At 73.2% G+C, this 57,671-nt stretch carries 42 protein-coding genes; 9 read left to right on the forward strand and 33 right to left on the reverse strand.

Features of this window, described 5'->3' with window-relative positions; all coding sequences use genetic code 11:
• Positions 1-303 precede the first annotated feature (303 nt).
• From ACFVHV_RS14465 to eccD, 9 genes are all read right to left on the reverse strand, one after another.
• Positions 304-1,989 carry a ribonuclease J gene (locus tag ACFVHV_RS14465; protein WP_359911588.1) on the reverse strand — a complete coding sequence of 562 codons (1,686 nt, stop codon included), beginning with the start codon at positions 1,987-1,989 and terminating at the stop codon, positions 304-306.
• A gap of 170 nt (positions 1,990-2,159) precedes the next feature.
• Positions 2,160-3,059 carry a 4-hydroxy-tetrahydrodipicolinate synthase gene (gene dapA, locus ACFVHV_RS14470; protein ID WP_359911591.1) on the reverse strand — a complete coding sequence of 300 codons (900 nt, stop codon included), beginning with the start codon at positions 3,057-3,059 and terminating at the stop codon, positions 2,160-2,162.
• 215 nt (positions 3,060-3,274) lie between these two features.
• On the reverse strand, positions 3,275-4,006 hold the full coding sequence (thyX, locus tag ACFVHV_RS14475) for an FAD-dependent thymidylate synthase (RefSeq protein ID WP_359911594.1): 732 nt from the start codon (positions 4,004-4,006) through the stop codon (positions 3,275-3,277).
• Entirely contained in the window at positions 4,003-4,461 is a 459-nt protein-coding gene (locus ACFVHV_RS14480; RefSeq protein WP_359911597.1) for a tetratricopeptide repeat protein, read from the reverse strand. The genes thyX and ACFVHV_RS14480 overlap by 4 nt, the downstream gene beginning before the upstream one ends.
• 40 nt (positions 4,462-4,501) lie before the next feature.
• Positions 4,502-5,248, reverse strand: coding sequence for a 4-hydroxy-tetrahydrodipicolinate reductase (gene dapB, locus ACFVHV_RS14485; RefSeq protein WP_359911600.1), 747 nt, complete (start codon positions 5,246-5,248; stop codon positions 4,502-4,504).
• A 32-nt stretch (positions 5,249-5,280) separates the two neighbouring features.
• On the reverse strand, positions 5,281-6,612 hold the full coding sequence (locus ACFVHV_RS14490) for a M16 family metallopeptidase (RefSeq protein ID WP_380351422.1): 1,332 nt from the start codon (positions 6,610-6,612) through the stop codon (positions 5,281-5,283).
• A 140-nt stretch (positions 6,613-6,752) separates the two neighbouring features.
• Positions 6,753-8,960: a polyribonucleotide nucleotidyltransferase gene (locus tag ACFVHV_RS14495; protein WP_359911603.1), complete on the reverse strand. Its 2,208-nt coding sequence runs from the start codon at positions 8,958-8,960 to the stop codon at positions 6,753-6,755.
• 454 nt (positions 8,961-9,414) lie between these two features.
• A complete protein-coding gene (rpsO, locus tag ACFVHV_RS14500) occupies positions 9,415-9,705 on the reverse strand; it encodes a 30S ribosomal protein S15 (protein WP_031072625.1) in 291 nt (96 codons plus the stop codon).
• Between the two features lie 224 nt (positions 9,706-9,929).
• Positions 9,930-11,387 (reverse strand): type VII secretion integral membrane protein EccD, encoded by a 1,458-nt coding sequence (eccD, locus tag ACFVHV_RS14505; RefSeq protein WP_359911606.1) that lies wholly within the window; start codon positions 11,385-11,387, stop codon positions 9,930-9,932.
• A 359-nt stretch (positions 11,388-11,746) separates the two neighbouring features.
• Here eccD and eccCa point away from each other — a divergent pair, with 359 nt between their 5' ends.
• Both eccCa and ACFVHV_RS14515 read left to right on the forward strand, forming a co-directional pair.
• On the forward strand, positions 11,747-15,691 hold the full coding sequence (gene eccCa, locus ACFVHV_RS14510; RefSeq protein WP_359911609.1) for a type VII secretion protein EccCa: 3,945 nt from the start codon (positions 11,747-11,749) through the stop codon (positions 15,689-15,691).
• 465 nt (positions 15,692-16,156) lie between these two features.
• Entirely contained in the window at positions 16,157-17,560 is a 1,404-nt protein-coding gene (locus tag ACFVHV_RS14515) for an APC family permease (protein ID WP_359911612.1), read from the forward strand.
• Between the two features lie 81 nt (positions 17,561-17,641).
• Here ACFVHV_RS14515 and ACFVHV_RS14520 read toward each other — a convergent pair whose 3' ends face one another.
• The 6 genes from ACFVHV_RS14520 to ACFVHV_RS14545 all read right to left on the reverse strand — a co-directional run bounded on the left by ACFVHV_RS14520 (position 17,642) and on the right by ACFVHV_RS14545 (position 23,650).
• Entirely contained in the window at positions 17,642-18,910 is a 1,269-nt protein-coding gene (locus ACFVHV_RS14520) for a hypothetical protein (RefSeq protein WP_380351392.1), read from the reverse strand.
• 90 nt (positions 18,911-19,000) lie between these two features.
• Positions 19,001-19,540: a SigE family RNA polymerase sigma factor gene (locus ACFVHV_RS14525; RefSeq protein ID WP_359911618.1), complete on the reverse strand. Its 540-nt coding sequence runs from the start codon at positions 19,538-19,540 to the stop codon at positions 19,001-19,003.
• A 155-nt stretch (positions 19,541-19,695) separates the two neighbouring features.
• The gene (gene mycP / locus ACFVHV_RS14530) at positions 19,696-20,967 is read right to left on the reverse strand and encodes a type VII secretion-associated serine protease mycosin (RefSeq protein WP_359911621.1); all 1,272 of its coding nucleotides are present in this window, start codon (positions 20,965-20,967) and stop codon (positions 19,696-19,698) included.
• 98 nt (positions 20,968-21,065) lie between these two features.
• Positions 21,066-21,356, reverse strand: coding sequence for a WXG100 family type VII secretion target (locus ACFVHV_RS14535; RefSeq protein ID WP_359911624.1), 291 nt, complete (start codon positions 21,354-21,356; stop codon positions 21,066-21,068).
• A gap of 120 nt (positions 21,357-21,476) precedes the next feature.
• Positions 21,477-21,902: a WXG100 family type VII secretion target gene (locus ACFVHV_RS14540; RefSeq protein WP_380351394.1), complete on the reverse strand. Its 426-nt coding sequence runs from the start codon at positions 21,900-21,902 to the stop codon at positions 21,477-21,479.
• Between the two features lie 62 nt (positions 21,903-21,964).
• Positions 21,965-23,650: a type VII secretion protein EccB gene (locus tag ACFVHV_RS14545; protein ID WP_359911630.1), complete on the reverse strand. Its 1,686-nt coding sequence runs from the start codon at positions 23,648-23,650 to the stop codon at positions 21,965-21,967.
• A gap of 378 nt (positions 23,651-24,028) precedes the next feature.
• On the opposite strand from ACFVHV_RS14545, the gene eccE reads away from it, so the two are divergent.
• The 3 genes from eccE to ACFVHV_RS14560 all read left to right on the forward strand — a co-directional run bounded on the left by eccE (position 24,029) and on the right by ACFVHV_RS14560 (position 28,295).
• Complete coding sequence (gene eccE / locus ACFVHV_RS14550; RefSeq protein WP_359911633.1) at positions 24,029-25,249, forward strand: type VII secretion protein EccE; 1,221 nt, start codon at positions 24,029-24,031, stop codon at positions 25,247-25,249.
• Entirely contained in the window at positions 25,249-26,016 is a 768-nt protein-coding gene (locus ACFVHV_RS14555) for a hypothetical protein (RefSeq protein ID WP_359911636.1), read from the forward strand. The genes eccE and ACFVHV_RS14555 overlap by 1 nt, the downstream gene beginning before the upstream one ends.
• A gap of 131 nt (positions 26,017-26,147) precedes the next feature.
• On the forward strand, positions 26,148-28,295 hold the full coding sequence (locus ACFVHV_RS14560; protein ID WP_380351396.1) for a MinD/ParA family protein: 2,148 nt from the start codon (positions 26,148-26,150) through the stop codon (positions 28,293-28,295).
• A gap of 58 nt (positions 28,296-28,353) precedes the next feature.
• Here ACFVHV_RS14560 and ACFVHV_RS14565 read toward each other — a convergent pair whose 3' ends face one another.
• The 10 genes from ACFVHV_RS14565 to rimP form a co-directional block, all read right to left on the reverse strand.
• Positions 28,354-29,298, reverse strand: a complete 945-nt coding sequence (locus tag ACFVHV_RS14565) for a bifunctional riboflavin kinase/FAD synthetase (RefSeq protein WP_359911642.1) — start codon at positions 29,296-29,298, stop codon at positions 28,354-28,356.
• A gap of 65 nt (positions 29,299-29,363) precedes the next feature.
• Entirely contained in the window at positions 29,364-33,005 is a 3,642-nt protein-coding gene (locus ACFVHV_RS14570) for a serine protease (protein WP_380351398.1), read from the reverse strand.
• Positions 33,006-33,197: 192 nt separating this feature from the next.
• Complete coding sequence (truB, locus tag ACFVHV_RS14575; RefSeq protein ID WP_380351399.1) at positions 33,198-34,127, reverse strand: tRNA pseudouridine(55) synthase TruB; 930 nt, start codon at positions 34,125-34,127, stop codon at positions 33,198-33,200.
• A 35-nt stretch (positions 34,128-34,162) separates the two neighbouring features.
• A complete protein-coding gene (locus tag ACFVHV_RS14580) occupies positions 34,163-35,266 on the reverse strand; it encodes a DHH family phosphoesterase (protein ID WP_359909142.1) in 1,104 nt (367 codons plus the stop codon).
• A gap of 2 nt (positions 35,267-35,268) precedes the next feature.
• Positions 35,269-35,709 carry a 30S ribosome-binding factor RbfA gene (gene rbfA / locus ACFVHV_RS14585; protein WP_359909144.1) on the reverse strand — a complete coding sequence of 147 codons (441 nt, stop codon included), beginning with the start codon at positions 35,707-35,709 and terminating at the stop codon, positions 35,269-35,271.
• Between the two features lie 153 nt (positions 35,710-35,862).
• Complete coding sequence (locus ACFVHV_RS14590) at positions 35,863-36,159, reverse strand: DUF503 domain-containing protein (RefSeq protein ID WP_030311386.1); 297 nt, start codon at positions 36,157-36,159, stop codon at positions 35,863-35,865.
• Positions 36,160-36,311: 152 nt separating this feature from the next.
• The gene (gene infB, locus ACFVHV_RS14595; RefSeq protein WP_380351402.1) at positions 36,312-39,437 is read right to left on the reverse strand and encodes a translation initiation factor IF-2; all 3,126 of its coding nucleotides are present in this window, start codon (positions 39,435-39,437) and stop codon (positions 36,312-36,314) included.
• A 228-nt stretch (positions 39,438-39,665) separates the two neighbouring features.
• Positions 39,666-39,908, reverse strand: a complete 243-nt coding sequence (locus tag ACFVHV_RS14600; RefSeq protein WP_359909151.1) for a YlxR family protein — start codon at positions 39,906-39,908, stop codon at positions 39,666-39,668.
• A gap of 127 nt (positions 39,909-40,035) precedes the next feature.
• The gene (gene nusA / locus ACFVHV_RS14605; RefSeq protein ID WP_359909154.1) at positions 40,036-41,037 is read right to left on the reverse strand and encodes a transcription termination factor NusA; all 1,002 of its coding nucleotides are present in this window, start codon (positions 41,035-41,037) and stop codon (positions 40,036-40,038) included.
• A 55-nt stretch (positions 41,038-41,092) separates the two neighbouring features.
• Entirely contained in the window at positions 41,093-41,629 is a 537-nt protein-coding gene (gene rimP, locus ACFVHV_RS14610) for a ribosome maturation factor RimP (RefSeq protein WP_359909157.1), read from the reverse strand.
• A gap of 283 nt (positions 41,630-41,912) precedes the next feature.
• Between rimP and ACFVHV_RS14615 the strand changes: the two genes are divergently transcribed.
• Both ACFVHV_RS14615 and ACFVHV_RS14620 read left to right on the forward strand, forming a co-directional pair.
• Complete coding sequence (locus ACFVHV_RS14615; protein WP_380351404.1) at positions 41,913-42,836, forward strand: ferritin-like domain-containing protein; 924 nt, start codon at positions 41,913-41,915, stop codon at positions 42,834-42,836.
• 98 nt (positions 42,837-42,934) lie between these two features.
• Positions 42,935-43,852, forward strand: coding sequence for an aminoglycoside phosphotransferase family protein (locus ACFVHV_RS14620; RefSeq protein WP_380351405.1), 918 nt, complete (start codon positions 42,935-42,937; stop codon positions 43,850-43,852).
• Positions 43,853-43,887: 35 nt separating this feature from the next.
• Here the strand turns inward: ACFVHV_RS14620 and ACFVHV_RS14625 are convergent, their stop codons facing one another.
• The 5 genes from ACFVHV_RS14625 to dxr all read right to left on the reverse strand — a co-directional run bounded on the left by ACFVHV_RS14625 (position 43,888) and on the right by dxr (position 49,537).
• Positions 43,888-44,436 carry a GNAT family N-acetyltransferase gene (locus ACFVHV_RS14625; protein ID WP_380351406.1) on the reverse strand — a complete coding sequence of 183 codons (549 nt, stop codon included), beginning with the start codon at positions 44,434-44,436 and terminating at the stop codon, positions 43,888-43,890.
• A 91-nt stretch (positions 44,437-44,527) separates the two neighbouring features.
• Positions 44,528-45,403 carry a GNAT family N-acetyltransferase gene (locus tag ACFVHV_RS14630; RefSeq protein ID WP_380351424.1) on the reverse strand — a complete coding sequence of 292 codons (876 nt, stop codon included), beginning with the start codon at positions 45,401-45,403 and terminating at the stop codon, positions 44,528-44,530.
• Positions 45,404-45,617: 214 nt separating this feature from the next.
• A complete protein-coding gene (ispG, locus tag ACFVHV_RS14635; RefSeq protein WP_359909168.1) occupies positions 45,618-46,778 on the reverse strand; it encodes a flavodoxin-dependent (E)-4-hydroxy-3-methylbut-2-enyl-diphosphate synthase in 1,161 nt (386 codons plus the stop codon).
• Between the two features lie 143 nt (positions 46,779-46,921).
• Positions 46,922-48,226, reverse strand: coding sequence for a M50 family metallopeptidase (locus ACFVHV_RS14640; protein WP_359909171.1), 1,305 nt, complete (start codon positions 48,224-48,226; stop codon positions 46,922-46,924).
• A gap of 69 nt (positions 48,227-48,295) precedes the next feature.
• The gene (gene dxr, locus ACFVHV_RS14645) at positions 48,296-49,537 is read right to left on the reverse strand and encodes a 1-deoxy-D-xylulose-5-phosphate reductoisomerase (protein ID WP_380351408.1); all 1,242 of its coding nucleotides are present in this window, start codon (positions 49,535-49,537) and stop codon (positions 48,296-48,298) included.
• A 122-nt stretch (positions 49,538-49,659) separates the two neighbouring features.
• Between dxr and ACFVHV_RS14650 the strand changes: the two genes are divergently transcribed.
• Positions 49,660-50,328, forward strand: coding sequence for an NAD(P)-binding oxidoreductase (locus ACFVHV_RS14650; protein WP_359909177.1), 669 nt, complete (start codon positions 49,660-49,662; stop codon positions 50,326-50,328).
• A 119-nt stretch (positions 50,329-50,447) separates the two neighbouring features.
• Here ACFVHV_RS14650 and ACFVHV_RS14655 read toward each other — a convergent pair whose 3' ends face one another.
• The 3 genes from ACFVHV_RS14655 to ACFVHV_RS14665 all read right to left on the reverse strand — a co-directional run bounded on the left by ACFVHV_RS14655 (position 50,448) and on the right by ACFVHV_RS14665 (position 55,927).
• On the reverse strand, positions 50,448-51,890 hold the full coding sequence (locus ACFVHV_RS14655; RefSeq protein WP_380351410.1) for an aldehyde dehydrogenase family protein: 1,443 nt from the start codon (positions 51,888-51,890) through the stop codon (positions 50,448-50,450).
• 242 nt (positions 51,891-52,132) lie between these two features.
• Positions 52,133-53,701 carry a PucR family transcriptional regulator gene (locus ACFVHV_RS14660; protein ID WP_380351411.1) on the reverse strand — a complete coding sequence of 523 codons (1,569 nt, stop codon included), beginning with the start codon at positions 53,699-53,701 and terminating at the stop codon, positions 52,133-52,135.
• A 153-nt stretch (positions 53,702-53,854) separates the two neighbouring features.
• On the reverse strand, positions 53,855-55,927 hold the full coding sequence (locus ACFVHV_RS14665; RefSeq protein WP_380351413.1) for an ATP-binding protein: 2,073 nt from the start codon (positions 55,925-55,927) through the stop codon (positions 53,855-53,857).
• Between the two features lie 245 nt (positions 55,928-56,172).
• On the opposite strand from ACFVHV_RS14665, the gene gabT reads away from it, so the two are divergent.
• Complete coding sequence (gene gabT / locus ACFVHV_RS14670; protein ID WP_359909189.1) at positions 56,173-57,513, forward strand: 4-aminobutyrate--2-oxoglutarate transaminase; 1,341 nt, start codon at positions 56,173-56,175, stop codon at positions 57,511-57,513.
• Positions 57,514-57,671: the final 158 nt, after the last annotated feature.

The following is a 57,671-nucleotide window of genomic DNA, read 5'->3' on the forward strand; positions in this document are numbered from 1 at the left end:
AGTTCTCAAGGAACGGACGCTTCCTTCGGACCGCCTTCCAGCGGACCCTCCGGGCTTCGTTCTTTCGTGTTTCCAGCTTATCAGATGTTTTCCGCTCCGTTTTCCGGAGTTTCATTCATTCGATTCGCTTTCGCCTTTCGGCGCTCCCGAACTCTATCAGAGTTTCTCGGTCCGTTTTCCCCGGTCGTTCTCGAATTCAGATTCGAGCCCGTTTCCGAGGGGCCGTCCCGTGGGGCAACCCGGAGAACATTACGCACCGGGTTGCCCCACGTCAAACCGGCCTCAGCCGGTGTTGAGCGAGCGTCAGACCTCGACGACGACCGGCAGGATCATCGGCCGGCGGCGGTAGTTGTCCGCGACCCACTTGCCGATGGTGCGGCGGACCAGCTGCTGCACCTGACGGGGCTCCAGGACACCGTCGCTCGCCGAGCGGTCCAGCGCCTCCTGGAGCTTGGCGGCCACCGGGACGAACGCGTTGTCGTCGATGCCGGAGCCGCGGGCCTGGATGGTCGGGCCACCGACGATCTTGCCGTTGGTCGAGTCGACCGCGACGAAGACCGAGATGAAGCCCTCCTCGCCGAGGATCCTGCGGTCCTTGAGCGAGGCCTCGGTGATGTCGCCGACCGAGGAGCCGTCCACGTAGACGTAGCCGGCCTGCACCTTGCCGACGATGCGGGCGACGCCGCGCTCCAGGTCGACGCAGACACCGTCCTCGGCGATGACCACGCGGTTGCGCGGCACCCCGGTGGCGATGCCCAGCTCGGCGGCCGCGCGCAGGTGGCGCCACTCGCCGTGGACCGGCATCAGGTTGCGCGGCTTGCAGATGTTGAAGAAGTAGAGCAGCTCGCCGGCCGAGGCGTGGCCGGAGACGTGCACCTTGGCGTTGCCCTTGTGCACGACCTTGGCGCCCCAGCGGGTCAGGCCGTTGATCACCCGGTAGACGGCGTTCTCGTTGCCCGGGATGAGCGAGGAGGCCAGGACGACGGTGTCGCCCTCGACGATGCGGATCTGGTGGTCGCGGTTGGCCATCCGGGACAGCGCCGCCATCGGCTCGCCCTGCGAACCGGTGCAGATCAGCACGACCTCCTTGTCCGGCAGGTCGTCCAGCTGCTTGACGTCCACGACCATGTTGCCGGGGACCTTCAGGTAGCCGAGGTCGCGGGCGATGCCCATGTTGCGGACCATCGAGCGGCCGACGAAGGCGACCTTGCGCTTGTACTCGTGGGCCGCGTCCAGGACCTGCTGGATGCGGTGCACGTGGCTCGCGAAGGAGGCCACGATGATCCGCTTGTCGGCGTTCGCGAAGACGTTCCGCAGCGCCGCCGAGATGTCCCGCTCGTGCGGGATGAAGCCGGGGACCTCGGCGTTGGTGGAGTCCACCAGCAGGAGGTCCATGCCCTCCTCCGCCAGCTTGGCGAAGGTCGGCAGGTCGGTCAGGCGGCCGTCCAGCGGCAGCTGGTCCATCTTGAAGTCGCCGGTGGCCACGACCATGCCGGCCGGGGTGCGGACCGCGACCGCCAGGGCGTCCGGGATGGAGTGGTTGACGGCGATGAACTCGCAGTCGAAGGGGCCGATGCGCTCGCGCTCGCCCTCCTTGACCTCCAGCACGTACGGCCGGATGCGGTGCTCGGCGAGCTTGGCCTCGATCAGCGCCAGGGTCAGCTTGGAGCCGATCAGCGGGATGTCCGGGTTCTCCCGCAGGAGGAAGGGGACGGCGCCGATGTGGTCCTCGTGCCCGTGGGTGAGGACGATGCCGTCGACCTTGTCGAGACGGTCCCGGATGTAGCTGAAGTCCGGGAGGATCAGGTCCACGCCGGGCTGCTCGTCCTCGGGGAAGAGGACGCCGCAGTCGATGATCAGGATGCGGTCGCCGTACTCGAGGACCGTCATGTTGCGGCCGATCTCGCCGAGGCCGCCGAGCGGAGTGATGCGGAGGGCGCCCTCCTTCAGTGCCGGGGGCGCGCCGAGCTCGGGGTGCGGGTGGCTCAAAAGACTCTCCTCACGACGCACGCCATATGCCCGGGGTCCTCCCCCTGGAGACATATGGCGCGCGTACTCAGTGTCGTTTTCCTACTGGGTCTGTGCTCTCGCGCCTTCGGACCGGTTCAGCGGCGGACCCTGGGAGGTCCGGCGAGCCGGGGCGCGCACGTCCGTGTCTGTCAAAGGTGTACCCCGCCGGCGGCGAGATCCTGCTTCAATCGCTCGATCTCCTCGGGCGTCGCTCCGACCAGCGGCAGTCGCAGCGGGCCGGCGGGCAGTCCCTGGAGTTCCAGCGCGGCCTTGCCGAGGATCACTCCCTGGGTGCGGAACATACCGCTGAACACCGGGAGCAGGCGCTGGTGGATGCTCGTGGCCTTGACCACATCGCCCGCCAGGAAGGCCTCGATCATCGCCCGCAGGTCCCCGGCCACCACGTGCCCGACGACGCTGACCACGCCGACGGCTCCGACGGACAGCAGCGGCAGGTTGAGGATGTCGTCGCCGGAGTACCAGGCGAGGTCGGAGCGGGCGATCGCCCAGGCCGCGGCGCCGAGGTCGCCCTTGGCGTCCTTGTTGGCGACGATCCGCGGGTGCTCGCCGAGGCGGACCAGCGTCTCGTGGCTCAGCGCGACCCCGCTGCGGCCCGGGATGTCGTACAGCATGACCGGCAGCCCGGTCGCGTCGGCGACGGCGACGTTGTGCCGGTACAGGCCCTCCTGCGGGGGCTTGCTGTAGTACGGCGTGACGACCAGCAGGCCGTTCGCTCCGGCCGCCTCGGCCTGCCGGGCCAGCTCGACGCTGTGGTGGGTGTCGTTGGTCCCGACGCCGGCGACCACGTGGGCGCGGTCCCCGACCGCCTCGACCACGGCGCGGACCAGCTGGGCCTTCTCGGCGTCGCTGGTGGTCGGGGACTCACCGGTGGTGCCGTTGACGACGAGGCCGTCGTTGCCGGAGTCCACGAGGTGCGTGGCGAGGCGCTGGGCGCCGTCGAGGTCGAGCGCGCCGTCGGCGGTGAACGGGGTGACCATGGCGGTCAGGACCCGGCCGAACGGCGTCTGGGGGGTGGAGGTCGGAGCCATGCGTCCAAAGCTACTCGTAGGCGGTGGGGCGTTACCCATGCCGGTCCAGTGTTCGGACAGGTGTAGCGCGTCGGTGGCGCGGACGTGGGATTCCGGTGCTGCCCGCTCGGGGGTTCGGGCAGCACCGGAATCCGTGTTCACGAATGTAGGGAGCGGCTAGATAAGCCGCAATCCAGACATGCCAGACACTCTGCCCGTATGCCGGTCGTCCCAGGTCAGGGGGCGACCCGGCCGTGCTTCTCGAAGGCCGCATGGGTGAGCGGCATGAGCCGGGCCCACTGCTCCTCCATCTGCTCGGCGACCATCTCGATCTCGCGCTGCGGGAAGGACGGCACCGCCGAGTTCTCCCGCCGGGTGCGCAGCGACAGGAAGTGCATCAGCGAGCGCGAGTTGCAGGTCGCGTACATCGAGGAGAACAGGCCCACCGGCAGTACCGCGCGGGCCACCTCGCGGGCCACTCCGGCGGCCAGCATCTCCTGGTAGCGGGCGTAGGACTCGCGGTACGCGGCCTCCATCGCCCCGGTGGTGGTGCTGTGCTGCTCCGGCGTGCCCTCGTGGAACTCGTACTTGCCGGGGCGGCCCTGCTGGACCAGCTTGCGCTCCTCGCCCGGGACGTAGAAGACCGGCTGAAGCTCGCGGTAGCGGCCGGACTCCTCGTTGTACGACCAGCCGCTGCGGTGCCGGTGGAACTCCCGGAACACGAAGATCGGCGCGCTGATGAAGAAGGTCATCGAGTTGTGCTCGAACGGCGTGCCGTGCCGGTCGCGCATCAGGAAGTTGATCAGGCCCTTGGACTTCTCCGGGTCCTGCTGGAGGGCCTCCAGGGACTGCTCGCCCGCGGTCGAGACCCGGGCCGCCCAGATGACGTCCGAGTCGGCGGCGGCGCTGCGGACCAGCTCCACCGTCACGTCGCTGCGGAAGCTGGGGGCCGTCGGTTCGTCGCTCACGCGTTACTCCTTGCGGGTTCGGTGCTGTGCAGCTTGATGGCGTGCTGCATGGTCTTGCGGGCGCGCGGGGTGTCGCCGGCGTCGGCGTACGCCACGGCGAGGCGGAACCAGACCCGCCAGTCGCCCGGCGCGGCCTGTGCCTCGGCCTGGCGGCGGGCGAACACCGCGTCGGCCGAGGCCCGGTCGATCCGCCCGCCCTTGCTGCGCTTCAGCTCGTCCACCGGCAGGCCGCCCTCGGCCTCCAGTTCGTGGGCCAGCCGCTCGCTGTCCCGGCCGAAGCGGACGGTCTGGCGCAGGAACCAGACGCCGATCACCGGGATCACGAAGGCGCAGATCCCGATGCCGATGCCGAGCGGCTTGCCGGTCGCGATCAGCTGGACGCCCTCGCCCACGCAGACCAGGGCGACCAGCAGCAGCACGCCGGACAGGACGAAGAAACCGGTACGGGAGGTCATCGGGCCCCTCCGGGAGTCGGCTCGGTTCGGATCGACACTGTCACAGGTCCAGGAAGTGTTCGAGGCCGAAGGTCAGCCCCGGAGTCCCGACGACCTTGCGCACGCCCAGCAGGATGCCCGGCATGAAGCTGCTGTGGTGCAGCGAGTCGTGCCGGATGGTGAGCGTCTCACCGGTGTCGCCGAACATCACCTGCTGGTGGGCGAGCAGGCCGCGCAGCCGCACCGCGTGCACCGGCACCCCGTCCACGTCGGCGCCGCGCGCGCCGGGCAGGCTGTGGGTGGTCGGGTCCTGCTGCGGCGGCCGGCCGGCCTCGGCCCGGGCGGCGGCGATCAGCTGGGCGGTGCGGGTGGCGGTACCGCTGGGCGCGTCGGCCTTGCGGTCGTGGTGCAGCTCGACCACCTCGACCGACTCGAAGTACCGGGCGGCGATCTGGGAGAACTTCATGCCGAGGATGGCACCGATGGAGAAGTTCGGGGCGATCAGCAGGCCGAGCTCCGGGGCCTCGGCCAGCCGGCCGCGGACGGTGGCGAGCCGCTCGTCCGTCCAGCCGGTGGTGCCGGTGACCACGTGGATGCCGTGGTCCAGGCAGTAGTCGAGGTTGCCCATCACCGAGTCCGGATGGGTCAGCTCGACGGCGACCTGGGCACCGGCCTCGGTCAGCTCCTCCAGCTTCGAGCCGCGGCCGAGGGCGGCCACCAGCTCCAGGTCCGGCGCGGCCTCGACGGCCTTGACCGCCTCGGAGCCGATCCGACCCCTGGCGCCGATCACGGCGACACGCAGCGTCATAGCAAAGTTCCTCTCACCTGGGAATCAGCGGATCAGACCAGCAGGTCGGCGAGCTTGGCGGCCCGCTTGTCATTGACCGGGCCGATCAGCGCGAGCGACGGCCGGTGCGCGCCCAGCACATCACGCGCCACCGCGTGGACGTCCTCCAGGGTCACCGCGGCGATCCGCTCCAGCATGTCGTCCACCGACAGGTGGTGCCCGTAGCTGAGCTCGGCCTTGCCGATCCGGTTCATCAGCGAGCCGGTGTCCTCCATGCCGAGCACGGTGGAACCGGAGATCTGGCCGATCGCCCGGTTCAGCTCCTCCTCGGTGATGCCCTCCTCGACCACCTTGGCCAGCTCGGCGCGGCAGATCCGCAGCACCTCCTCGACCCGCTTGGGCTGGCAGCCCGCGTAGATGCCGAACAGGCCGCTGTCCGCGTAGGACGAGGAGTACGAGTAGACCGAGTACGCCAGGCCCCGCTTCTCGCGGACCTCCTGGAACAGCCGGGAGCTCATCCCGCCGCCGAGGGCCGCGTTGAGCACGCCCATCGCCCAGCGGCGCTCGTCGTGCCGCGGCACGCCGGGCACGCCCAGCACCAGGTGGGCCTGCTCGGTGGAGCGGTTGAGCACCTCGACCCGGCCGGCCGTGCGCAGCGCCTTGACGCCGCGGCGGGCCTCCGCGGGGGCCGCGGTGGAGGCCACCAGCACCGCCGCGAAGGCCTGCTCGACCTGCTTCACCACCTTGCGGTGGTCGAGGTTGCCGGCCGCCGCGACGACCAGGTTCTCGGGCCGGTAGCGGCGGCGGTAGAAGCCGGCGATCTGGTCCCGGGTGAGCGTCCTGATGGTCTCCTGGGTGCCGAGGATCGGGCGGCCGAGCGGGCCGCTGCCGAAGATCACCTTGGCGAACAGGTCGTGCACCACGTCGCCCGGGTCGTCCTCCGCCATCGCCATCTCTTCCAGGATGACGCCGCGCTCGGACTCCACGTCCTCGGGCCGGATCAGCGAGCCGGTGAGCATGTCGCAGACCACGTCTATGGCCAGCGGCAGGTCGGTGTCCAGGACCCGGGCGTAGTAGCAGGTGTTCTCCTTCGCGGTGAAGGCGTTCATCTCGCCGCCGACCGCGTCCAGGGCGGCCGAGATGTCCAGCGCGCTGCGCCGCTCGGTGCCCTTGAAGAGCAGGTGCTCCAGGTAGTGGGTAGCGCCGTTGAGCTGCGGGGTCTCGTCCCGCGAGCCGACGCCGACCCAGATGCCGAAGGTGGCGGAGCGCACCGTGGGCAGGGTCTCGGTGACGACCCGAAGGCCGCCGGGGAGGACGGTGCGGCGTACCGTCCCGGCGCCGTCGACGCCCTTGAGCAGGGTCCGGGTGGTGCCGGGACGCTGCATTACCGCCGGGGCCTGCGCCACGGGGGGTACCTCCAGAGGAAACGCACGTGTGGATGGGCACGTACGGACGAACGCGTGGACAACGGGGTGCGGCCCGCACGCCGGGAGGCGTACGGGCCGCGGGGTCAGCTAGCGGCGCTTCACTCGGAAGCGGCCTCGCCGCCCTCCTCGCCCTCGACGACCGGGATCAGGGAGAGCTTGCCGCGCGGGTCGATCTCGGCGATCTCGACCTGGACCTTGGCGCCGACGCCGAGGACGTCCTCGACGTTCTCGACGCGCTTGCCGCCGGCCAGCTTGCGGATCTGCGAGATGTGCAGCAGGCCGTCCTTGCCCGGCATCAGCGACACGAACGCGCCGAACGTCGTGGTCTTGACCACGGTGCCCAGGTAGCGCTCGCCGACCTCCGGCATGGTCGGGTTGGCGATCTGGTTGATCGTGGTGCGGGCGGCCTCGGCGGCCGGGCCGTCGGCGGCACCGATGTAGATGGTGCCGTCGTCCTCGATCGTGATCTCGGCGCCGGTGTCCTCCTGGATCTGGTTGATCATCTTGCCCTTGGGGCCGATGACCTCACCGATCTTGTCCACCGGGATCTTGATGGTGATGATGCGCGGCGCGTTCGGGGACATCTCGTCGGGCGAGTCGATGGCCTCGTTCATCACGTCGAGGATGTGCAGGCGGGCGTCCTTGGCCTGCTTCAGCGCGGCGGCGAGCACCGACGCCGGGATGCCGTTCAGCTTGGTGTCCAGCTGGAGGGCGGTGATGAAGTTGCGGGTGCCGGCGACCTTGAAGTCCATGTCGCCGAACGCGTCCTCGGCGCCGAGGATGTCGGTCAGCGTGACGTAGTGGGTCTCGCCGTCGATCTCCTGGGAGATCAGGCCCATGGCGATGCCGGCGACAGCGGCCTTCAGCGGCACACCGGCGTTCAGCAGCGACATGGTCGAGGCGCAGACCGAGCCCATCGAGGTGGAGCCGTTGGAGCTGAGCGCCTCGGAGACCTGCCGGATGGCGTACGGGAACTCCTCGCGGGTCGGCAGCACCGGCAGCAGGGCGCGCTCGGCGAGCGCGCCGTGGCCGATCTCGCGGCGCTTGGGCGAGCCCACGCGGCCGGTCTCACCGACGGAGTACGGCGGGAAGTTGTAGTTGTGCATGTAGCGGCGGCGCGTCTCCGGGGAGAGCGTGTCCAGCTGCTGCTCCATGCGCAGCATGTTCAGCGTGGTGACGCCCAGGATCTGGGTCTCGCCGCGCTCGAACAGGGCCGAGCCGTGCACCCGCGGGATGGCCTCGACCTCGGCGGCCAGGGTGCGGATGTCGGTGACGCCGCGGCCGTCGATGCGGACCTTGTCCTTGATGACGCGCTCGCGGACGATCTTCTTGGTCAGCGCGTTGTAGGCGGCGCTGATCTCCTTCTCGCGGCCCTCGAACTCGGGCAGCAGCTTCTCGGCGGCCAGCGCCTTGACGCGGTCCAGCTCGTTGTTGCGCTCCTGCTTGCCCGCGATGGTCAGGGCCTGGGCGAGCTCGTCCTTGACGGCGGCGCTCAGCGCGGCGAGGACGTCGTCCTGGTAGTCCAGGAAGACCGGGAACTCGCCGGTCGGCTTGGCGGCCTGGGCGGCCAGCTGCGACTGCGCGGCGCACAGGACCTTGATGAACGGCTTCGCGGCCTCCAGGCCGGAGGCGACGATCTCCTCGGTCGGCGCCTCGGCGCCGCCCTCGACCAGCTTGATGGTCTTGTCGGTGGCCTCGGCCTCGACCATCATGATCGCGACGTCGCCGTCCGGCAGGACGCGACCGGCGACGACCATGTCGAAGACGGCCGACTCCAGCTCGCTGTGGGTCGGGAAGGCCACCCACTGGCCGTTGATCAGCGCGACGCGAACGCCACCGATCGGGCCGGAGAACGGCAGGCCCGCCAGCTGGGTGGACGCGGAGGCGGCGTTGATGGCGACCACGTCGTACAGGTGGTCGGGGTTGAGCGCCATCACGGTGACGACGACCTGGACCTCGTTGCGCAGGCCCTTGACGAAGGACGGGCGCAGCGGGCGGTCGATCAGGCGGCAGGTGAGGATCGCGTCCTCGGAGGGCCGGCCCTCGCGACGGAAGAACGAGCCGGGGATACGGCCCGCGGCGTACATCCGCTCCTCGACGTCCACCGTCAGCGGGAAGAAGTCGAAGTGCTCCTTCGGCTGCTTGGACGCGCTGGTGGCCGACAGCACCATGGTGTCGTCGTCCAGGTAGGCCACGGCGGAACCGGCGGCCTGACGGGCCAGACGGCCGGTCTCGAAGCGGATGGTACGGGTGCCGAAGGAACCGTTGTCGATCACGGCCTCGGCGTAGAACACGTTCTCTTCCACCTGGAAGATCTCCTCTTTCGTACGTCTCCGGGAGAGCGTCCCCGCGTACTGCCTGCGGTGGGCCCCGGGCCCTCGCCAGGAGGGCGGCAGTCGGGCCGGTCTTCGATCGAAGCCTCCGGAGTGCCCCGCTCGGTCTGCGGGGGTTCCGACGGCCACTACCGAGGACCGGCGCCTCACGGCTGCCGGGCCGGCTTGGGCGGTCCGCGTCTGGACGCTCTCTCGGATGCGGGCGGCTTCCGTTTGAAGCCTTCGTCCCGCGGGGGGTTCGGGTCCTTCTGCCCGGGTGGCGCGCTGTTTGCGCCATCACCCGGCATGCCCACAACCCTACGGTGCAATCCTCGGCCACCTGGGGAGGTGCGCGCGAGTTGTTATCTGCGGGCGCCGCGGCCCGATCGCCGCGGCATACGCGCGAGGGGCGGCTCCCCGGTGTGGGGAGCCGCCCCGAGCGGCGGTCTTAGCGGGCGCCACCGGCGGCACCGCGGCGGATGCCCAGGCGGTCGACGAGCGTACGGAAGCGCTCGATGTCCTTCTTGGCCAGGTACTGCAGCAGGCGGCGGCGCTGGCCGACCAGGATCAGCAGGCCACGACGCGAGTGGTGGTCGTGCTTGTGGGTCTTGAGGTGCTCGGTCAGGTCCGAGATACGACGGGAGAGCATGGCCACCTGGACCTCGGGGGAACCGGTGTCGCCCTCCTTCTGGCCGAACTCGGCGAAGATCTGCTTCTTGACGTCAGAGGCGAGAGCCACTGCAACTCCTTCGGGGTCTACCGAGCGGTCCTGGTCGACAGCACAGGACTCATCGAGAACTCGGTGTCGCGAGCGCCGCCGACGCCCTGCGGCCCACGACGGGGCTGCGGACACACGGCTGCGCTCGGAGGCCAAGCGTACCAGTGCCGCCCCACCCGGCCGTCCGGTGGATCCGCGGGCGGCCGGGAGGGCGGCATCGGGGGCCGCGGCGGGCGGCCCGCGGGTCAGCCGGTGGCGCCGCGGACCAGCCGGTAGACGTCCAGGACGGCGAGCGCCAGCGGGACGAGCGAGATCAGGGTGAGGCTGTCCACCAGGTCCAGGATGCGCCCCCAGAACGGGGAGACCCCGAGCCGCGGCACCACCAGGGCGATCGCGGTGAGCAGCGCGGCGCCGAAGGCGATCGAGGCGGTCAGCCAGATCGTGCGCAGGTCGAGCTCGGTGGTGGAGCCGGCCGCCCGCAGGAAGAACTGCGGGGTGTGCAGGGAGAGCCCGACGATCAGCAGGCTCAGGCCGAGCAGGCCGGCCACGGTGAGGCTGAGCACCTGCGCGGTGTAGCGGAACAGCCGGGCGCGCAGCATGGTGGTCAGGCCCAGCGCGAGCGCGAGCAGCTCGGGGAAGGTCTCGTCGGTGAAGCCGAGGACGGCGCAGGCGCCGACCACGACCGCGGCGCAGCCGCCGACCAGGCCGACCAGCACCTCGTGGCCGCGGCGGGCCTGGTGCGCGATCCGCTCGTACTGGACGGCCTCGGCGCGCTCGGCCTCCTCGTCGTAGTCGCGGCTGCGGGTACGGGTCTGGCCGGGGGCGCTGAAGCCGACCGGCAGCCGGGCGAAGCGGGCGGAGAGGCTCGGCAGGAAGCCGACCACGGCGACGGCGGCGACGCCGGTGACGGCGGCGATGTGCCCGGCCGGGGTCTGCGGCAGCAGGACGGCCGCGAAGGTGGCGAGCGCGCCGGCGGTGGAGACCAAGGCGGCGGCGACGAACACCGCGTCCTTCTCCGGCAGCAGGCCGGCCAGCAGCACGGAGACCACCAGGACGGCGACGCAGCCGGCCAGGAACTGGAGCCGGCCGGGGCCGTCCCCCGGGTGGGCGACGGCGATGAGGCCGCTGCCGCCGATCATGGCGTGCGGCAGCGCGCCGAGGCCGAGCGCGACGGCCGCGTGGGCGTCCCGGTAGACCCGGGCGCGCACCCCGGCGAGCGCCGTGAGCACGACGGCGCTGACGCCGGCCAGGACACCGGGCAGGCCGTGCATGTCGTGGCGCAGGTCGGAGAACCAGAGCGCGAAGCCGAGCAGGGTGAGCAGCACCCCGGCGCCGATCAGGCCGAAGCCGCGCATCAGCTCGGCGGTCCAGAACCGGCGGTCGGCCTCGACGGCGCTGGCGATCGCGTCGGCGACGTCGTCGTAGACGGCCGGCGGGAGCGACTCGGCGAACGGGCGCAGCGCCAGCAGGTCACCGTCGCGGACCTGCTGGGCGGCCAGCGGCAGCCCGCTGTCGAGCACCGTGCCGTCGCGGCGGACCAGGTGGAAGCCGGTGGGGGTGCCGTCGGGCTGGCTCTGGTTGGCCAGGCGCAGCACTTCGGGGTAGACGTCCGCGAGCGGGACGTCCTCGGGCAGGGCGACGTCGATCCGGCGGTCCGGGGCGACGACGGTCACCCGGCAGTAGCCCGTCGCGGTGGCGCTCATGCGTCCACCTCGCTGCGCTCGCCCATGAGGGCACCCACCTCGATCCTTCGACGCACTTGGCGCTCCCCCTTGTTGACGGTGCCGAGGCACGGCGGCGCTCGGTGTTGCTGTGGAACCGGCCCGGCCGGGCCGCGAGTTGGCGCGGCGTTACCCTACCCGTTCGGTTCGTGTCCGCTGCCGGTGCGTACCGGGCCCTGGCGGGCGGTGCGGGGGCGACCGTTAGGATCGGCGCCTGCGCAAAGGTACGGGGGCTGCGCTGGGTGGGGCGTCCTCAGCCACCGGATTCCCGTACGGACCGTACGCAATCGCGTGAGGGCTGATACCGAAGTGATCGATCGACGCCGCGGGGTGGATGACACATGGGTGTGATCACGGTCAAGCGACCGGCCAGGGCGTACCCGCCCACCGTGCCGGACGAACCGGTGGAGCTGGTCAGCCCGCCCGAACTGCCCCGGCAGGGCGGCGAGGACTGGCTGATGAGCATCCTGCCGATGATGGGCATGGGTGGATCGGCGGTGTTCTTCTTCTCGCCGGGGGCCGCGGCGCCGATGAAGATCATGGGCGGTCTGATGATCGCCTCGACACTCGGCATGGTGCTGGCGCAGATCGTCCGGGCCCGCAAGGGCGGTTCGACCGCGATGGCGGACGAGCGGCGCGACTACCTGAAGTACCTCCAGCAGACCCGCCGCCAGGTGCGCCGCACGGCGGAGCGCCAGCGCGGCGCGCTGCTGTTCCTGAACCCGGCGCCGGACCAGCTCTGGTCGATCGTCGAGGACGGCCGGCGGCTGTGGGAACGGCGGACCGGGGACGGCGACTTCGCGCAGATCCGGGTGGGCCTCGGGCCGGTGCAGCTGTCCACGCCGCTGGTGGCGCCGCAGACCGCGCCGATGGACGAGCTGGAGCCGCTGTCGGCGGCCGCGATGCACTCCTTCCTGAAGGCCCACGGCACCCTCCAGGACCTGCCCCTGGCGGTCTCGCTGCGGGCGTTCTACCACATCACGGTGTGCGGGGACCCGGACTCGGTGTACGGGAACGTGCGCGCGATGATCGCCCAGCTGACCACCCTGCACTCGCCGGACGACCTGATGGTCGCGGTCGCGGCCGCGCCCGGTGCGGCCGACGAGTGGGAGTGGACCAAGTGGCTCCCGCACAACCAGCACCGCAAGGAGGCCGACGGCGCGGGCTCGCGCCGGCTGTTCGCGAGCGACCTGGGCGACCTGGAGTACCTGCTCCAGGACGAACTGGCCGGCCGCCAGCGCTTCGTGCGGGAAGTGGCGCCGCCGTCCGACCAGCCGCACCTGGTGGTCGTCATGGACGGCGCCGGGGTGCCGCACGAATCGCTGCTGGCGAGCCCGGAGGGCGTGCAGGGCGTGACCGTCATCGAGGTGGTGCCGGGCGAGGTCGACGAGCCCAGCGGGCACCTGATGGTGACGGTCGGCGCCGAGGAGCTGGTGCTGCGCTCGGCCTCCGGCGCGACGTACACCGGCAAGCCCGACCTGCTGTCGGTGTGGCAGTCCGAGGCGCTGGCCCGGCAGTTGGCGCCGTACCGGATCTCGGCCGGCGGGGACGACGAGCCGCTGCTGTCGAACCTCGACTTCACCGACATGATGGGCTCGGGCGACCCGGGCTCCTTCGACGTGGCCCGCAGCTGGCGCCCGCGCGCCCAGCACGAGCGGATGCGGGTGCCGATCGGCGTCGGCGCCAACGGCGAGCACGTCTACCTGGACATCAAGGAGGCCGCGCTGGAGGGCATGGGCCCGCACGGCCTGTGCGTGGGCGCGACCGGTTCCGGCAAGTCGGAGCTGCTGCGCACGCTGGTGCTGGCACTGGCGATGACCCACTCCTCGGAGATCCTGAACTTCGTCCTCGCCGACTTCAAGGGCGGTGCGACCTTCTCCGGCATGGCGGACATGCCGCACACCTCCGCGGTGATCACCAACCTGGAGGGCGAGCTCACCCTGGTCGACCGCATGCGCGACGCGATCGAGGGCGAGCTGCACCGCCGCCAGGAACTGCTGCGCTCGGCGGGCAACTACGCCAACATCCACGAGTACGAGCGGGCCCGGGCGGCCGGCGCGGCACTGGACCCGCTGCCCTCGCTCGTTCTGATCATCGACGAGTTCTCCGAACTCCTCACCGCCAAGCCCGACTTCATCGAGATGTTCATCCAGATCGGCCGGATCGGCCGCTCGCTGGGCGTGCACCTGCTGCTGGCCTCGCAGCGCCTGGAGGAGGGCAAGCTGCGCGGCCTGGACACCTACCTGTCGTACCGGATCGGTCTGCGCACCTTCTCGGCCGCGGAGTCCCGGGCGGCGATCGGCGTACCGGACGCCTACCACCTGCCGCCGGTGCCGGGCGTCGGCTACCTCAAGTTCGGCGAGGACGTGATGGACCGGTTCAAGGCCGCCTACGTCTCGGGGCCGTACCGGGCGCCGGGGCAGCAGCGGTCGACCGGCGGGCGGCGGGTCAACGCGCGCCCGGTCGAGTTCACCGCGGCCTTCGTGGACCTGCCGGACCCGGTGGAGGAGGAGGTCGCGCCGCAGGCCCCGGAGCAGGACGACGCCCTGGTGGACACCGTGCTGGACGTGTTCGTCCAGCGGATGGCCGGCCAGGGCCCGGCCGCGCACCAGGTGTGGCTGCCGCCGCTGGAGGAGGCGCCGAGCACGGACCACCTGCTGCCGCCGCTGCAGGTCGTGCCGGAGCGCGGACTGACCGCGCCCGGTTACCCGGCGGGCCGGCTGCGGGTGCCGATCGGCATCGTCGACAAGCCGCGCGAGCAGAAGACGGACATCCTGGAGGTCGACTACGCGGGGGCGGCCGGCCACGGCCTGATCGTGGGCGGCCCGCGCTCCGGCAAGTCCACCGTGGTGCGCACCACGGTGGCCTCGTTCGGCCTCACCCACACCCCGCTGGAGGTGCAGTTCTACCTGCTCGACTTCGGCGCGGGCAGCTTCCAGTCGCTCGCCGGGCTGCCGCACGTCGGCGGGGTGGCCGGGCGCCTGGACGTGGACAAGGTGCGCCGGATGGTCTCCGAGGTGCACGGGGTGCTCAACCGGCGCGAGGAGCTGTTCCGGGCCGCCGGGATCGACACCATCGGCACCTACCGGGCCCGCCGGGCGGCCGGCCAGCTGCCGGACGAGGCCTTCGGCGACGTCTTCCTGGTGATCGACGGCTGGAACACCTTCAAGCAGGAGTTCGAGGGCCTGGAGCCGGTGATCGGCGACATCGCCCAGCGCGGCCTCGGCTACGGCGTGCACCTGGTCATCACCGCGGCCCGGTACGCCGAGGTGCGCCCGGCGCTGAAGGACCTGCTGCAGAACCGCACCGAGCTGAAGCTCGGTGACGCGATGGAGTCCGAGGTCGACCGCCGGGTGGCGCAGAACGTCCCGCCGCTGGCCGGGCGCGGCATCACCCCGGAACGGCTGCACTTCCTGTCCGGCCTGCCGCGCCTGGACGGCTCCTCCTCGGTGGACGACCTCCAGACCGGGGTGGCCGGGCTGGTCAGCGCCATCGACGGGGCCTGGACCGGCCCGCGCGCCCCGCAGGTGCGGATGCTGCCGGCCGTACTGGACGGCCACTCGCTGCCGAAGGGCTTCGAGCACCCGGAGCGCGGCGTCGCCTTCGGCGTGGACGAGGCGGAGCTGGCGCCGGCCTTCGTCAACTTCGAGACCGACCCGCTGTTCATCGTCTTCGGCGACACCGAGTCCGGAAAGTCGGCGGTGCTGCGGATGCTGATCAAGCAGATCACCGAGCGCTACACCCCGGACCAGGCGGGCATCGTGGTCGGCGACTACCGGCGCGCGCTGCTCGGCACCGTGCCGCCGGAGTACCTGGTGGAGTACGCGGCCGCGCAGCCGGCCATGGCGGCCATCGTCGACATGCTGCGCGGCGCCTGCTCGCGCCGCCTGCCGGGCCCGGACGTGACCGCCGAGCAGCTGCGCAACCGCAGCTGGTACAGCGGCAAGGACATGTTCGTGATCGTCGACGACTACGAGCTGGTCTCGACGAGCTCGGGCAACCCGCTGGCCCCGCTGGCCGAGTTCCTGCCGTTCGCCCGCGACATCGGCCTGCGGGTGATCGTGGCCCGCAGCGCGGGCGGCGCCGGCCGCTCGCTGTACGAGCCGGTGCTGCAGCGGATGCGCGAGCTCGGCGGCCAGGGCGTGATCCTCTCCGGCAACCGGGACGAGGGCGCGCTGCTGGGGACGGTCAAGCCGCAGGCGCTGCCGCCGGGCCGGGGCGTCTACGTGTCACGCCGGGTGACCAGCGGGCAGATGGTCCAGACGGGCTGGCTGCCGGTGGCGTAGCCGCGCCGGCCGTCACGGACGGTGAGCGAAGGGGTCGGACCCGTGGGGTCCGGCCCCTTCGGCGTCCCAGGTTCCGAAACGTTACCTGCCACTTTCCGGGCGGGGGCTGCGGTTCCCGTACCCGGCCGGGGAGTTGCCGGGCGCTTCGGGGGCACCTGGCGTGTCGCCGTCCATCCGGAGCATGGCCTTTGAATCACACTGCTCCCCCTTTGTTCACCTTCGATTCAATTGCAATGTAGCCGAGGTAACAAGTCGGACAAAGCTCGCAATGACCGAAAGTGATCATCGGATCGCATGTCCGCGCCGCTCACCGCAACGGATTCCGAAGCAGTTCCGGCGTTGACGCAATCAATACGCCCAAGGTTCCATGGCGGCCAGGGAGCGACTGGAACCGGACACCGAGCAACCAGCCAGCGGAGGCGATACCGCTCCCACTCCAGCACCGCAGAGCCGATCGGAAGCCACATGACCGACACGCTTCGTCCGCCACAGAACGTAGCCGCCCCGGCGGCCGAGGCGGCCGCGCCCCAGCAGCTCAAGCGCTCGATCGGCGTGGTGGGCGGCACCCTGCTCACGCTGTCCTGCGTCACGCCCGCCTCGACGCTCTTCGTGATCGTGCCGGAACTGTTCTCCAGCATCGGCAGCGCCACCGCGCTGGCCATCGCGATCGGCACCGTGCTCTGCGTCGCGGTCGCGTTCTGCTACTCCGAGCTCGGCACCCTGATCCCCAGCGCCGGCGGCGAGTACGCGATGGTCGGCACCCTCGCCGGACGGCTGATGGGCTGGCTGGTCTTCGTGCTCTCGCTGATCGTGGTGATGATCGTCCCGTCGGTCATCGCCCTCGGCACCGCCGACTACCTCGCCCCCGTCCTGCACCTGGACAAGGCCATGACCGGCGCCGCCGTGATGCTGGCCGCCACCCTGGCCGGCCTGCTCGACCTGCGTGCCAACGCCTGGATCACCGGCATCTTCCTGGTCCTGGAGGTCATCGCGGCCGGCGTGGTCTCGGTGCTCGGCTTCGCCCACACCAACAGCGGGGCCCCCAGCCTGCTGCACGGCGTGGTCACCGGGGACAACGGCGCCACCACCACGGTCAGCGTGGGCGCCATCGTCGGCGCGCTCGGCATCGCCCTCTTCATCACCCAGGGCTTCTCCACCGCGGTCTACCTGTCGGAAGAGCTGGAGAACCCCCGCCGCAACGTCTCGCGCACCGTGCTGTGGACGCTCGGCATCTCCTCGGCCATCATCCTGGTCCCGGTCGTCGCCATCACCATGGGCGCCCCCGACCTCCAGACCCTGTCCGCCGGCGACATCTCCGGCATGGTCACCGCCTGGAGCAACTCCGCGGTCGGCACCTTCATCAGCCTCTGCGTCGCGCTGGCCATCATCAACGCCGGCATCGTCATGGTCATCCAGAACTCCCGGGTGCTGTTCGCCTCCGCCCGTGACAAGGCCTGGCCGGAGCCGGTCAACAAGGCCTTCGGCACCCTCGGCCGCTTCGGCTCGCCGTGGATCGCCACCCTGGCGGTCGGCCTGCCCGGCGCCGCGCTCTGCTTCGTCAAGGGCGAACTGCTGAGCAACATCACCGGCGTCGCCGTCACCGGGATGTACCTGCTGGTCGCGATCGCCGCGCTGCTCTCCCGCCGCGCCCACCACAAGCACGCCGCCGCCTGGCGGATGCCGCTGTGGCCGGCCGTCCCGATCGTGCTGATCGCCGTCCTGGTCTACGTCATGACCAAGCTGGACACCGAGCCCCTGCTGTGGACCGGCGGCATCACCGCCGCCGCCACCCTCTACTGGCTGTTCTACCTGCGCCCCCGGCAGGACACCCGCTGGGTGATCAGCCTCCCCGAGGACCAGCAGGACTGACCCCCACCCCTCCCCCACACGGCGGTGCCCCGGGCCTCCCCCAGCCCGGGGCACCGCCGTGTGCGCGTCCGGTCCCCGCGCCTACTTCTTCGCCTTCCACACCGGGCTGGTGGCGATCGCCCGCAGCTCCGCCGCGGTCATCAGCGGATCGCCCTTCGACGCCAGCGTGACCAGGACCTCCATGCCGTCCGGCCGCATCGCGTCCACGACCAGCACTCCCTTCGGGGCGCTGGCCACCGCGCCGCGCACGAGGAGCTTCGTCCCGTCCGGCAGGGTCTCCGCGTCCTGGTACGACTCCGGTCCCGGCCGGTCGTCGGGGGCCTTCGCCCAGTTCTCGACCGTCAGCGTCAGGGTCCCGGTCCGCCCGCCCCCGGCCAGGTCGAAGTCCGCCCGCAGCTCCCGGCTCCTGCGGTCGGTCACGGTCACCCCGGAGGGCAACAGCCCGGTCAGGACGGTCTCGCGGTCCTGCAGCGACAGGCCCGGGTCGATCGCCTCGGTGTCGACGCCGTCGAACTTGAGGGCCGCGACGACCCGGTCCCAGGACTTGTCCGTGACGACGGCCTTCAGCTGGTCCAGCGTGAGCGGCGGGTTGGGCCGGCTGTCCGGCGCGTCCTTCTCCTGGGGGGAGTTCCACTCGCTGAAGCCGATCAGCCCGCCGTCCGGACGGGCCACCGAGGCGCGCCACTCCTTGGTGGTGGCCCGGTGGTCCGGATACTCGTAGCCCTGGGTGAGCATGAGCTTCGATCCGTCCGGCAGGACGGTGACGGTGCAGGAGTCCATCGAGGCGATCTTGAGGTTCGTCGGGCAGGTCTGCGGCTGGACGTCCTTGGGGCGGTGCTTCTGGATGCTGAGGCCCATCAGCGACCGGCCCTGGCCATCGTCGAAGACCAGGTTGGCGTCCGCGTAACTCCCCCTGTTCTCGTCGGTTCCATGCCCCTTCGCGTCGGACACCTGGCCCTTGGGCAGCAGTGCCCGGAAGGTGGCCACCACCTCGTCACCGGAGACCACCGTCGGAGCGGAGGACTTCACCGAGGTCGGGGTGGCCGCGGCGGCGGCGCTGCCGGTGGCGTCGGGGGTGGTGGCGTCGGGGGTGGCGCCCGCCGGGGCGGAGGCCGCGCTCACCGTGCCCGCGTCCTTGCCGGCCGGGGCGCCCAGGAACACCGCGCCGGTGCCCACCAGGGCCAGGGCGGCCGCACCGCCCACCACGGCGGCGGTCGAGCGGCGGCGCCAGCGGCGGCGGCCGCGCCGGTAGCCGCCCGCGACCAGGTCGGCCTGTTCGGTGCGGAAGCCTTCGCCCGTACGGGTGAGGGCGTAGAGAAGATCGTCCTCGAACTTGTCCGGTTCGGACATGGGTGTTCACCGTCTCCTTGCGTCGCGGGTTGCGGGAAGTGCCGTGTCACGGATGGCGGGAAGCGCCGCACGGCCGGGCACCCGCCGGCCTCACCGGGCGGCGAGCTCGGTCAGCGAGTCGCCGAGCAGGGCGCGCAGCCGGTTCAGGGCCCTGGTGGTGCGGGTGCGGACGGCGCCGGAGGAGACCCGCATCGCCTCGGCGGTCTCCTCGACACTGCGGTCCTCCCAGTAGCGCAGCACCAGGACCGCGCGGTCCTTGGGCGGCATCCGGCCGAGCGCGTCGAGGAGGGTCAGCCGCAGGGTGCTGTCGGTGTCGTGTCCCGCCGGCTCCGGCAGGACGTCACTGGGACGCTCGCCGCTGGAACGGCGGCGCTGCTGGGCGAGGAAGGTGCGCACCATGACGGTGTGGGTGTAGGCCGCCGGGTTGTCGATCCGGCCCCGGCCGGTGAAGGCGCTGCGCCGCCACAGCACGTACATCCGGCTGAGGGCCTCCTGCACGAGGTCCTCGGCGTAGTGGGTGTCGCCGCTGGTGAGCAGGCAGGCCGAGCGGTACAGGTGGCCCGTGCGGCCGGAGACGAGTTCCAGGAACTCCGCGTCCTTGGCCTCCCGGCCCGCCCCGATCCACCTCATGCGCCCTGCCCCCCGCGGTCCGCCCTCCCTGACACTTCATCGATGCGGCGGGCGGGCGGCGGTGTTACAGGGGTCCCGGCGGATTTTCGGTGAGCCGGCCCGCGCCGGGCGCCGGGCGGGCACCGATGGGGAGTCGGCCGGGTGCCGGCCGGGCGTCAGTCGGCGGACTTGCGCCGGTGGTCGCGCAGCACCACGCCGCCGCCGATCAGCAGGGCCACCAGCAGCGCGCCGACGCCCACGACGTACGTCGCGGTACGGCCGTCGCGGTCGGCCTGGGTCTCGCCGAGGCCCACCGGGCGCGGCACGATCGGCGCGGCGGCGAGCTGCACCGGGGCGTCCGGGACGGGCGCGTAGGGCGCGTCCTCAGGAGCCTTGGTGACGGCCTTGACCGGGTCCACCACACCCCAGCCGATGAACTTGTCCGGCTCGCGCTGGGTCCGCTGCGCGGTCTGCTCGATCCAGGCCCGCACCTGGGCCGCCTTCCAGTTCGGGTGGGCGCTCCTCAGCAGCGCGGCGAGGCCGGAGACGTACGGGGCGGCGAAGCTGGTGCCGTTGTCCACGCACTGGCCGCTCCCCGGCACGGTGGACAGCATGTCGACACCGGGCGCGGCGACCTTCACGAAGCTGCCGTACTGGGAGAACGGCGCGCGCTCGTTGTTGCGGTCGGAGGCGCCGACGGCCAGCACGGTCGGGAAGGCGCCCGGGTAGGTGTCGCCCTCCTTGCCGTCGTTCCCGGTGGAGGCGACCACCACGACGTTGCGCGACTCCGCGTACTCGACGGCGGCCTTCAGGTCCTGGTACCCGCCGAAGCGGGCGTCGCCCGCACCGCGCACGTCCTGGGAGATGTTGATGACCCCGGCGCCCTTGTCGACCGCTTCCCTGATCGCCTGGACCAGGGTGGAGACGTCGCCGTTTCCGTCGCTGTCGTTCTGCCGGATCGAGAGGATCTGGGCGTCGGGAGCCAGTCCGACGAAACCGGTCTGCGGCCTGACCCGGGCCGCGATGATGCCGGCCACCTTGGTGCCGTGCCCGACCGGGTCCTCGACGGACGCGCCCTTGACCGGCTCCTTGGTCTCCCGGTTGACCAGCAGGTTGGAGCCCGCCTGGAGCTTGTCGACCAGCTTCTGACCGGAGGAGTCGGCCGGGACCTGGCCCGCCAACTGCGGGTTGCCCAGGTCGACGCCGGTGTCGATGACCGCGACCTTCACGCCCACGCCGGTGGTCTTCCCGCCCTGCCACAGCTCGTTGAGCAGCAGTCGCTGGAGCGACCACGGCACGGTCGGCACATCGGGCGCGTTCTTGGGGCAGTCGCCGGCCGCGGCCAGCGCGGGCCCGCCCTCGGCGTACGCCGGGGCGGCGAGCGGGCCGCCCAGCACCGTGAGCGCGGCGATCGCCGCGGCCGCCTTCCGGTACCCGTGTCGGGACACCCTGCCACCCCTCATGTCGTTCACCCGTGCCGCGCGTCGGGGGCGGGTCCCCGGAATCCGGGTACCCGCCCCCTGCCGTTCCTCAAGGAACCCGAACGTCAGCCCCAGAGCTTGGCGTTGGCGTCCTCGGTCGTCCGGTAGCTCTGCGCGGCCTGCTCCAGCGAGGTCGCGATCTGCGCGCAGGCCTGCTGGAGGTCGTTGGCCTTGGCGTCCCACTTGGCCTGGTGGGCCTGGTAGCCCTGCTGGGCGGCACCCTGCCAGCTGGTGGCGATGCGGGTGACGTTGCCCTTGAGGTCGTTCAGCAGGTGGTCGATGCGGCTCGCCGAGGCCTTGACCTCCTCGGCCGCCTGGTGAACGGTCTGGAAGTTGACGAGAATGTGGTCGGACACGTTGTCTCCCTTGACGAGGGTGCGGAGCGCCGCGCGGTCAGTGGCGGACGCTCCGCAGAGCGGTGGAGCGGGGCAGAACGGCGGTCGGCGCGGGTGCGTCGATCAGCGCGAGTGCGGTGATCAGCCCTGGGCCGCGGAGAACATCGCCTTCTGCTCCTCTTCGGTGCTCGCGTAGTGCTTGGTGGTCAGCTCGATCGCGTGCTTGATCGCGTTCAGCGATTCCTTGAGCGCCGCGATGTCCTCGTTGACCCGGTTCTGCAGGCTCGTGTAGGCCGTCGCGGCCGTGCCCTGCCAACCGCCGGTGATGCCGGAGACCGTGCTGATCAGCTTGTTCTTCTCAGCCTCGATCTTGCCGATGGCCTCTTCGATCTGCTTGGCGAATGCCAGCATCTCCTGCGCGGTCATCGTGAACTGACCCTGAGCCATGCTCCACCGTCCCCCATGAGACAACATTTGCGTGTACGGAGGGCCCTGCGGGCCGACCGCCGCCATCACCGGTGTGATGTCCAGCAGCACTGTAGTCGGCACACGCAGCTCGCCCAACATCGATCACCGAGTAGTTACCAGACCATGACACTGAGGCCAATTCGGTTGCCGCGCTTGGCCCGTCAGGCGTTCTGCGGCTGAACGGCGCCCGTCGCCGTCAACGGCGGGCCGGCCGGAACCAGGTTCGACCACTCCTTCGGCACCGGCAGCGGCCGGACCCCCTGGTAGCCCAACCGGGCCTGGTTGCCGCCGGGTTCCTCCGGCTGGCGACCGGGATCCTGGGCCGTGGCCCCGGGAGTCGGCGTGGCAGCGGCCGACGGGGTCGGCGGCTTCGGGGTGCCGCTCTGGCCGGGCTGGGGCGAGGCGCCGGGGCGCGGACCGCCGTCGCCGTTGGACGGGACGGAGTAGCGCAACCCCGTCTCGGTGATCAGGAAGTCGGTTCCGGAGCCGGCGGCCGAGTGGTCCAGCGAGCGGTAGAACAGACCGTGACCGGGGGTCACGTACGCCGCCCCGGCGCCGTTGTTGTACGGCGCGGGGTACGAAGTCCCGGCCCAGACGCTGCGCTTGGCCGTGGTGCCGTCCTCGGCGACGCCGTCGTAGGTGCTGCACACGACCATCCGGGCGTCCTGGCGGTCCTGTTGGTTGTTCACCGGCGCGCCGGTCTTCAACGGCCAGTCAGCCACGGTGCCCTTCAGCGGCGCGTCGACGCCCCACTGGGCGTTGTCGGCCGGGGTCATCTCGTCGCTGCGCGGCTTCTTGTCCTGGTCGTACTTGTAGAGCATCTGGAACGCCGGGTTCTGCCGGATCAGGTCCGCCTGGAACGGCGTGACCAGGTACAGCTGCTCCTTGCCGACCACGTAGTGGCGGTCCTGGTAGTGCACCAGCCGGCCGACCCGGCGGTCGGCCTGGTTGCTCAGCTCCACCTTGGAGTTGGCGCCCTGGCTGTCGGCGACCCCGTCGACCTGCGGGAAGGTGACCGGGGTGGCGTCCACCAGGGTCTCCAGCCAGTCCCGCTTGACCCGCTGCGGCACCGCGTTGGGCCCGAACACCGCGGTGATCAGCGCCTTGCGCTCCCTGTCGTCCGACTGCGGGGAGCCGATCAGGTGCCTGCGGCCCTGCGCGTCCACCAGGTACACGGCCGCACCCGCGGCGGCCGGCTGACCCGGCACCGGCGCGGCCGAGACCTGCTGCTCGTCGGCCTGCTGCACCAGCAGCAGCTGGTCCGGGCCGAGCATCCGGTCCTTGGCCGCCAGCGCCGTCGCGTCCGCGCCGGCCGCCACGAACACCGCCTGGTTGACGGTCTCCTGCTTGTCGTCCGAGCCCGGACGGTCGCACACCGCCCACTTCATCGGCTTGCTCGCGTTGTCCGTGGTCGGCAGCTTGTCCGGCGCGTACGGGATGCCGATCGTCGGCCCGTGGTTCGGGTACCGGTCGAGCACCCCGTCGTCCACCACCACGACCTTGGCACCCGCGGGCAGCACCAGCCGCGCCGAGGACATGTTGAGCACCTGGTGCAGCCGCTTGGTCTTCTGGTCCTGGTCGATGAGCACCACGTACCGGGTCGTCGACTGCTTGCCCTGGATGATGTTCTTGCCGTCGTCCCACTTCACCGGCGCGCTCGGCTTGAAGACCCCCCAGAGCCCGAACCCGGCCACGAACACCGCCCCGGCCAGCACACTCGGCAGCACCGCCTTCACCGGACGCGGCGCGTCCTCGTCACTGCCGCCGCCGGCGGGCAGCAGGAAGGCGCCCACCGTGCGCTTGCGGGCGAAGGTGTACGCGTTCAGCTCGTCCCGGCGCGATGCCATACCTCGTCGTCCCCCTTGTCAGACGTTGTCGGGCGTTGTCAGACCGACCGGCCCCGTGGTCACCCGCCGGGCACGAACCGGCGCGAACCCTCTACGATGCGGCAGCAGACGGTGAGTACGGTACGGGTACGGTCCGCGACACAGCCACCCGGGCCGCGACAACGGATCAGAGAGGGCCACCGGGGGATGCCAAGCCAGACCGCTCCAGGACGCCGCCGCAGTGCGGGCGGCGGGAGGCCGCGCCGGTCCGGCCGGGCGCAGCACAGCGCACCGGCGAACGAGACCGGACCGGGGACCGGGACCGCCGGACCGCAGCCGAGGGGCGGCGGGGCCGTCCAGGTCCGGGTCAACCCCCGACCGGGGCTGCTCGCAGGGCGGTTGAAGCTCCAGCAGCTCGTCCTGGTCGAGGTCGCGGCGGCCCTGGTCGCGGTCGGCTGGACGATCAGCCGACCGGTCGCGGCCGGCTTCGGCGCGGTCGCGCTGGTGCTGCTCGTGCTCGCGCTCGTCCCGGTGCGCGGCCGCACCGTCCCGGAACTGCTGCGGGTCCGCGCCGCCCTCAAGTCCCGCCGCAAGCAGGCCAGGACGCTGCTGCCGCCGGCCGGCACCGACCCGGCGCTGGCGCCGGCGCTGGAGCTCGAACCGGGGCTGCGCACCTGCACCCACGCCACCGAGGCCGAGTTCGGCGGCCGCCCGGTCCGCCGGGAGACCGGCATGGTCGGCGACGGGACCTTCCTCAGCTCGGTGCTGCTCGTCCAGGCCAAGGACCAGCCGCTGCGCCCGGTGCGCACCGCCCTGCCGCTGCCGCTGGACGTGATCTGCTCGGCGCTCACGGTGGACGACATCACCCTGGAGTCGGTGCAACTCGTCCAGCACACCCAGCCCGCCCCGGCCCAGCACCTGCCCGAGCAGTCGCTGGCCGCCCGCGCCTACCGCGAACTGCCGGACGGCACCGCCACCCCCGGGCTGCGGCTGACCTGGATCGCGCTCAAGCTCGACCCGGAACGCGCGGCGACCGCCGTCCGCGCCCGCGGCGGCGGCGAGGAGGGCGCCCGCAAGGCGCTGCAGCGGGTCACCGACCAGCTGGCCGGCCGGCTCAACAGCGCCGGCTTCAACGCGACCGTGCTGGACGAGCGCGAGCTGATCGCCGCACTGGCCATCGCCACCTGCGCCAACCCGATCGCGGTGGCGGGCCGTCAGGGCACCGGCAGCGGCGGCGGCACCACCCGCCGCACCCAGGAGGGCAACCGGTTCTGGCGGATCGACGACCGCTGGCACACCACGTACTGGATCTCCCGCTGGCCGCAGCTGAGCCGCCCCGGCGGCGCCCCCGGCCGGGTCGCCGCGCCGGACCTGGTCAACCTGATCACCGGCTCCCCGGCCCTCGCCAGCACCTTCAGCCTGACCGCCGGGCACGGCACCGGCGGCTCGGTGACGGTCAGCGGGCACGTGCGGGTGACCGGCCGCAACGAGAGCGAGGTCGGCCAGATCGGCCGCCAGGTGGAGAGCCGCGCCCAGAGCACCGGGCTCGGCCTGGTCCGGCTCGACCTGGAGCAGGCCCCCGGCATGCTCGCCACCCTGCCGCTCGGAGGGGCTTCCTGATGGCGTACCAGACCTACCCCACCGCCGGCCCGCAGCCCGGCGCCGAGCAGCGCCGGACCCGGCCGCGGATCCTGCCCGGCTTCGGGCTGCGCGGCCCGCGCCGGGAGAAGCACGTGCTGGAGCCGGCCGACCTCGCGTCGCTGGCCTTCCCGGTCGGCGACGACGGCGTGGTGATCGGCGTCGACCCGCAGGGACTGCCCGCGGTGCTCGGCCTGTTCCGCCCGACCTCGTACGACCTGGTGCTGGTCGGCGGCATGTGGACGGCGCAGGTCATCGCGCTGCGGGCGGCCGCGATCGGCGCCCGCGTCGCGGTGGAGACCGCCCGCGGACAGCTGTGGGGTCCGATGGCCCAGGCGGCCGGCGGCGGCCAGCCGTGCGTGACGGTCCACCAGGTCGGCCGGCTCGGCCCGCAGGGCGCCTCGGTGGCCTCGCCGGTGCTGGTGGTGCGCGACCTCGGCGCCCGCCCGCCGCGCAGCCGGCTCTCCGCCGCCCCCTGGCAGACCACCCTGACCCTGCTGCCCTACCTGGGCCCGAACGCCTCCCGGGTGCTGAACGCGGCCGACCTGGTCGGCGTGCAGCGGATCTCGCCGCAGGAGGCGGAACTGACCGGCCGGATCCTGTCGCTGCCGCCGGAGGACGTGGCCGCCCTGCCCACCCTCGGCGACGACCTGACCCTGTGGGCCACCAGGATGCGCCGCCAGTACGTACGGGCCGTGGCCGGGCAGGCCGAACAGCAGGTGCTCGGCGGGCCGCGCCGGATGGACTGAGCGCCGGCCCGCCGCACCGGGCGGGCCGGCGGGGATGCGAAGCCGCCTTCAACGGGGGTTGCCGTACGGCCTAGTCTTTGATGTGGCAACGGCACCGCTGAGAAAGCGGCGGCGAACACGAGGGAGCCAGAGTGAGCAGCGATCGGGACGGCGTCTACGTCGGCGACAACGCGGCGGAGGACGACGACGACTGGTCGGACGCGCCTGACTACACTCCCCCGTCCTGGTACGTCCAGACCGAGCCCGCGGCGGCCGCGAACGCACCGGCTCCGAACGCACCGGCGGCGGGCGCTCCGACGACTCCGGGCGCTGCCTCCGCGGCCGCGGCACCCGGTGCCCCGACGCCCGCCGCTGCTCCGGCGCAGGCCCAGCAGGCCCAGGCCCCCCTGCCCGCTCCGGCGCAGCAGCAGGCCGAGGCTCCGGTGCCCGGCCAGACCGCGCCCCCGGCGGCCGAGGCCGTGCCGGCCGCGGTCCAGCCTCCGGCACCCTCGCCGGCACCCGCTCCCGTGCCCGCGGCGCCCGCCCCGCCGGTGCAGGCCGAGGCGCGGCACGTCCCCTTCCCGGCGCCCTCCCCGACTCCGCCGGTCCCCGAGCAGCCGCAGCCCGGTGCCCCGGCGTGGGCGCTGCCGGAGGCCGCGGCGCAGCAGCCCGTCCCGCAGCCCTACCCGGCGCCGCCCGCCGCGACCGCGGTGCCGGGACAGCCCGTCCAGCCGGGCCAGCCGCAGAACTTCGCGCAGCCGCCGGTCCAGCCGGCCCCGCCGCAGCACCCCCAGGACCCCCAGGGCCCGGCGGCGGCCTGGGACCCGCAGGCCGCGTGGGCGGCCCAGCAGGCGCAGCAAGCGCAGCAGGCCGCCGTCCCGCCGCAGCCCGGTCCGGTGCCGCAGCCCGGCCCGGTGGACCCGCGCCAGGGCGGCTGGCCGCAGCCCGCCGCGTACCAGCAGCCGGCCCAGCCGCAGCCCGGCCCGCAGGGCCAGCCCGGCCAGCCCCTGCCCGGCCAGGCGTGGCAGCAGCAGCCGCCGCAGGCCCCGCAGCCCAGCGCGTTCCAGCAGGCCGCCGCCCCGCAGCAGACGGCGCACGGCGCGCCGCTCGGCTACACCGCCGCCGTCGAGCTGTCCTCGGACCGGCTGCTGCGCAGCCAGCCCAAGCAGCAGCGCCAGCAGCCGCGCTTCCAGTTCGGCGGCAAGGCCGCGGCGGCCGAGAAGGCCCGCCGGCTGGAGATCATCCGCACCCCGGTGATGAGCTGCTACCGGATCGCCGTGATCAGCCTCAAGGGCGGTGTCGGCAAGACCACGACCACCACCGCGCTCGGCGCGACCCTGGCCAGCGAGCGCCAGGACAAGGTGATCGCGATCGACGCCAACCCGGACGCGGGCACCCTGGGCCGCCGGGTCAAGCGCCAGACCGGCGCGACCATCCGCGACCTGGTGACGGCCATCCCGCACCTGCGCAGCTACATGGACATCCGTCAGTTCACCTCGCAGGACCTGAACTCGGGCCTGGAGATCCTGGCGAACGACGTCGACCCGGCGGTCTCGACCACCTTCAACGACTCGGACTACCGCCAGGTGATCGACGTGCTGGGCCGCCAGTACCCGATCATCCTGACCGACTCCGGCACCGGCCTGCTGTACAGCGCGATGCGCGGCGTGCTGGACCTGGCGGACCAGCTGATCATCGTCTCCACCCCCAGCGTGGACGGCGCCTCCAGCGCCTCGACCACCCTGGACTGGCTCTCCGCGCACGGTTACGCGGACCTGGTGCAGCGCAGCATCACGGTGGTCTCCGGGGTGCGCGAGACCAGCAAGATGATCAAGGTCGAGGACATCGTCGCGCACTTCCAGACCCGCTGCCGCGGCGTGGTCGTGGTGCCGTTCGACGAGAGCCTGGCGGCCGGTGCCGAGGTCAACCTCGACATGATGCGGCCCAAGGTCCGCGAGGCCTACTTCGATCTGGCCACCCTGGTCGGCGAGGACATCGTCCGGGCCCAGCAGGCCGCCGCCCAGCAGGCCGGCTGGCAGCAGCAGGCCCAGGCGCAGGCCCAGCCGGCCTACCAGCAGTCGAGCGGCCCGCAGCCGTACGCCGACCCGCAGCAGCAGCCCCAGCCGTACCCGCAGCAGGCCGGCCAGCCCGCCCCGGGGGCGCCGTGGGCCCCGCAGCCCGGCCAGGCCCCGCCGCCCCCGCCCGGGTACGGCTACCCGCAGCAGCCCGCTCCCGGGGCGCCCTGGGGGCAGCAGCCGGGACCGGGCTACGGCTACCCGCCGCAGGCGCCCCAGCAGTGAAACGGCGGAAGGGGCCCACCCACCGGGTGTCGGTGGGCCCCTTCCGCCGTTGCGGCGCTCAGACGCCGTCGGTCAGCTCACGGGCCCGCTTGACGTCGTCGGCCATCCGGTCCAGCAGCGCGTCGATGGAGTCGAACTTCTCCATCCCCCGCAGGTAGGCCAGGAAGTCCACGGCCACGTGCATCCCGTACAGGTCCAGGCCGACCCGGTCGATGGCGTAGGCCTCCACGGTACGGGCGGTGCCGTCGAAGGTCGGGTTGGTGCCGACCGAGATCGCCGCCGGCATCCGCTCACCGTCCGCCGTCAGCCAGCCCGCGTACACGCCGTCGGCCGGGATCGCGCTGTGCGGCACGGTCTCGACGTTGGCCGTCGGGTAGCCCAGCTCGCGGCCGCGCTGCGCGCCGCGCACCACCACGCCCTCGACCCGGTGCGGGCGGCCCAGCACCTCGCCCGCGCCGGCCATGTCCCCGGTCTCGACCAGCCGGCGGGTCAGGCTGGAGGAGAACGGCTCGCCGGCCCCGGCCGTACCGCACACCTGGAGGTCGACCACCTCGACCTCGAAGTCGTCCGCCCGGCCCAGCTCGCCGAGCAGCTCGACGTTCCCGGCGGCCCGGTGGCCGAAGCGGAAATTGGGGCCCTCGATGACGACCCGCGCGCGCAGCGCGTCCACCAGCACCTGCCGGACGAAGGTCTCCGGGGACTCCTGGGAGAACTCCGTGGTGAACGGCAGCACCAGCACCGCGTCCACGCCCAGCTCCGCGATCAGCTCGGCGCGGCGCGGGTGCGGCGCGAGCAGCGGCGGGTGGCTGCCCGGCCGGATGACCTCGCGCGGGTGCGGGTCGAAGGTCACCACGACCGCCGGGAGACCGAGTTCGCGGGCCCGCTCGACCGCCCGCCCGATGATCAGCTGATGCCCGCGGTGCACCCCGTCGAACGAGCCGATGGTGACGACGCTGCGTCCCCAGTCCCCGGGGATCTCCTCCAGGCCACGCCAGCGCTGCACCTGACCGCTCCTTGTTCCGTACGGCGCGTACCCTCTGTACGCTCAAACGCTCAAAACCCGAACCCCTATAGCGTGCCATGCGCCTGCCCCGGCTCAGGCACCGGAATACGGGTTGAGCCCGCCGAGGGCCCCGCCGCCCGCCCGGACACGGCCCGCTCGGCCTCGGCGGCGGCGTACTGAGGGTCCCGTCCGGCCGCCGTCAGGGCCCGCATCCGGGCCAGTCGGGGGCCGTCCGGGGCGGTCGGCGCGGCGCCGGACGGCCAGCGGGCGAGCAGCCGGGCGAAGGCCGCCGACCGTCCGGCGCAGCGCACCAGCAGCTCGTCCGCGCCCGGCAGCCCCGGGGTGGCCCGGGCCAGCACCGCCCGGGCCCGGGCGGGATTCTCGGCCGCGCAGTGCTCGGCGAGCCCTTCCACGGCGGTGGTCAGCACCACCGGGTCGGCCTCGGTGGCGAGCAGGGTGTCCAGCAGCTCGCAGCGCAGCGCGTCCGCCGCCGGGTCGGCCACCGGGACGGACAGCACCTCGGCGAACGGCCGCCGGACCTCCGCCCCGCGGGCGGCCAGCGCGACGCCGAGCAGCACCCGCAGCTCCAGCCGGTCGGCCGGGCCGACGGCGCCGGCGCGCCCCAGCCGGCGGCCGAGGTAGTCGACGGCGACCGGCCCGGCCGGCGCCGGGTCCGCCCGCAGCAGCCCGGCGGCCAGCTCGGCGCCCCGCCGCACGGCCGCCGGGGCAGTGGCGTCGGCGAGCACCCTCAGCGTCTCGGCGAGGGCCGCGCCGGGGCCGGCCGACCGGGCGGCGAACGCGGCCAGGACGGGCTCCGGGTCGCTCTCCAGGGCCGGAGCGAGCGCCCGCGGGGTGAGGAAGGCGTCGCCGCCGGCCCGGAGCCGGGCGAGGGCGGCCGGCAGGTACGCGGAGCGGGTCGCCGGGTCACCGACCAGCAGGGCCAGCGCGGCCCCGTGCAGGCCGGGCTCGTCCTCCCGGGCGAGCAGGGTCAGCGCGGTGTACCGGAGCAGCTCCGCCCCGGCACCGGAGGCGTACGGGGCGGTCCGCAGCGCGTGCACGGCGGCCGCGACGTGCCGTTCGGGCCGCCGGTCGTGGCTCCAGCGGTCCACCGCGCGGCAGAGCGCGGACGGCTCCTCGGCGGCGAGCACGGTCAGCAGCGCGTCCGCCCTCGGGTGCGCGGCCGCGGCCAGCGCGTCGGCCAGTTCGTCCAGGGCGAGCCGGCGGTGGGCGCGCAGCAGGTCGTGGGCGACGTCGGCGACGGTGCGGCCGGGGCGCCCCGGCAGGCCGCGCGCGTCCTCGAACCAGTCACAGAGCAGCGGGAACACCGCGACCGGGTCGGCGCGCAGCCGCTCGGCCACCGCGGCGAGGTAGCGCTGACCGGGGCCGTCGGCGGGCATCAGGCGGCGCAGCAGGTCGAGTTCGGCCTCGACGGGCAGGCCGAGGCCGGTCCAGAAGGCCGGGCCGAAGCGGCCGAGCCCGGCCGCCCGGAGCGCCGCCGTGTCCGCCGGGCCCGCCCGTTCGGCGATCCGGGACGCCAACTGGTCGAGCAGTGCGCGGTGTTCGGCCGGGTCCGGGCCGACGGTCAGACCCGCGGTGAGCAACCCGGCCGCCCACCAGGCGGGTTCACTGCCCGGCGGGCGGAGGTCCAGGGCGCGCCAGATCCGGTGCAGCCACGGGTCGAGGGCGCCGGCGCCCCAGGTCTCGGCCACCCGGCGCAGCGCGGCGACGACCGGGCCGATCCGGTGCCGGGGGACGGCGCTCGCCCCGGCGGCCGGCTCCCCCGCGCGGTGGCCGCCGGGCTCCTCCGGCTCGTCGGCCGGCCAGGGCGGGGTGTCCTCGGCCTCGCCGAGCAGCAGCCGCAGCGCCGCGTCCAGGTCCAGGTGCCGGCCCTGCAGCCAGTCCGCGAACTCCCCGTGCGCGAAGCGGAATCCGGGCCCGGCCGGGACGAACAGGCCCTCGGCGAGCACCGCCGCGGCCCAGCCGCCCTCGACCGGGAACAGCTCCTCGAAGACGGCGTGGTCCAGCCCGCCGTCCGACCGGCCGCCGAGCATCCGCCGGGCCGCCTCGTGCACCCGCCCGGCCACCGCCGCCGCGAGCCGGCGCACCCGCCGGTGCCGCGGTGTGCCGGGCCGCACCGCGCCCCGGCGGTGGGCGCCCGGGCGGCGCGGCCGGGCGTCCTCGGCCAGCCGCTGGGCCACCCGCAGGCAGCGCAGGTCCAGGAAGGCGCCGAACAGGTCGCCCCGGCGCACCGGCCCGTCGTGCAGCCCCTGGGCCCACAGCTCCCCGGCCAGCCGGACGGCCAGCGGGTGCCGGGCGTCCTCGGCGGCGGCCGGGTGCCCGGGGGGCAGCCCGTACCGGCGGCGCACCCGCTCGGCCGCCTCGGGGGGCAGCGGGCCGAGCCGCTGTCCGGCCAGGCTCGGCCCGCCGTGGCCGCGGCCGTCCATCCGCACGGTGGGGGCGCTGCCCAGGTCCCCGTGCGGGTGCGGCTCCTCCGTCCGGCGGGGGCCCGGGGTGCCGCTGCCCCAGGTCTCGGCCGCGAGCAGTTCCCACAGCTCCTCCCCGCAGGCCGTCACCAGCCGGGCCCCGGCGCCGGTCAGCCACTGGCCGGCGCCGCGCAGCCAGCGCGCGTCCACCGGCAGCGGGGCCTCCTCGGGGCCGTCCAGGACCACCAGCAGCGGCCGGCCGGCCGCCGCGCACAGCGCGGCCACCGGCTCGGGCGCGGGCGCCGGGGTGCCGAGTCCGGCCGCCGCGGCGGCCAGCGCCCGCTCCACCGGCTCGGCGAGCGACCGGTCGTCGGCGTGCAGGTCGGCGCCGCGCAGCCAGAGGGTGGGCAGCGGGTGGGTGCCGCCGTGGCGGCGGGCGGCCAGGGCGGCCAGTTCGGTGGTGCGCCCGCTGCCGGGGGCGCCGACCAGCACGGTGACGGTCGCGGCCGGAGCGTCCCCGGCCAGGCCGTCCGGCCGGTCCACCCGGTCGGCGGCCAGGTGGGCCACCCGGCCCGGCCCGGCACCGGCCGCCGTCACCTGGGCGGCGGTCAGCCGCAGCACCCCGGCCAGGTTGAGCGCCGGGCCGTAGCCGGGCACCGCGGCCGCGTTGCCCGCCAGCACTCCGGCCAGCGCCTCGGCGCCGCCCGTCCGGTCCGACGGGTCCGCCCCCACCGCCACGGCCGGCAGCGCCCCGCCGTGCCGGGGCCCGCCCAGGGCGGGCGCGGCCAGGGCGACCACCGCCCCGCTGCGGGCGTCCAGCACCGGTGATCCGGCCGGTACCGCGACCCCGCCGACCAGCGGCACGTCCAGCAGCAGCACCCCGCCCAGCCGGTGCCCGTGGTACGCCGCCGCGGTGACCCCGAGCAGCCCGCAGCGCAGCGCGACCACCCGGCCGTCCTCCCCCGCCAGCGCGGGCAGCAGCACCTCCCGCGCGGCCGCGGCGGGGGCCAGCGGCAGCGGCGGCACCGGCAGCCCGCCGACCGCCTCGGTGCGCAGCAGGGCGAGGCCGTACCCGGGCAGTGGCAGCACGGCGTCCGGGCCGAGCACCCTGGTCTGCCCGCCGGGGGTGTGCAGCACGATCCGGTCCAGGCCGGCCACGCTCTCGTGCGCCGTCAGCACGCTCCCCTGCGGGTCGGCGACGAACCCCAAGCCGTGCAGCCGCCCGTCGAGGTCGCGGATCCGCAGCAGGTACCGCCCCGGATCGCCCTCCGGAAACCCCGGCATCCCGTACCCCTTCGGCCGTCGCTCGCTCGCCGTCGGGAGCCTGCCCGCCGGAGCGGCGCCCCGACCGCGCCCGCGCCGCTCACCACGGGCGTTCGCTCCGCGCGCTCCCTCGTGCGGGTGAAGGTGCCGCGGGAACGTCGGAGCCCCCGTCGGGATGACTCCCGACGGGGGCTCCGAACAGCGGTGGGGCCGTCAGCCGACGAAGACCGCGACCGGCTTCGCCTGCCCGCCCTTCTCCTCGACCAGCGCGAGGAAGCGCCCGTCCGGCCCGTACACCGCGATCGGCCCGTCCACGCCCATCCCGGGCGCCTTCAGCCGGGCGCCGTGCGACAGCTTCTGCGCCGAGGCCTCGTCCAGGTCCCAGCGCGGGAAGGCGGCCGCCGCGGCCTCCGCGATCGGCAGCACCTCCAGCCCCTTGGCGTCCTCGCCGGTGACCTCGGCCTCCAGCTGCTCCAGGGTGCGCGCCGACTCCACCCCGTACGGCCCCACCTTGGTGCGCCGCAGCGCGGTCAGGTGGCCGCCGACGCCGAGCCCGGCGCCCAGGTCCCGGGCCAGCGCCCGGATGTAGGTGCCGGAGGAGCACTCGACGGTGACGTCCAGGTCGATCACCGGCGTGCCGTCCTCCGCGACCGCCGCGCGCTGCTCGTGCACGATGAAGGAGTGGATCGTGGTCGGCCGGGCCGCGAGCTCGAAGTCCTCGCCCTCGCGCACCCGGGCGTACGAGCGCTTGCCGTCGATCTTGATCGCGCTGACCTTGGACGGCACCTGCATGATCTCGCCGGTGAGTGCCGCGATCCCGGCGTCGATCGCCTCCCGGGTGACGGCGTCGGCCGGGGCCGAGGAGGTGACCTCGCCCTCGCGGTCGTCGGTGACGGTGGTCTGGCCGAGCCGGACGGTCGCCTCGTAGGTCTTGGCGGTGAGCATCAGGTGGCCGAGCAGCCGGGTGGCCCGCTCGATGCCGATCACCAGCACGCCGGTGGCCATCGGGTCCAGGGTGCCGGCGTGTCCGACCTTCCGGGTCCCGGCCAGCCACCGCAGCTTGGCGACGACCCCGTGCGAGGTGATGCCCTCGGGCTTGTCGACGATCACCAGGCCGTCCGGGCCGGTGCCTTTGCGCTTCATCGGGTTCTTTCTCTCAACAACATCAGCAGAGATGATCAACGTACCGGTCGCAGCGCGCCCCGGAACCGCTCGACCACCGCGGCCACGTCCTCCCGGACGCTGAATCCGGCCGCGTGGACGTGCCCGCCGCCGCCCAGTTCGGCGCAGGCCGCGGCGACGTCCACCACACCCCGGGAGCGCGAGGAGCCGCGCAGCGTGCCGTCCGGGTCCTGCTTGAGCACCAGCGCCACCTCGGCCTCGGCCGGGCGGCGCAGGATGTCGATCAGTCCCTCGATCTCCTCGACCGTGACGCTGAACAGCGCGAGGTCCTGGTACGGCACCCAGGTCCACACCAGCCCCAGCCCGTCGGCCGCCTCCGGCTCGTAGACGGCCCGGTCGAGCGCGCCCGCGAGCACCTTGAGGTAACCGAAGGACGAGGTGTCCCACAGCTGCCGGGAGATCAGGTCGTGCCGGATCCCGGTGGCCAGCAGCCGGGCGGCCAGCTCGTGGGTGGCGGGCGTGGTGGCCCGGTACTTGAACGAGCCGGTGTCGGTGGCCACACCCGTGTAGAGGCAGGTGGCCAGCTCCTCGTCCAGCTCGACGCCGAGCCGGCGCAGCAGCTCGTCGACCAGCACGGCGGTGGCCGGAGCGGTCGGGTCGATCAGCTGGTGGGTGCCGAAGCCCGGGTTGGAGGCGTGGTGGTCGAACACCACCAGGACGGGCGCGGCGAAGGCCTTGTCGTGCAGCAGGCCGAGCCGGCTCTCCGCGGCCACGTCGAAGCAGAGCACCAGCTCGGGCACGTCCGGCACCGCGGACGCCGGCACGATCAGCTCCTGGCCGGGCAGGAAGACCAGCGACTCGGGCACGATCTGCGGGTCGTCGCCGAAGGAGACCCGCACCTGCTTGCCGAGCGCGCGCAGCGCCAGCGCGGCCGCCAGCGAGGAGCCCAGCGCGTCGCCGTCCGGGCAGATGTGGCAGATCAGGTCGATCGAACGGGCCCGCCCGATCTCCGCCACCACCTGCTGCCAGATCAGCTCGAACCCGCTCTCCTCGGTGCGCGGGCCCGGGAGCGCCGCGAGGGCACCCTCCACCGTGCTGGTGGAGGACGCCCCCGTGGTCGATCCGGCTCGCGGGGCGGCCCGCGCCGGCTCACCCGCCATGACTACTCGTCCTCGTCGTCACGCTCGGACGCCGGAACCCGGTACGGGTCCGCGCCGCCGGCGTAGTCCGCCCCCGCGGCCTGGGTGCGCACGGCGGCGTCCGAGGTGCGGGCCCGGTCGAGCAGGTCGTCGATGTTCCGGGCGTTGTCCGGCAGCGCGTCCGCGACGAAGGTCAGCGTCGGCGTGAAGCGCACGCCGATCTTGCCGACCTCGGAACGGATCACGCCCTTGGCGCTCTCCAGCGCGGCCGCGGTGGCCTCGCGCTCGGTCTCGTCACCGAAGACGGTGTAGAAGACGGTGGCCTCGCGCAGGTCTCCGGTCACCCGGGTGTCGGTGATGGTCACGAACCCCAGACGGGGGTCCTTGATCCGCCGTTCCAGGGTCTGGGCGACGACCACCTGAATGCGGTCGGCGAGCTTGCGCGCCCTTGCGGTGTCGGTCACGTTGCCTCCTCGTGCAGTGGGCCCGGTACCCGGGTGAGCTGCGCACCCGTCGGGGCCCACGCCCCAAAGTACCGGCCCGCGCCCGGCCTTGCGGGCGCTCTCGGTCCTGATCCGTGTGAGAACGGCGACTTCCGCCGACCGGCTCCACGGGCCTCATTCATCGTCGTCGTTGTGGTAGCGCCTCCTCGCGGAGAGGAGTTGCACCTCGGGGCGGCCGGCGACCAACCGCTCACAGCTGTCCAGGACCTCGGTGACGTACCCGGCTTCGCCGGCCACCACCGCCAGACCGATCTCGGCCCGGCGGTGCAGGTCCTGGTTCCCGGTCTCGGCAGCGCACACGCTGTACTTGCGCTGCAGTTCGGCCACGATGGGCCGCACGATCGAACGCTTCTCCTTGAGCGAGTGGACGTCGCCCAGCAGCAGGTCGAAGGTGAGTGTTCCCACGAACATGTATGACAGGTCTCGCCGACCTGGAAGGCCTCGGGGAGCAGCCCGGAACCGGGCCGGCTCCGCTGTGTCCGACTACTTCCCGGACCCTACACAGCGAGACCGGGGCCGGTCGACGGAAATACCACCCGTCGACCGGCCCCGGCTGACACCGACTAGGCGCGCGGCTTCTCGCGCATCTCGTAGGTCTCGATGATGTCCTCGACCTTGATGTCGTTGAACGACCCCAGGGTGACACCGGCCTCGAAGCCCTCGCGGACCTCGGTCGCGTCGTCCTTGAAGCGGCGCAGACCCTCGATGGTGAGGCTCTCCGCCACGACCTTGCCGTCGCGCAGCAGGCGGGCCTTGGCGTTGCGGCGGATGATGCCGTCGCGGACCAGGACACCGGCGATGTTGCCGAACTTGGAGGAGCGGAAGACCTCGCGGATCTCCGCGGCGCCGAGGCGCACCTCCTCGTACTCCGGCTTGAGCATGCCCTTGAGGGCGTTCTCGATCTCCTCGATCGCCTGGTAGATGACCGAGTAGTACCGGACGTCCACGCCTTCCTTGTCGGCCGCGGCGCGCGCACGGCCTTCGGCGCGCACGTTGAAGCCGATGATGATGGCGTCCGAGCCCATCGCCAGGTCCACGTCGGACTCGGTGATGGCACCCACACCGCGGTGCAGGACCCGGAGCTCGACCTCCTCGCCGACGTCCAGCTTGACCAGGGCGTCCTCGAGGGCCTCGACCGAACCGGAGACGTCACCCTTGATGATGAGGTTGAGCTGCTCGATGGAGCCGGCGGCGATGGCCTTGTCCAGGTCCTCCAGGGACACCCGGACCCGACGCTGCGCGAAGGCGGCGTTGCGGTCGCGGGCCGAACGCTTCTCGGCGATCTGACGGGCGGTGCGGTCCTCGTCGACGACGATGAAGCTGTCGCCGGCGCGGGGCACCGAGGTCAGACCGAGCAGCAGCACCGGGCGGGACGGGCCGGCCTCGGCGAGGCTGTTGCCGTTCTCGTCCAGCATCGCGCGGACGCGGCCGTAGGCGTCGCCCACGACGATCGAGTCGCCGACGCGGAGGGTACCGCGCTGCACGAGCACGGTCGCCATGGCGCCGCGGCCCTTGTCCAGGTGCGCCTCGATGGCGATACCCTGCGCGTCCTGCTCGGGGTTGGCCCGCAGGTCCAGCGAGGCGTCCGCGGTCAGGACCACGGCCTCCAGCAGCTGGTCGATGTTCAGGCCCTGGCGCGCGGAGATGTCGACGAACATGGTGTCGCCGCCGTACTCCTCGGCCACCAGACCGAACTCGGTCAGCTGACCGCGGACCTTGGTCGGGTCGGCGCCCTCGACGTCGATCTTGTTGACGGCGACCACGATCGGCACACCCGCGGCCTTGGCGTGGTTCAGCGCCTCGACCGTCTGCGGCATGACACCGTCGTTGGCCGCGACCACCAGGATCGCGATGTCGGTGGACTTGGCACCACGGGCACGCATGGCGGAGAACGCCTCGTGACCCGGGGTGTCGAGGAAGGTGATCGGGCGCTCTTCGCCGTTCACGACCGTCGCCACCTGGTAGGCACCGATGTGCTGGGTGATGCCACCCGCCTCACCGGCCACCACGTTGGACTTGCGGATCGCGTCCAGCAGGCGGGTCTTACCGTGGTCGACGTGACCCATGACGGTGACGACCGGCGGGCGCGGGGCCAGCTGGTCCTCGTCGCCCTCGTTGGCGCCGAAGTCGATGTCGAACGACTCCAGCAGCTCGCGGTCCTCGTCGTCCCGGCTGACGATCTCCAGGACGAAGCCCATCTCGTCCGCCAGCAGCTGCAGCGTGGCGTCGGAGACCGACTGGGTCGCGGTGACCATCTCACCGAGGTTGAACATGACGGAGACGAGCGCGGCCGGGTTGGCGTTGATCTTCTCCGCGAAGTCCATCAGCGAGGCGCCGCTCGACAGGCGAACGGTCTGGCCGTTGCCGCGAGGCAGCATCACACCGCCGACGGACGGGGCCTGCATGGCCTCGTACTCCTGGCGCTTCGCCCGCTTCGACTTGCGACCGCGAGCCGGGCGACCGCCCGGGCCACGACCGAAGGCACCCTGCGTGCCACCACGGGCACCCGGGCCACCGGGACGACCGCCGAAGCCACCGGGACGCGGGCCGAAGCCACCGCCACCGCCGGGAGCGCCGCCACCGGGACGCGGACCGCCGAAGCCACCGCCACCGGCCGGACGCGAGCCCGGACCGGCCGGACGGCCCTGGAAGCCGGGACGGGCACCGCCGGCACCCGGACCACCCGGACGGCCGCCGGGGCCACCCGGACCACGGCCACCCGGACCCGGACGCGGGCCGGCCGGACGCTGCGGCATCATGCCCGGGTTCGGGCGAGGCATGCCGGACGGGGTCGGACCACCGGGACGCGGCGCGGCCGGACGCGGCATGCCGTCGGGACGCGGGGCGCCACCCGGACGGGGGGCACCGGCACCCGGAGCACCGGCGGGACGCGGACGGTCGCCACCGGGACGCGGGGCACCACCCGGACGGGGGGCACCGGCACCCGGAGCACCACCCGGACGGGGCGCACCGGCACCCGGAGCACCGGCGGGACGCGGACGGTCGCCACCGGGACGCGGACGGTCGCCGCCCTGGGCACCGCCCGGACGCGGAGCACCGCCCTGACCGCCCTGACGGCGCTCACCGGGGCGGCCCATGCCGGTCGCGCTGCCCGAGGTGAACGGGTTGTTGCCCGGACGCGGACCGGCCGGACGCGGGCCCGGACGGGCACCGCCGGTGGCCTGGCCACTGGGGCGCGGGGCCTGGGCGGCCGGACGCGGGGCGTCACCGGCCGGAGCCGGCGAGGAGAACTCGGCCGCGGGCGCGGCCGGGGCCGCCGGAGCGGCGGGACGTGCGGCCGGGCGCGGGCCCGGGGTCGGCGCACCCGGAGCCGGCGTGGCCGGCTTCGGGGCGGCGGGGGCGGCCGGCGCGGAAGGCGCGGCGGCAGCCGGGGTCGGACGGGGACCAGGGGTCGCGCTGGGGCGCGGACCCGGGGTCGGGGCCCCCGGCTTCGGGGAACCCGAGCCGGCGGCGGGGGAGGGCGCCGCGGACTTCCGCGGGCCCGGCTTGGCGGCGGAACCACCAGTGGGGGCAACACCAAGCGCGTCAGTCAGCTTGCGCACGACCGGCGCCTCGATCGTCGAGGACGCCGAACGGACGAACTCACCGAGCTCGGTGAGCTTGGCCATGACGGCCTTGCTCTCCAAGCCAAGCTCCTTGGCGAGTTCATAAACCCGGACCTTAGCCACTTCACTCCTGTCTATGAGTCCGGGGGTCTCGTCCGCCGGACTGTCGCTACTTCATGGGCGTACCCATCGCGTACTCATCGCGTACTCATCGAGAGCTCATCGCAATCTCGACCTACTTCCACATCGCGAGGTACCTGACTGGTGCACGGCGCGCGGCTTCCCGAGCGCTGTGCTTGTTGCGGTGGTTCTCCGCCGCGCGAGCGGCGGCCGTCGCGGGAGGCGGCCCTGCTACGAGGCTTCGCCCGCCCGCTCCCCGATGAACCCGCGGAGCCGCTCGGTGTCGAGCGCGCCCTGGAGCCGGAAGGCCCGGGGGAACGCCCGACGGCGGACCGCGAGGTCGAGGCAGGTCGGATCGGGGTGCAGATGAGCGCCCCGGCCCGGGAGTGCGCCACGGGGATCAGGGACGCACTCGCCCTCGACCGCCGTGACACGCAACAGCTGGTGCTTGGCCGCGCGCTTGCGGCAGCCCACGCAGGTGCGTTCCGGGCGTGCTCGGACATGCGTCCGGCCAGACGAAGGCAAGTCTACCCCTCCGAAGCGACATGGCGCCGCCCCGCCGAATCCGGAGGACCGGCGGGGACGCCGACGACGACACTGATTACCGGGCCTGCGCTTCCTCGGCCTGGCCCTCGGTGTCCGGACGGATGTCGATCCGCCAGCCGGTCAGGCGCGCGGCCAGGCGGGCGTTCTGCCCCTCCTTGCCGATCGCCAGCGACAGCTGGTAGTCCGGCACGATCACCCGGGCGGAGCGCTGGGCGGCGTCCACGATCTCCACGCTGGTCACCCGCGCGGGCGACAGGGCGGCGGCCACCATCTCCCGGGGGTCCTCGGACCAGTCGACGATGTCGATCTTCTCGCCGTGCAACTCGCCCATCACCGCGCGCACCCGGGAGCCCATCGGGCCGATGCAGGCGCCCTTGGCGTTCAGGCCCTGGCGGCGCGACCAGACCGCGATCTTGGTCCGGTGGCCGGCCTCACGGGCGATCGCCGCGATCTCCACGCTGCCGTCCGCGATCTCCGGGACCTCCAGCGCGAACAGCTTCTTCACCAGGCTCGGGTGGGTGCGCGACAGCGTCACCGAAGCACCGCGCACACCCCGGCGCACGGCCACCACGTAGCACTTCAGCCGGGTGCCGTGCCGGTAGTCCTCGCCCGGGACCTGCTCCTGCGGCGGCAGGATGGCCTCCAGCTTGCCGATGTCGACCAGCACGTTCTTCGGGTCGTTGCCCTGCTGGACGACACCGGTGACGATGTCGCCCTCCTTGCCCGCGTACTCACCGAAGGTCTGGTCGTCGGCGGCGTCGCGCAGGCGCTGCATCATCACCTGGATGCCGATGCTGGACGCGATCCGGCCGAAGCCGTTCGGGGTGTCGTCGAACTCCTTCGGCTCGACGCCCTCGTCCAGCTCCGCCGGGTCCTCCATGGCCCACACGGTGACGTGGCCGCTCTTGCGGTCCAGGTTCACCCGGGCCCGGCGGCGCGAGCCCTCGGTGCGGTGGTACGCGGTGAGGAGGGCGGACTCGATGGACTCGACCAGCAGGTCGAAAGGGATGTTCTTCTCGTTGACCAGCGTGCGCAGGGCACTCATGTCGATGTCCACGGCTACGCCTCCTCGTCTTTCGTCACGTTCGTCATGGTCGTACGGCACCCGGGGGTCACTCGGCGCCGTCCTCCCCCTCGTCGAAGTCCGCGGCCTCGTCCAGGAGCTCGTCGTCCTTGCGGTTGAACTCGACCTGGACGCGCGCCCGGGTCACCTCCGCGTACGCCAGACGGCGCTCCTTCGGACGGCCGCGCCCCTTCACCGGCTGCACCTCGACCAGTGCGCCGTCCTCGTCGGCCTCCAGCACCCGGGCGACGATCTCCCCGCCGTCCACCAGGTGGATCCTGGCCAGCCGACCCTCGGCGCGCTGCCAGTGCCGGGGCAGGACCAGCGGACGCTCCGCACCCGGCGAGCCGACCTCCAGCAGGTACGCGTCGTCCCCCATCAGGTCCGACTCGTCCAGGGCCTCACCGACCACCCGGCTGAACTCGGCGATGGCGTCCATGTCCACACCGCCGTCGGTGTCGACGTCGATCTGCACCTGCCGGCGGCTGCCCGCCCGAGTGACCCTGACGTCCTCCAGGTCCAGTCCGGCCTGCTCGGCCAGCGGCTCCAGCAACGCTCGCAGCCGGTCGGTGTGGGTGGTGCTCATCCGGGTGGACTCCTCGGCCGCGTCTGCTGTTGTCAGAAGGTCGCCGCGCACCCCCGGTGCCACACCGGAATCACGGCAGCTCGGCCCAAAGCCTATCCGGTCAAGCCCCCAACCACCGATTCCTGACCTCCCCCGGCCGCCCGCACACCACCCACTGCGAGCAACCTCACACCCGGCCCGGCATCCCCGAACCGGACCCGGGAACGTGGGGATTCTGTAATCATTCACGCCAACGAGGGCTGGCGGGGAGGCCGTCCTCCCGTACCCGCCCGGAGCGCCCCCGATGCAGCCGCCCAGCCGACGGACCCTCCTGGCCCTCGGACTGCTCACCACCCTCACCGCCTGCACCGCCTCCGTCGGCGACCGGCACGCCGACCCCGCCCCGCCCCGCGACCCGGACACCCCGGTCCGACTGCGCGCGATCGCCGCCACCGACCTCCTGCTCGGCGCCTACGACAACCTGCTCACCGTCCCGGGCGCCCGGACCGCCCTGCTCCAGCCCCTGCGCGACGACACCGTCCAGCACCGCGCCGCCCTCGTCCAGGGCCTGCCGAGCGCGAGCCCCTCCCCCACCAGCACCCCGTACCGCTCCCTCCCCACCCTCCCCGAGCTGGCCCTCATGGAGCACCGGACCGCCGAGGCCCACCTCCACGACCTCGACGAGGTCGGCCCGCCCCTGGCCCGGCTGCTCGCCTCCGTCTCCGCCTCCAACGCCCTGCACGCCGCGGCCCTCGGCGACACCACCCCCGTCCTGACGCCCGACGCCGTCACCGAAGGCACCCCCGCCGGCAGAGCCGCCGCCGTCCCCGTCCTCCAGGCCGCCCTCGGCGCCGAACACGCCGCCGTCTACGGCTACGGCGTCGTCGGCGCCCACTTCCCCGACGACCCCCAACGCGCGGACGCCCGCACCACCCACGCCGCCCACCAGGCCCAGCGCGACGCCTGGCAACGCCTCCTCGGCACCCTCACCGCCGCCCCCACCCCCGCCGCCGGCGGCTACCGGCTCCCCTTCCCCGTCACCTCCCCCACCGACGCCGCCAAGCTCGCCGTCCACCTGGAGACCCGCCTGACCACCGCCTACGCCGACCTGGTCCCCGCCGTCCCCGCCCCCTACCGCCTCCTCGCCGCCACCGCCCTCCGCGAAGCCACCCTGCGCGCCCACCACTGGGGCGCCCCCGCCACCCCCTTCCCCGGCACCCCCGGCTGACCCTGAGCCCCCGCGCCCGCCTCCCGCCTCCCGCCTCCCGCCCGGAAGCCGGCACCCTCCCGAGCGCCCCCGCCCTCCCAAACCCCGACAATGGACCCATGTCGGGAGCCGAACCCACCATCACCGTCCCCACCTGGCTGACGAACACCGTCACCGCCACCCACGGCGAGGCCGGCCGCCAATGGCTGGCCGACCTCCCCGCGAAGGCCGCCACCCACCTCGCCGCCTGGAACCTCACGCTCGAACGGATCCTCGACCCCGGCGGCAGCCTCAGCCTCGTCGCGTACGTCCACCGCGACGACCTCTCCCCCGCCGTCCTCAAGATCGGCCTGCCCACCCCCGAGACCGCCCAGGAGCACACCGCCCTCGCCCACTGGGCGGGCCGCGGAGCCGTCCTCCTGCTCGACGCCGTCCCCGCCGAGGGGGTCCTCCTGCTCGAACGCCTCCACGGCGAGATCCCGCTGCGTTCCCTCGCCGAGCCCAAGGCCGCGCTGGAGGCCACCAGCCTGCTGCACCGACTCTGGACGGAGCTCCCCGAGGGCCACCCCTTCCCCGCCGCCGCCCAGCGGATCGCCGCCGCCGCCCGCCTCGCGGAACACCCCCACCCCGCCGCGGCCGAAGCGCGGCAGCTGATCGCCGGGGCCCTGGACACCGCCCGGAGCCTGGCCGACTCCGCCGACGAGTCCTTCCTCCTGCACGGCGACTTCCACCACGGCAACGTCCTGGCCGCCGACCGGGCCCCCTGGCTGGCCGTCGACCCGAGCCCGCTGGCCGGCGAGCGCGCCTACGACCTGGCCCGTCTCGCCCTGGACCGCGCCGACACCCTGCTCGGCTCCCCCGGCGCCCCCGCGGCCGTCCGCCGCCGTCTGGGCCGGCTCGCCGAGTCCCTCGAGGTCGACCGGGAGCGCCTGCGCGGCTGGACCCTCTTCCGGGCCGTCGACCTCGCCCTCCGCGCCCTCGCCGCGGACCGCCGCGAGGACGCCGAGCTACACCTCGAATTCGCCGACTCCCTCTGACCCCAAGGCCCTTGAGGCCAAAGGCACTTGGGCTGCTAGGCCCCGGTTCCCCGCAGGGGCAGCCGGGCCCCCATCACCGCGTACAGCCGGTCCGTCGCCGGGAACCGCACCGCCCGCGCCAGGTCCTGGTACCCCAACGCCCGGTACAGCCGCCGCGCCGGCGTCTCCGCGTCGATCGCCGAGAGGATGCTCCGGTCCAGGCCCGACGCCTCGCACAGGGTCCGGATGATCCGCGAGCCGACCCCCTGCCCCTGGAACTCCGGCAGCACGTGCAGCTCGGTGACGGCGAAGACCCTGTCCAGCCAGTCCCCGTAGCCGCGGGCGGACAGGTAGGGCTCGATCACCGTGCTCCACCAGTGCTCCCGCTGGTTGGGCATCCCGTACCCGAACCCGACCAGCTGCCCCCCGCTCATCGCCCCCAGCGCGATCACCCCCGGCTGCTGGGCGTGCCGCCCCACGATGTGCAGCCGTACCGCGACCTCCTCGGGCGTCAGCCCGAACGCCACCGCCTGGACCTCCAGCGCCTGCGGCGCCCAGGCCGCAAGGTCGATGGCCTCGATCGTCACCCCGGTCAGCTGATCCATGCTCCGGACGTTACTACCCGTGGCCCTGCGGCGCGGCCGAAGATCCCAACAGCACCTCGCGCACCGCGCCCGCCCCGCCCGGGCCTCCCCCTCAGAACAGCACGCTCATGAACGCCCCGACCTCCCGGAACCCCACCCGCCGGTACGCGGCCCGGGCCCGCAGGTTGAAGTCGTTGACGTACAGCGACGCCACCGGCGCCACCTCCCGCAACGCGACGTCCAGGACCGCCGCCATCCCGGTCTCGGAGAGCCCCTGCCCCCGGTGCTCCGGAGCGACCCAGACCCCCTGGATCTGACAGGCCCCCTCCGTCACCGCCCCGATCTCCGCCTTGAAGACGACCTGCCCGTCCTCCCCGAACCGCGCGAACGACCGCCCGGCGGACACGAGTTCGGCCACCCGGGCCTGGTAGAGGAGCCCGCCGTCCCCCGCCAGCGGCGACACCCCCACCTCCTCGGTGAACATCGCCACGCAGGCCGGCATCAGCGCCTCGGCCTCGTCGCGCCGCACCCTGCGCACCAGCGGATCCGGCGCGATCTCCGCCGACGGCACCGAGGTCGCCAACAGCGGCTGGTGCGCCCGCACGTCCCGGGCCGGCCCCCAACTGCGCTCCAGCAGCGCCCAGAAGGCCGCCGTGGCCGCCGCCGGCCCGACGATCGAGGAGCAGCGCCGCCCCTGCCGGCGGGCCCGCTCCGCGAACGCCGCGACCGCCTCCGACCCGGCGTCGACGAGGACCAGGTTCGCCCCGGCGTAGCAGAGCGCGTCCAGCACGCCGTCCCCGTCGTACCAGCCCCACAGCTCCCCGCCGAGCCGCCACGGGTCCAGCCCGACGGCCTCGACCCTGGTGGCGACGAACGCGTTGGCGACCGGGTCGCGGTGGAGGACCTCCAGGGCGTCCGGGAGGTCCGGCGGCTCCAGCACGCGGGTGGTGGCCAGGGCCCGGGCGGCCTGGAAGGAGCTCGGGAGCATCACACCTCGATCGAGCATCGAGACAGCACCTCACTGAGACGACTCTGGCCGCACCCTACTCCGTGGCCCCACCCGGCTACGGCCGCGGGGCCGTCCGCGAACGGACGGCCCCGCTTCCGGAATGCACCGCACGGGTGCTCCCGTACGGTCAGGACAACCTACGGCTGTCAGAACAAGCTACGCGGGGTCCGCTCCCGCACAAGCCGCGCGGGGGTCACTCCCCGGCGACCACCGTCGGCGCACCCGCCTCGACGCCCGCCGCCTGCATCTGCTCGGCGAGCTTGAGCGCCTCCTCGATCAGGGTCTCGACGATCTTCGACTCCGGAACGGTCTTGATGACCTCGCCCTTGACGAAGATCTGCCCCTTGCCGTTGCCGGAGGCGACCCCGAGGTCGGCCTCGCGGGCCTCGCCCGGACCGTTCACGACGCAGCCCATGACGGCCACCCGCAGCGGCACCTCCATGCCCTCCAGCCCGGCGGTGACCTCCTCCGCGAGCTTGTAGACGTCCACCTGGGCGCGTCCGCAGGACGGGCAGGAGACGATCTCCAGGCCGCGCTCGCGCAGTCCGAGCGACTCCAGGATCTGGTTGCCGACCTTGATCTCCTCGGCCGGCGGGGCGGAGAGGGAGACCCGGATGGTGTCGCCGATGCCCTCGGCCAGCAGCGCGCCGAAGGCGACCGCCGACTTGATGGTGCCTTGGAAGGCCGGCCCGGCCTCGGTCACGCCGAGGTGCAGCGGGTAGTCGCACGCGGCGGCGAGCTGGCGGTAGGCGTTGATCATCACGACCGGGTCGTTGTGCTTGACCGAGATCTTGATGTCGCGGAAGTCGTGCTCCTCGAACAGCGAGCACTCCCACAGCGCCGACTCGACCAGCGCCTCCGGGGTGGCCCGGCCGTACTTCTCCATCAGCCGCTTGTCCAGCGAGCCGGCGTTGACGCCGATCCGGATCGGGACGCCCGCGTCCTTGGCGGCCTTGGCGATCTCGCCGACCTTGTCGTCGAAGGCCTTGATGTTGCCCGGGTTCACGCGCACCGCCGCGCAGCCGGCGTCGATCGCCGCGAAGACGTACTTGGGCTGGAAGTGGATGTCCGCGATGACCGGGATCTGCGACTTCCTGGCGATGATCGGCAGCGCGTCGGCGTCGTCCTGCGAGGGCACGGCGACCCGGACGATCTGGCAGCCGGACGCGGTGAGCTGGGCGATCTGCTGCAGCGTGGCGTTGATGTCCGAGGTCACGGTGGTGGTCATCGACTGCACCGAGACCGGCGCGTCGCCGCCGACCGGCACGTTGCCGACCATGATCTGCCGGGAGTAACGGCGCTTGGCCAGCGGCTTGAGCGGCAGGGACGGAATACCGAGCGAGATCGCGGTCATGTGCGCAGGGTTCCCCGGGGTAGAGGTGTGGTCGACCGCCCGGCCGTGACACGGCCGAGGCCGGGCGCGCTGACGATCGCGCACCCGGCCTCCACGGTACGGCACCGTCATGGCGCCCAGCACACCCGTGGTACCCGAACGCCCTAACTGATCTTCACCGGGTTCACCAGGTCGGCGACCATCACCAGCAGGGTGAAGCCGATGAAGATGCTGGCCACCACGTACGCCACCGGCATCAGCTTGGCGACGTCGAAGGGGCCCGGGTCGGGCCGCCGGAACAGCTGTGCGAACCGGCGCCGGACCGCTTCCCAGGCCGCGCCGGCGATGTGCCCGCCGTCCAGCGGGAGCAGCGGCAGCATGTTGAAGAGGAAGAGCGACAGGTTGATGCCGGCCAGCAGGTTCACGAAGAACGCGATCCGCTGGGTGCCGGGGATGTCGAGCGAGAAGACCTCGCCGCTGACCCGGGCGGCGCCGACCATGCCGATCGGCGAGTCCGGATCGCGCGGGGCGTCGCCGACGACCGCGTTCCACAGCCCCGGGATCTTGCCCGGCAACGCGATCAGCGACTTCACCCCGTTCTCGGTCATGTCGTACATCCGGTCGACCGACTGCCCGAATCCCAGCCGGACCACACCACTCGCGGGAGTGAATCCGAGGAACCCGGCCTGGACGCTCTGGCCCTTGAGCGGGACGCCGTTGCCGTCGTACTTCTGGACGTCGTTGACCGCGATGGTCGGGTTGAGGGTGAGCTGCTCCCCGGCCCGCTCGACCACGACCGGCACGGTCCGGCCGGCCGACTCGCGGATGTCCGCCTGGAGCTGGTCGTAGCTGTGGATCCGGTCGCCGTCGAAGGAGAGGATCCGGTCGCCCGCCCTGAGCCCGGCCTGGGCGGCCGGGGTCTGCGGGGCGCCCTCCGGGCAGGTGTCCCGGGGCTGGCCGACCTTGACCACGCACTTCTCGACCGAGCTGACCGTCGGCACGCTCATGTTGACGCCGAAGCCCATCATGACGGTCAGGAAGAGCCCGAACGCCAGGATCAGGTTCATGAACGGACCGGCGAACATGACGATCATGCGCTTCCAGGGCTTGCGGGTGTAGAAGAGCCGGCTCTCGTCACCCTCCTGGATCTCCTCGTAGGAGGCCTCGCGGGCGTCCTCGATCATGGTTCGCCAGGGCGAACTGCTGCGCTTGGTGATCCGGCCGTCCTCGCCCGGCGGGAACATCCCGATCATCCGGATGTACCCGCCGAACGGGATCGCCTTGATGCCGTACTCGGTCTCGCCCTTCCGGCGCGACCAGAGGGTCGGGCCGAAGCCGACCATGTACTGCGGCACCCGGATGCCGAACAGCTTGGCCGTGGAGAGGTGGCCGAGTTCGTGCCAGGCGATCGAGATGAGCAGCCCGATGACGAAGACCAGGATGCCGACCACCGTCAAAACCGTTGCCACCGTTGGTCCTCCGTCATGCCGCTCCGCTCATCGTCTCGTCCTACCGCAATCGGGGCCATTGGCCGACCGTCAGCCGGCCGCCAGCTCGCGGGCCCGGGCGCGCGCCCAGTCCTCCGCGTGCAGGACGTCCTCCACCGTCAGGGAAGTTCCCGCCGCCGCGGCGCCGTCCCGCTGACCGTGCTCGGCCACGACCTTGGCAACAGTGTCCACGATTCCCGTGAAAGCGAGGCGGCCCTTCAGAAATGCCTCCACGCACTCCTCGTTCGCCGCGTTGAAGACCGCCGGGAAGGTGGCGCCCAGGGCACCCACCTCGCGGGCCAGCTCGACCGCCGGGAAGGCCTCGTCGTCCAACGGGAAGAACTCCCACGTGGCGGCCCTGGTCCAGTCGCAGGCGGGAGCGGCGTCCGGCACCCGGTCCGGCCAGCCCAGGCCCAGCGCGATCGGCATCCGCATGTCCGGCGGGCTCGCCTGGGCCAGGGTCGAACCGTCGGTGAACTCCACCATCGAGTGCACCACCGACTGCGGATGGACGACGACCTCGATCCGGTCGAACGGCACGTCGTACAGCAGGTGCGCCTCGATCACCTCCAGGCCCTTGTTCACCAGGGTGGCCGAGTTGATCGTGACGACCGGGCCCATCGACCAGGTCGGGTGCGCCAGCGCGTCCTGCGGGGTCACCCCGGCCAACTGCTCCCGGGTGCGGTTGCGGAACGGGCCGCCGCTGGCGGTGACCACCAGCTTGCGCACCTCGGCCCGGGTCCCGCCGGCCAGCGCCTGGAACAGCGCGGCGTGCTCGGAGTCCACCGGCACGATCTGGCCCGGCTTCGCCACCGCCCTCACCAGCGGACCGCCGACGATCAGCGACTCCTTGTTGGCCAGCACCAGCACCCGGCCCGCCTCCAGCGCGGCCAGCGTCGGCCGCAGGCCGATCGAACCGGTGATGCCGTTCAGCACCGAGTGGCACTCCAGGGCGGCCAGCTCGGTCGCCGCGTCCGGACCCACCAGCACGGTCGGCAGCGGACCGCCCGCCGCCTTCGCGGCCAGCGCCTCGCGCAGCGCCGGCTCGGCCGCCGGATCGGCCACCGCCACGGTGTGCACGCCCAACCGCACCGCCTGCTCGGCGAGCAGCTCCACCCGGCCGCCCGCCGCCGACAGCGCGACCACCCGGAAGCGGTCCGGGTTGCGGAGCACCACATCGATCGCCTGGGTGCCGATCGAACCGGTGGAACCCAGGATCACCAGCTCCCGGGGGCCGGAGGGGTCCGCCACGGTGGGCGTGAAGCGCAGCTGCGGGTGGGCGAGCGAAGTCATGCGCCCATTGTGTCCTGTCCGCGGCACCGCCCCGGACCTCTTGTGTCCTGTCCGCGGCACCGCCCCGGACTTCCCCGGACCTCCCCGGGCCGCCCGGCCCGTCCCGGGCTACCGTCGGAACCATGCGTACCGTCATCGCCGGGGGCCACGGACAGATCGCGCTCCGACTGGAACGGCTGCTCGCCGCCCGCGGCGAACGCCCGGCCGGCATCATCCGCCGCCCCGAACAGGCCCGGGACCTCGTCGACGCCGGCGCCGAACCACTGCTGCTCGACCTGGAGGCCGCCACCGCCACGCAGCTCGCCGGACTGCTGACCGGCGCCGACGCGGTCGTCTTCGCCGCCGGCGCCGGACCGGGCAGCGGCGCCGCCCGCAAGAACACCGTGGACCGGGACGCCGCCGTACTGCTCGCCGACGCCGCCGAACTCGCCGGGATCCGCCGGTACCTGATGGTCTCGGCGATGGCCGCCGACGCCGCGGCGCACCACCCCGCCGACGAGGTCTTCGAGACCTACCTGCGGGCCAAGGGCGCCGCCGACGACGCCGTCCGGGCCCGCACCGGCCTGGACTGGACCGTGCTGCGCCCCGGGCGGCTCACCGACGGCCCCGGCACCGGCCTGGTCCGGCTCGCCCCCTCGGTCGACCGCGGCGCGGTCGACCGGGCCGACGTCGCCGCCGTCCTGGCCGCCCTGCTGCACGAGCCCGGCACCGCCGGACTGACCCTGGAACTGGTCTCCGGGAACGTCGCCGTCGAGGAGGCCGTCGCCGCGGCCGCCGGGCACGACGGCTGAGCCCGCGCGGGGACGCGAAACGCCGGGAGGGCCCGCGCGGGGACGCGAAACGCCGGGAGGGCCCGGTTCGGCGAACCGGGCCCTCCCACCGCAGCGCTACGGCACTGCCACGACGTCGCTCAGAGGTCGAGGCCGGTCAGGACCATGACCTTCTCGACGGTGTAGTCGTCCATCGCGTACTTGACGCCCTCACGGCCGACACCGGAGTCCTTGACGCCGCCGTACGGCATCTGGTCGGCGCGGTAGGACGGCGCGTCGCCGATGATCACACCGCCGACCTCCAGCTCCCGGTGGGCGCGGAAGGCGGTCTGCAGGTCGTGGGTGAACACACCCGCCTGGAGGCCGAACGCGGAGTCGTTGACCGCCGCGAAGGCCTCGTCCACGCCGTCCACCTTGTGCAGCGACAGCACCGGGCCGAACACCTCGGCCTTGGCCAGGATGGCGTCCCCGGGCAGGTCGGCCAGCACGGTTGGGGCGTAGGTCGCACCCTCGCGGGAGCCGCCGGTGAGCACCTTGGCGCCCTTGGCGACCGCGTCCTCGACCCAGGACTCGACGCGCTTCGCGGCGTTCTCGTCGATCAGCGGGCCGACGTCGGTCGCGTCGTCGCCCGGGTCACCGGTGACCTGCGCCTTGACCTTCGCGACGACCTTCTCCACCAGCGCGTCGTACACCGAGGCGTCGGCGATCACCCGCTGCACCGAGATGCACGACTGGCCGCCCTGGTAGTTCGCGAACATCGCGATCCGGGTGGCCGCCCAGTCCAGGTCGGCCTCCGAGGACCAGTCGGCGAGCACCACGGCCGCGGCGTTGCCGCCGAGCTCCAGGGTGCAGTGCTTGCGCGGCACCGAGTCCATGATCTGGTAGCCGACCTTGTCCGAACCGGTGAAGGAGATCACCGGCAGGCGCTCGTCCTGCACCAGGGCCGGCATCCGGTCGTTCGGCACGGTCAGGATCGACCAGGAGCCGACCGGCAGGTCGGTCTCGGCCAGGATCTCGCCCAGCACCATCGCCGACAGCGGGGTCGACGGAGCCGGCTTCAGGATGATCGGGGCACCGACCGCGATCGCCGGGGCGACCTTGTGGGCGACCAGGTTCAGCGGGAAGTTGAACGGGGCGATCCCGAGCACCACGCCGCGCGGGAAACGGCGCACCACCGCGAAGCGGCCCACGCCGCCCGGGTCGGTGTCCAGGCGCATGGTCTCGCCGTTGGTGCGACGCGCCTCCTCGGCGGCCCAGCGGAAGACCGACACCGCACGGCCGATCTCACCGCGGGCCCACTTGATCGGCTTGCCGTTCTCGGCGCTGACCAGCTGGGCGAGCTCCTCGGTGCGCTCGGCCAGCCGCTTGGCCACGTGGTCCAGGGCGGCGGCACGCTGGTGCGCCGGAGTCGCGGCGAACACCGGCAGCGCGGCGACGGCGGCGTCCAGCGCCTCCTCGACCTGGGCCTCGGTCGGGATGCTCACCCTGCCGACCAGACGGCCGTCCCAGCTGTTGTGCACCTCGAAGTCGGCGTCACCGCTCGCCCGGCGGCCGGCGAGCCAGAAATCGTACGTGGTGGTCACCGTGGTACCGGCCCTCTCCTCGTCTGTCCTACGGCCCACGGACGTGGGACCCGGATTTGAGGGTAGGCGGGGCGGCGCGCCGACCGGATTGGCCGACTAGGAGCGTTCGCCCCCGGGGCCACTCCACCACGTCCTACCGGGGCGCGGTCCGCGTCCCGCCGGAGCCTCGTCCGCCGCCCGCCGCCCGCCGCGTGAGCCGCCCGCCTCGTCCGCCGCGTGAACCGCCCGTGCCACCCCGTACGTCACTCCTCGCCGGAACGCAGCGCCAGCCACAGCTCCATCCGCACGTCCGTGTCGTCCAGCGAGCGCCCAAGCAGCTCCTCGACCCGGCGCATCCGGTAGCGCAGCGTGTGCCGGTGCACCCCCAGGTCCGCCGCCGCCGCGTCCCACTGGCCGTGCCGGGACAACCACGCCCGCAACGACGCCACCAGATCCCCGCGGGCCGTCCGGTCGTGCTCCCGCAACGGCCGCAGCAACCCCTCCGCGAAGGCCGTCACCGCGTCCTCGCCCAGCAGCGGCAGCAGCGACCCCGCGCCGACCTCCTCGTGGTCCACCGACCGGCGGCCGCCGCGCAACGCCACCGCCAACGCCCGCTCGGCCTGCGCGTGCGCCGTCCCGGCCTCCTCCAGCGCGGCCGGCGCCGAGACACCCAACGACAGGCCCTCGTGCTCCTCCACCGTGCCCAGACAAGCCCGGTGCACCGCGCCGTTGTCCAACGCCAGCACCATCAGCCGCTGCCCGTGCGCACCGTCCTCCCGCGCCACCAGCAGCTTCTCCCCCACCCGGGCGCCCGCCTGCTCGGCCCGGTCGCCCAGCTCCCCGAGCGCCTCCGCGGCATCCGCGTTCGCCGGCCCCGCCCCGGCCACCAGAACCCGTATCGTCCCCTCCGGCAGCCCCCCGAACAACCCCACCGCCACCTGGCGGGCCGTCGCCACCTCACCGGCCAGCACCATCCGCAGCAGCGCCGCGCCCATCCGCTCCTCGGCCTGCCGCAGCTCCCGCGACCGCTCCAGGGTGAGGGTCAGCAACGCCACCGCCGCGTTCAGCACATACCGCTCGGTCGGCGTGATCCGGTCCTCGGTCCCGACCGCCAGGAAGCCCCGGGCCCGCCGGTCCGCCCCCAGCGACTGGACCACCACGTAGTCCTCGTCCGCCGTGTCTATCCCCGGCGCGCGCCCCTGCAACGCCGCACTCGACGGCGCCGGCCGCCGACGCAGCCGGTCCACCTCCGCCGCCAGCCGCCCCGCCCGGCGCGCCGCCCAGTCCGGCGCCACCACCGACAACGCGCCCGACCCGTCGTACAGCGCCGCCCAACCACCCAGCCGGGCCGCCAGCCGACGCACCACCGCCGTCGTACCGTCCTTGCCGAGCGCCGCCCGGGTCAGCTCCTCCTGCGCCTCGAAGCTGGTCGTCACCGCCTCGTACTGCTCCGCGGCCAGCGCCGCCGACACCACCTTGCTGATCGCGATGAACGGCGTCGGCTCCGGCACCCGCAACAGCGGCAGCCCCCGCTGCGCCGCCGCCTCCACCAGCGGCTGCGGCACCTCCGTGTGCGACAACCCCACCCCCAGCCCCAGCCCGACCACCCCCGCGTCGGCCAACCGGTGCACATACGCCTGCAACTGCGCCGCCGTACGGCCCAGCTTGATACCGGTGGTGAGCAGCAGCTCGCCACCCTCCAGGAACGGCGTCGGATCGTCCAGCTCACTGGTGTGCACCCAGCGGACCGGACGTTCCAGGTGATCCGCACCGGCGAGAACCGTCAGATGGAGCGACGTGTTACGGACGACGGAGGCGAGTGTGGGGGGCATGGCACCTTCGAAGGATCGACCTGACCGCGCCGTTGCGGCCGGGCGAGGAGAGGGACGTGGGACTGGTGAGGGTCTCTCCCCTTCATTATGGACGCCCCGGACAACCCGCACTGCCGAATCCACCTCGAAGGCGACTTCCCCGGCAGCCCGCCGTCAACCCCGGAGATCCACCAGCAACGGCGGCACCTGCTCCCCCGACACCGCCGTCAACGACACCACCGCATGCCCCGCCGGCAGCGCGTGCGCCAGATCCGACGGCGACCACCGCAGCCGCTCCACATCCCGCGTCGTCACCGACTCCGTCTGCGCCGTCGTCCCCGACAACGCCTTCCGCCCGACCCGCCCGGCCCGCCGTATCACCCCACCGGAGGTGTCGGGGGTGTGGGTGACCGCGGTCTCCTGCACCAGGTGCGTCCCCCAGGCCTCCGAGAACAGCTTCCCGTCCCACGGCGCGATCCCCGGGAACGCCATCCGGCAGCCGACCGCGCCGAACAGCGGAGCCCGCAGCGCCTCCGGCAGGTCCACCAGCGTCCGCAGCAACAGCACCGCGCCCGCGTTCGCCCCGCGCATCCGCTGCAGGCCGCGCACCGCGGTGGCGTCCAGCGCCGCCGAGGCGTCGTCCACCACCAGGCCCGCGAACAGCGAACGGTCCTCGCGGGCCCCGGCCGCCTGCACGAACTGCCCCACCACCAGCCGGGACAGCATCCGCGCCGCCTCCGGGTGACTCCGCTCGGGCAACTTCACCCGCACCCGCAGCGGATGGTCCAGCACCCGCATCGCGAACGGGGGCCGACCGGTTCCGTCGGTCGCGAAGGCCCCGTCGAAGGCGGGCCGCTCCAACAGCGCCAGCCGGTCCGCCAGCAGCGCCCCGGGGTCGTCCGCCCGGTCGCGCTGCCGCTCCCGGTGCTCCAGGTCCCGCTCGTGGACGGCCAGCCGGCCGACCACCCCGAGCGCCTTCACCAGGGGCGCCAGCACATCCGGCTCACCCGCCAGCAGCGCCCGCAGCTCCCGCACCCCCGGGTAGCGGCCGTACGCCGCGTGGAACGGGCCCACCACCTGCTGCAACACGGTCCGGGCGTGCTCCGCGCGGGCGGTCAGCTCGTCCGGCAGCAACGCCTCGGCCAGCCGGGCGGCCGCCTCGTCGGGGTCCCGTGCGGCGCCGTAGAGGTCCAGCCCGTACAGCGAGGACGGATCACCGGGCGCGATCACCACGTCGTACCAGTCGTCCGGGCCGAGATCGGCGTCCGCCGCCCCGACCACCACCGCACAGGCCGTACCCGACAACGCCTGCAGGCACAACGCCTCCGCCACCGGCCGGGCCAGCCGCGCCGTCTTCCCCGTACCGGCCGGGCCCACCGCCAGCAGCGACGTGCCCAGCACCGCCGGGTCCAGCGCGAAACCGGCCGCCCGGTGGCCCAACGGGTTCTTCGGGACGTCCTGCGCGGTGCCCAGCCGGACCTGGCCGAGCAGCAGATCGTGCCGCTCGGCACGGCCGGGCAGCTCGCGCGACTCGGAAGGATGGGCGAAGGCCGCCGCACCGCGGGAAGCCACCTGCTCGGCGAAGGCGGGCACGAACACCGGGTCCGCCTGGGCGGACTCCCAGGCACGCCGGATCCGCACGTAGTCGACGTCCCCCACGGCCTCACCGTCCAGCCGGGCCGCTGCCCCGACCGCACCGCCCCGGCGCAGCCCGTCCCACGGATCCTGCCCCCGCACACCCTCGGCCGCCCCCGGGGCGTCCTCCTCGACGGGCCGCTCCTGCGTCACCGTGCGCGACAGCAGCGGAGTGACGTAGCGGCGCCACACCTCGGGCCAGCGGCCCATCCGGCCGAAGACCTTGATGACGATGCCCATCACCAGGACGTTCAGCGTGAGGACCACCGAGGTCGCGACGAAGGCCGATTTCGACGGAAGTATTCCGATCACCGTCGCCCCGTCCGTAGCGAACTCAACGCCGTAGACGAAAGCCAGCCACCCCACCAGCGCATTCAGCCCCGCCCGCAGCAGCAGCGGCCAGGTGGCCACCTTGGCCGCCTCCGCCCGCTCCGGGTCGAGGCGACGGTAGCCGAGCCGGTAGACGCCCGGTTCGGCGTCGGGGCGCGGGGCGCAGGCCCAGGCGGCGAGGTCGAAGGGGGCGGTGCCCCCGCCGGGGCGTTGGTGGGGCAAGGGGCTCGGGGGGCTGGTGGTGGTGTGCTCGCCGTGGTGGTGTGCCCCGTCCTGTGCCATGTACGGCCCCGCTCCCTCGCCCGCCCGCCCGGCCCGACCGCCGTCGGTGCCGCCATACCCATGCCGCCGTACCGGCGACACGCCCGCGCTCAGGGTAGTGGAGCGTGGCCTGCGGGCAGTCGTGCCGCCCGCGCTGGCCGTGCCGGACAAGTCGGACGGCGCACTGCTACCGAGTGGCGCGTGCCCGGGTGGGGAGGGCGGCCGTAGCCTGCGAAGCACCGAGCCGAGAAGTCTGGAGAAACCCCATGAGCGCCGCAACGCCGCTCCCGCAGGAGCGCCGCCTGGTCACCGCGATCCCCGGTCCGAAGTCGCAGGAGCTGCACGCCCGCAAGCTGGGTGCGGTGGCGGCCGGTGTCGGCACCACCCTGCCGGTGTACGTGTCCCGTGCCAACGGCGGCGTGCTGGAGGACGTGGACGGCAACTCGCTGATCGACTTCGGTTCCGGCATCGCCGTGACGAACGTCGGCAACAGCGCCGAGGCCGTGGTGGCCCGGACGACCGAGCAGTTGGGCAACTTCACGCACACCTGTTTCATGGTGACCCCGTACGAGGGTTACGTGGCGGTTGCCGAGCAGCTGAACGAGCTGACCCCGGGTGACCACGAGAAGCGCACCGCGCTGTTCAACTCGGGTTCCGAGGCCGTCGAGAACGCGGTGAAGATCGCCCGTGCCTACACCAAGCGCCAGGCCATCGTGGTGTTCGACCACGGTTACCACGGCCGCACCAACCTGACCCTGGCGCTGACGGCGAAGAACATGCCGTACAAGCAGGGCTTCGGTCCGTTCGCCCCCGAGGTCTACCGGGTGCCGGTCGCCTACCCGTACCGCTGGCTGACCGGTGCGGAGAACGCCGCCGCCGAGGCCGCGGCCCAGGCGATCGACGCGATCAACAAGCAGATCGGTGCCGAGAACGTCGCCGCGATCATCATCGAGCCGATCCAGGGCGAGGGCGGCTTCATCGAGCCGGCCAAGGGCTTCCTGCCGGCGATCGTGGAGTTCGCGAAGGCGAACGGCATCGTGTTCGTCGCGGACGAGATCCAGACCGGTTTCTGCCGCACCGGCCAGTGGTTCGCGTGCGAGGACGAGGGCATCGTCCCGGACCTGATCACCACCGCGAAGGGCATCGCCGGCGGTCTGCCGCTGTCCGCGCTGACCGGCCGCGCCGAGATCATGGACGCCGCGCAGACCGGTGGTCTGGGTGGCACCTACGGTGGCAACCCGGTGGCCTGCGCCGCCGCACTGGGCGCCATCGAGACCATGAAGGAGCTGGACCTCAACGGCAAGGCGCAGCGGATCGGCGAGATCATGCTGGGCCGCCTGCGGGCCATGCAGGAGAAGTACGAGATCATCGGTGAGGTCCGCGGCCGCGGTGCGATGATCGCCGTCGAGCTGGTGCTGCCGGGCGGCAAGGAGCCGAACGCGGCGGCCACCGCGGCCATCGCCAAGGCCTGCCACGCCGAGGGCCTGGTCGTGCTGACCGCCGGCACCTACGGCAACGTGCTGCGCTTCCTGCCGCCGCTGGTCATGCCGGAGCACCTGCTGACCGAGGGCCTGGACATCCTGGAGGGTGCGTTCGCCGCCCTCTGAGCGGTGTCGCCCGTCAGGTCGTGAACCCCCCGCCGGAGGGTTGTCCGGACAGCGCTGAACGGCCCGTGGGGACCTCTTGGTCCGCACGGGCCGTTCGGTTTCCGGCGTGCCGCGCGGGCGGTCCGGGCATGATCGACGGGGTGCCCCGGAGGTGGCCC

Source organism: Kitasatospora sp. NPDC127116 (genome assembly GCF_042677365.1).
Lineage (GTDB): Bacteria > Actinomycetota > Actinomycetes > Streptomycetales > Streptomycetaceae > Kitasatospora > Kitasatospora lactacystinica.

What these genes read in the sequence shown, in the direction of transcription:
- dapA (WP_359911591.1), bottom strand. Translation starts at nt 3,059, where the DNA reads ATGGCTCCGACCTCCACCCCCCAGACGCCGTTCGGCCGGGTCCTGACC.
- ACFVHV_RS14480 (WP_359911597.1), bottom strand. Translation starts at nt 4,461, where the DNA reads ATGACCTCCCGTACCGGTTTCTTCGTCCTGTCCGGCGTGCTGCTGCTG.
- dapB (WP_359911600.1), bottom strand. Translation starts at nt 5,248, where the DNA reads ATGACGCTGCGTGTCGCCGTGATCGGCGCCAGGGGTCGGATCGGCTCC.
- ACFVHV_RS14490 (WP_380351422.1), bottom strand. Translation starts at nt 6,612, where the DNA reads ATGCAGCGTCCCGGCACCACCCGGACCCTGCTCAAGGGCGTCGACGGC.
- eccD (WP_359911606.1), bottom strand. Translation starts at nt 11,387, where the DNA reads ATGAGCGCCACCGCGACGGGCTACTGCCGGGTGACCGTCGTCGCCCCG.
- eccCa (WP_359911609.1), top strand. Translation starts at nt 11,747, where the DNA reads ATGGGTGTGATCACGGTCAAGCGACCGGCCAGGGCGTACCCGCCCACC.
- ACFVHV_RS14515 (WP_359911612.1), top strand. Translation starts at nt 16,157, where the DNA reads ATGACCGACACGCTTCGTCCGCCACAGAACGTAGCCGCCCCGGCGGCC.
- ACFVHV_RS14520 (WP_380351392.1), bottom strand. Translation starts at nt 18,910, where the DNA reads ATGTCCGAACCGGACAAGTTCGAGGACGATCTTCTCTACGCCCTCACC.
- ACFVHV_RS14525 (WP_359911618.1), bottom strand. Translation starts at nt 19,540, where the DNA reads ATGAGGTGGATCGGGGCGGGCCGGGAGGCCAAGGACGCGGAGTTCCTG.
- ACFVHV_RS14540 (WP_380351394.1), bottom strand. Translation starts at nt 21,902, where the DNA reads ATGTTGGGCGAGCTGCGTGTGCCGACTACAGTGCTGCTGGACATCACA.
- ACFVHV_RS14545 (WP_359911630.1), bottom strand. Translation starts at nt 23,650, where the DNA reads ATGGCATCGCGCCGGGACGAGCTGAACGCGTACACCTTCGCCCGCAAG.
- ACFVHV_RS14555 (WP_359911636.1), top strand. Translation starts at nt 25,249, where the DNA reads ATGGCGTACCAGACCTACCCCACCGCCGGCCCGCAGCCCGGCGCCGAG.
- ACFVHV_RS14570 (WP_380351398.1), bottom strand. Translation starts at nt 33,005, where the DNA reads ATGCCGGGGTTTCCGGAGGGCGATCCGGGGCGGTACCTGCTGCGGATC.
- truB (WP_380351399.1), bottom strand. Translation starts at nt 34,127, where the DNA reads ATGAAGCGCAAAGGCACCGGCCCGGACGGCCTGGTGATCGTCGACAAG.
- ACFVHV_RS14580 (WP_359909142.1), bottom strand. Translation starts at nt 35,266, where the DNA reads ATGGCGGGTGAGCCGGCGCGGGCCGCCCCGCGAGCCGGATCGACCACG.
- ACFVHV_RS14590 (WP_030311386.1), bottom strand. Translation starts at nt 36,159, where the DNA reads ATGTTCGTGGGAACACTCACCTTCGACCTGCTGCTGGGCGACGTCCAC.
- rimP (WP_359909157.1), bottom strand. Translation starts at nt 41,629, where the DNA reads ATGAGCACCACCCACACCGACCGGCTGCGAGCGTTGCTGGAGCCGCTG.
- ACFVHV_RS14615 (WP_380351404.1), top strand. Translation starts at nt 41,913, where the DNA reads ATGCAGCCGCCCAGCCGACGGACCCTCCTGGCCCTCGGACTGCTCACC.
- ACFVHV_RS14620 (WP_380351405.1), top strand. Translation starts at nt 42,935, where the DNA reads ATGTCGGGAGCCGAACCCACCATCACCGTCCCCACCTGGCTGACGAAC.
- ACFVHV_RS14625 (WP_380351406.1), bottom strand. Translation starts at nt 44,436, where the DNA reads ATGGATCAGCTGACCGGGGTGACGATCGAGGCCATCGACCTTGCGGCC.
- ACFVHV_RS14630 (WP_380351424.1), bottom strand. Translation starts at nt 45,403, where the DNA reads ATGCTCCCGAGCTCCTTCCAGGCCGCCCGGGCCCTGGCCACCACCCGC.
- ispG (WP_359909168.1), bottom strand. Translation starts at nt 46,778, where the DNA reads ATGACCGCGATCTCGCTCGGTATTCCGTCCCTGCCGCTCAAGCCGCTG.
- dxr (WP_380351408.1), bottom strand. Translation starts at nt 49,537, where the DNA reads ATGACTTCGCTCGCCCACCCGCAGCTGCGCTTCACGCCCACCGTGGCG.
- ACFVHV_RS14650 (WP_359909177.1), top strand. Translation starts at nt 49,660, where the DNA reads ATGCGTACCGTCATCGCCGGGGGCCACGGACAGATCGCGCTCCGACTG.
- ACFVHV_RS14660 (WP_380351411.1), bottom strand. Translation starts at nt 53,701, where the DNA reads ATGCCCCCCACACTCGCCTCCGTCGTCCGTAACACGTCGCTCCATCTG.
- ACFVHV_RS14665 (WP_380351413.1), bottom strand. Translation starts at nt 55,927, where the DNA reads ATGGCACAGGACGGGGCACACCACCACGGCGAGCACACCACCACCAGC.
- gabT (WP_359909189.1), top strand. Translation starts at nt 56,173, where the DNA reads ATGAGCGCCGCAACGCCGCTCCCGCAGGAGCGCCGCCTGGTCACCGCG.